Below are 54,930 nucleotides of genomic sequence, written 5' to 3'. Positions count from 1 at the left end.
GACCGGACGATCCTGCCCGTCTCCCTGAATATCCACCACGCCGTGGCGGACGGATTCCATCTGTCCCGGTTTTTTCTGGAGCTACAGGAGCTGCTGGACGCACCGGCGGAGCATTCATAAATTATAAAAAGAAGCGGGAGGCATCCAGCCTCCCGCTTCTCTTCGCTCAATGATCGAACTTGTCGATTTGGACGCTGTCGCAGTACTGGGCTTTCAGCTCCTGAAGACGGCCGAAGATCTCCGTCTGGCAGTGGGCCTGCTGGAGCTCCGGCGTGGTCCAGCTCTCCACCAGCAGCAGGTCGTCCGGTGCCTCCGCCGCCAGGAAGTAGTCGTACTTCAGGTTCCCCTCCTCTTTCAGGGAGTTGGCCCGGATGCCCAAATCACAGAGGGCCTGATAAAAGGCCTCCCGTTGGCCGGACTTGCAGTGATAGGTGACGTTCCAAGTTAACATAAGATATCCCCTTCCATTTTATGGTCAAATTTCTTCACTTGCGCACTCTGTTTCCGTCAAAAGCTCCGGCGCCAGCCGGGCCATGTCCGCCGGGATGGGCGCCGTCAGGGACAGATGCTCTCCCGTCACCGGATGGTCCAGATCCAGAGCGTAGGCGTGGAGGGCCGGCCGGGGGATCAGGTCCGGGTCCTCTTCCCCGTACAGCCAGTCCCCTGCCAGGGGGCAGCCGATGGAGGCCATGTGCACCCGGAGCTGATGGGTCCGCCCTGTCTCCGGCCGCAGCCGCAGGAGGGACAGGCCGTTCGACCTCCCCAGCACCTCATAATGGGTGACGGCCCGGGCACCGTCAGGCCGGACGCACCGGCCCACCACAGAATTCGGGTCCCGGCCGATGGGGGCGTCGATAGTGCCGGATTTCGGATCCGGACAGCCGATGCACACCGCCCGGTACTCCCGGCAAAACCTCTCCGTGTGGAGCGCGTACCGGAGCCGGTCGTGGATGTAGCCGCTCTTGGCTACCACCATCAGTCCGGTGGTGCCCTTGTCCAGCCGGTTCACCGGGTGGAACACGAAGTCCGCGCCCCGCTGCCAGGCCAGGGCTCCGGCCACGGTGGGCGTGTCCGGCAGGAAATTGGAGGCGTGGGCCGTCATACCGGCAGGCTTGTTCACCACCAGCAGATGGCCATCCTCCCAGACGATGGGCAGGGGCCAGGGCCCCGGCGTGGGGCGCACCCGGGGCGGACGGTGGTCGCTGGTCTCCACCTCCAGCACGTCGCCGGTGTGAAGGATATCCACTGTACGGGCATGGATGCCGTTGACCCGGATGCCGTTCTCCGTCCGGGTCAGCCGGGATATGGCGTGGGAGGAGACATGGAGCGCAGCCTTCAGGATATGCCGGACCGTGGCGCCGTCCTGTTCCGGCGGCAGGGTATATGAAATCGTCTCCATCAGACACCTCTCCTTCGGCGCAGCAGAAAAATCCCAAGTGGCAGACAGGCGGCGTCCAAGGCGGCGAACACACCCCACAGACCGCTCCAGTACCAGGCCGCCGTGTTGAACATGGCCACCAGCTGCCGATACCAGAAAAGCAGCTCCGCCGCGATGGCGAGGAGGTCGAACAGCACATATCCACCGCCCAGCAGGTAGGCCCCCCGCCCCCGGTGCAGGCAGAACAGAAGGAACGACAGGGCTCAAAAGGCCGGAACTTCTGCATGGCAAAACCTCATTTCTCTGTTATTGTACTCTGACGCCACTCTGTTTGCAAGGGTTTTGGCTCTGGTAAAACGCCATCCTTCATGGTACAATAGGAGCAGTTTTTTTCAGGAGGAACTCCCATGCTCTTATCCGCAGAACATCTCTCCATCAACTTCGGCAGCCGCCAGCTGCTGGATGATGTGAATTTCTATCTCAACGAGGGGGACAAGGTGGGCGTTATCGGCATCAACGGCACCGGCAAGTCCACCTTTTTGAAGGTTCTCTCCGGCGTCACGGAGCCGGACGGCGGCACCATCTCCCGGAACCCCAACGTCCAGGTCAGTCTGCTGCCTCAGAACCCGGCAATGGAGGAATCCGCCACGGTGCTGGAGCAGGTCTTCCTCCACTTCCCCGCCGAGTTCCGGGAGCTGAATGAGTATGAGGCCAAGGCCATGCTGAACCGGCTGGGGATCACAGACTTTGCCCAGAAGGTGGGGACGCTCTCCGGCGGCCAGCGGAAGCGGGTGGCCCTGGCGGCGGCCCTGATCCACCCGGCGGACGTGCTGATTCTGGACGAGCCCACCAACCACCTGGACAGCGAGATGGTAGCCTGGCTGGAGGACTGGCTCCGCCGGTTCAAGGGCGGCCTGGTCATGGTGACCCATGACCGGTACTTCCTGGAGCGGGTGGTGAACCACATCACGGAGCTCTCCCGGGGGAAGCTGTACCACTATGAGGCCAACTACTCCAAGTACCTGGAGCTGCGGGAGCAGCGGGCAGAGATGGCGGAGGCCAGTGAGCGCAAGCGCCAGTCCATCCTCCGGGTGGAGCGGGAGTGGATCATGCGGGGCTGCAAGGCCCGGACCACCAAGTCCAAGGAGCGGATCCAGCGGTACGAGGCCCTGCTGAACCAGGAGGCACCGGAAACGGACGAGGCCGTGCAGATGGCGGCGGCCTCCAGCCGCCTGGGGAAGAAGATCATCGAGCTGCGGGATGTGTCCAAGGCCTTTGACGGCCGTCCCATCGTCAGCCGCTTCTCCTACAACCTGCTGCGCGGTGACCGCATCGGCATCGTGGGCCGCAACGGCGCCGGGAAGTCCACCCTGCTCCACCTGATGGCAGGCGAACTGGCACCGGACAGCGGCACGGTGGAGGTGGGCGCCACCGTGAAGATCGGCCACTTCTCCCAGGAGGGGCGGGAGCTGGACCTGAACCAGCGGGTCTACGACTTTATCCACGACATCGCCGATGAGGTCAGGACCGATGAGGGCACCTTCTCCGCCAACCAGATGATGGAGCGGTTCCTCTTCCCCGGTGATCTTCAGTCTGTGCCCATCGGGCGGCTCTCCGGCGGGGAGCGGCGGCGGCTGTATCTGCTGTCCGTGCTGATGGAAGCCCCCAACGTGCTGCTGTTGGACGAGCCCACCAACGACCTGGACGTGACCACCCTCTCCATTTTGGAGGACTATCTCCTGGGCTTCCCCGGCCCCATTCTGGCGGTATCCCATGACCGGTTCTTCCTGGACAAGCTGGCGGAGTCCATTTTCGAGGTCCGGGGAGACGGGGAGATCCACCGGTTCACCGGCAACTGGACGGACTGGCAGGCCAAGCGCCGGGCGGAAGAGGCCCCCTCTCCCAAGGCGGAAAAGCCCAAGCCCGCGGCAGAGCGTCCCCGGGAACGGAAACTGAAATTCACCTTCAAGGAGCAGCGGGAATTTGAGACCATCGACACGGACCTGGCGGAGCTGGAGGCTCAGATCACCGCCTGCCAGACGGAGCAGGAGAGCTGCGGCAGCGACTATGTGAAGCTCCAGGAGCTCCAGGCCCGTCAGGCGGAGCTGGAGGCCGCTCTGGAAGAAAAGACGGAGCGGTGGGTATATCTGAATGAGCTGAAAGAACAGATCGACGCGCAGAATGGGTGAGGGGCCTTTCATCAGGAATCGGCGTTCTGCACCGTACGTACAAGTATTCTGTCAAGGGGCGGTATCTCGGCGGAATAGCACTTTACGCCTTGTGTTATGAATATCAAAATCGCGGAGGCCCTTCCAGGTGTTGGACCCGGAAAAAGAGGGGCATTGCCTGTGGGCAAGATGATGTCCATACTCTCTGCGAAGCATTGGAGATACCACGCGGCACACTCTGCAATCACATTCTTCGCAACAAACGAGCGAATGCCCAGTTTGAGAAACGCAGGGAGGAATACCACCTTCTGATCTGTGAGGTCTTTGCTGAATATCGGCAGGTACTTGGCGCTGAAAAGATTTGGATGATTCTCGCACAGCGCGGGCATCAGGTCGGCGCCAAATTGGGCGCTGACCTGATGCGGGAGATGGGGTTATCCAGAGTTTGAAACTGCGAGAACCGGAGAAGAAGAAAATACCCTCCGTCAGCAATTTTCAGCAGACAAGCCAATCAAATCCGGGCCAGTGATGTGGCCTGTTTTAAGTATAGAGAATCGATATCTTTATATCTGCGTGATCTTGGAGCTATTTTCCCGTAAAGTGATCGCCCACAAAGTTTCCCGAAAAACAGCACGCAGCTCATTACGGCTACATTACAAAATGGCGTATGAGTTGCGTAAGCCAGAGACAGGATTCATTTTTCACAGTGACCGCGGATTTTGTTTGACTTTGCAAAAGGCCGATGGATTTCCGTAAGGAGCTGATGGCCGTGAGACACAGAGGTTCAGACTTAGAAAATCAGACTGCTTGCAGCCAGAATTTGAACTGTTCCCATTTTTATGTCACATTTTACTTTCGAATACCTTTCCTCAAAAAAGCTTGTGCTGCAAGGATTTCGCACATAAAACAGCCCTACCTAATCTGATAAGTCCTACAAACTTGTTCAGATTGGGTAGGGTCGTTTCTCTTATTCTATCAATCGAACTTAGGTGCGGAGACCTCGTTTCCAGCAAAGGTATTGGGGCCGGGATTGGAGAGGGAGAAATACATTTTCGCCGCCTTGGTCGTACCAAAATCCCGGTTGGAGCCACTGTCCTGCACCTCGTTGAAGGCATCCCGGAACATCTGGTTGTGAGCCTCCTCCCGGTTGAGCAGGAAGTCGATGGTTTCACGGACCTTCTTGTCGTCGATCTGGCGGTACAGGTATTCATAGACCACCTTGGCCCGCTGTTCAGAAGCGATGTTGCTGAGCAGGTCCGCACACAGATCGCCGGTCACGGTCACATAATCGCCGGTCCAGGAATAGCCGGAGGCATTGATTAAGCCGGGGTTCAGGCCCAAGATCACATGGCTCTGGATCTCGCCCGCCTTGACCTGATCTGCATCTACATCGTGGCCGTTGAGCAGATTAATGGTCTGGGCCACCATTTCCATGTGTCCCAGTTCCTCTGCTGCGATATCCAGAAACAGGTCCTTGATCTTCTGGTCCTTGATGCGGAAGCTCTGGGACAGATACTGCATAGCCGCTTTCAGCTCACCGTTGCCGCCTCCCAGCTGCTCCTGCAGCAATGCTGCATACTGGGGATTCGGCCGCTCCACGGCCACCGGATGGAATAACTGCTTTTCATGCTTAAACATATCTACCGCTCCTTTTTCGTGGTAATTCTTAGTTTGCTTGATATGCTCCGAAATATACCGGCAGAAAGCGGCTCAGGAGATGCTAGGCCGAATCAAGGAATAGGGCCATCAGTCGCGGAACTGCAGCTAGAGCAAACAATTTTACCGCGTACATTTACAAAGCAATCGATAAAACCGAGCGGTGAATCATTTTATCGCTGTTCAAAATGGGAAGCAATGATTAATAATCGGCAGCAGAAATCGGTGATAAACACAAAGATGAAAAAATGGGAATCTCTACCTCAGTGACCATGCTAAAACCGGAGCTTCCGCCATTGTTGAGATATCGGTCAAAAACCTTTCCTGAGCGACGGAAAAGGTAAGATCTGTCGGATCATTCGCTGTGCCTATGCTTGTCCACAGTTCAGCAAACTGCTTCAGGAATACGAAGCAGGCGGCAAAGATGCTGTGGATGATAAAATCATCCACACGCTTCGCAAAAGATTCCCCACAGCTAAAATCATGCCCGACCTCCTTGTAGAAGCCCAACACAGTACGGTCCGGATCTTTGAAGTTATGAAGGCAATCACGGAAAAGAAGGATAAGCCGTGAATGCAATCGCAGAATTTCTAAGAGAGGAAAGAGTAACCTTTTCCGCAATACCACAGCCAGATGCCTTTGCGTGAAGGTGCCGTTGAAAAGGATTTTCTGAGGCCGCGGGACATGGACTATGTGTTTCGTAGCAGTCCTTGGGCCAAGCAACCGGCCCCTTCAAGGGGGGCACGAGCCGGTCCAAGTACTTTGACCTTATCCACTGCTTTTCCAAAGATATTGGCTTGGTCTTGGACTAGAGGCTTTTAGAGTCAGCCAAGGATAACCCTTTGGGCGGGTTTGCCCAAAAAACGGCCGGACAAGCTCAATAAGGCGTTGAGCGCTGAAACAGAGACATTCCTGCGGAATCAGTTGTTCTGAGGAGACGGAAGTCCTTGTGCGGTGTTTGATGGAGGATTTTCCCTCTGTGTTGATGAAGACGATCTGCAAGCTGTAAATGTTACATGCCCGAGACTCTTTAGCGAAACCTCTATTCTGCTTATGGTGCGTCTGGAGATCAGTATGCTGACACGGAAGATTCCCGCCCGGATATTCTCGTCACTATTTGGCCTGTATTATATAGATAGGTCCCCAATCAAAGCGGCAGCTATGCAGATCTTGGAGTCGCTGGCGTGTGTGGTGTATTTAAGGATGGTTGTATCCTACAGAAAAGGCCCACTATGATTTGGCAAAGCCCGGAACTAGGCGTCTTCTTCCACCGGAGGAGTGCACGAATGTTCTGCAGGCGGACTATGCCCACATGCAAGGTATGCTGCTTGACACAGTCCCGCCCTCTAAAGGTATTATGCAGTGCATTCAGAAGATGGAAGCTGAGATCAATTCTTTGAGACAGGCATACGTGGGTCGATCTCAATGCCTGTATTGACAAGCAATCATTAAAATTCACATGCAAATTTGTAAAACTTGTGTGCAAAGAGGAGCCAGCTGCTAAAATCGATGTCTTCCAACCATTTGGTAGACGTTCCTCTCAAGGAATGCCGTACAAACCAGCTCTTGTCTTCTCTCACTTCCACCCCGTTTTTTCCTGTTATGGGGCGAGATGCCGGTCAGCCTCCCCCTTGCACAAAGTACGTCTTTTAAACGCCTAAAAGCATAAGAAACTATATAACACTTAGAGTCCAGCCTTTGAAGGTGTTGACATGGGCAAACGGGAATGTGAAATGCTGCGCAGTGCGCTGGCCTCTACCCGTATGGAGAGCTTTCATTACTGAGCAGACGGAAAATGACGGCATCCATATCATACGCAGCGAAGTTTCGGTGGCTGATCGGTAAAGCAGTTCCTTGCCCGCCCTGCAAAGGCGGTGTGATATAGAGGCAGACCTGCTGCATCCAACTGCTCAGTGCGCAACCGAGCCTCTCGAACAAATTTTTACTGAAAGCGTCCCGCTGTAAAAATCACAACTCTATATTGAAACCACCGGTCATTCACATAAGAAAATGACCGGTGGTTTTTCGTGGAAAATGCTTCCTGTCCATTTTCCATATTAGAAAGTCTGCATCTTCCAGCTCATGCTTGTTGATTGTGAGCTCCAACACTTGTCACAGTTTACCTTTCGTCTCTTGCCACATATACGCCTACCTATTTATTAGTTTTCTTGCTTGAAGGGTCAGATTCTCACCAATTTATACGCTCGGCGGCCGAGGCCCAGCTTTTCTGCGTGCTCCAGGCAGACGTTCCAATCGGAGTTTGGATGGGAGCGTTTGAAATGATCCCCTTTATTACAGGCGCAGGCTTCATCGAACAGCATAGACCCAGGCAGGGCAGGCTGCGCCACAACCGCATCGGCGCAGGCCTGGTCCAGAGCTACAGGATCAAAGGATGCAAACATGCCCACATTTGGCACCAGGGGCACATCGTTCTCGCTGTGGCAGTCACAGTGAGGAGACACATCGATGACCAAAGAGATGTGGAAACAGGGACGGCCATTTACAACTGCCTTGCTATACTCAGCCATCTTTTTGTTGAGGATAGCGGGAGCCGCATCGTTCCTAGCGGCAATAGCGTCTTTAGGGCAGATGGTCAAGCACCGGCCACATCCCGCGCATTGGTTGATATCAATATCCGCCTTGCCCTCCTCGTCAAACTGGGGTGCGCCGTGGGCGCAGATTATAGCGCAGGCGCGACAGCCCACACACTTCTCCCGCTTCACAACAGGCTTGCCGGAGCTATGCATCTCCATTTTCCCAGCCCGAGAGCCGCAACCCATGCCAATATTTTTCAGCGTGCCGCCCATGCCCGCCTGTTCATGACCCTTAAAGTGGGTAAGGGAAACAAATACATCGGCGTCCATCACAGCCCGGCCAATTTTTGCGGTCTTCACATACTCACCGCCACTCACCGGAACCTCTACATCGTCGCTGCCCTTCAGCCCGTCGGCAATAAGGATGTGGCAGCCGGTGTTGTATGGATTGAAACCATTCTGGTATGCGGACTCGATATGGTCCAAAGCGTTCTTTCGCCCGCCCACATACAGCGTATTGCAGTCCGTCAAAAAAGGCTTCCCGCCCTGATCCTTCACCAGATCTGCCACCACTCTGGCCCAGTTGGGCCGCAGATATGCCTGATTCCCCGGTTCGCCAAAGTGCATCTTGATTGCGACATATTTGTTATCCATATCTATGGAACCGAAACCGGCTGTCATGATGAGGCGCGCCAGCCTCTGAGGAAGATTCTCCCGCATGGGAAAGCATCGGAAATCTGCAAAATAAACCTTGGATTTTTCACTCATATGATCGCCCCCGAATGTATATAGTCTATTCCGGCATCTCTTCATGGACCATTTCCACAGATAGACGGACAGGGAATCTCCCGGTGCTGTTTGCTTCTCAAAACCTCACACGATGCCAAATTTAAATACACTGGTATGCTCCCAGACTTCTCCAGCCCTCAATACGCAGGACGGGAATTCCGGGCGGTTGGGCGTATCTGGGAACATCTGTGTTTCCAAGCAACCCCCCCATCGTCTGGCATACGGCGCGCCTTCTTTTCCAACAGGGCATCCATCCAGATAGTTTCCTGAATAGAATTGAATCCCCGGCAGAGTCGAAAACACTTCCATTGAGATTCCAGTTGCCGGAGAGAATGCCTGTGCAGCAGGATGGAGGCTCCCTTCTTGATCCGCTGTGATCCAGTTGTGGTCATAGCCGCCCGCAAACACCAGCTGCGAAAACGCCCCGTCAATTTGCGCACCGATCCTTGTAGGTTGGCGCAGATCCATAGGCGTCCCCTCCACAGGCTCAATTACGCCCATCGGAATCGACTCCTCATCCGTGGGGATATAGCAATCCGCGAAAAGCTGTATGACCTGTGACGTTACTGGTCCGGAGTGATGTCCCCCTAAATTAAAATATGTATGATTTGTCAAATTACATGGAGTGTCGAGGTCGCACACGGCCCGATAGCGGATCGTCAAGCTGTGCGCTTCCAGCCGATATGTGACTTGCACATCCAGATTTCCCGGATATCCTTCCTGACCATCAGGACTGTTCAGAGTCAGCACCAGGGTATCCTCAGAAGCACCTGCCGCATTCCACACCTGTTTGTCAAAGCCGCGCAGCCCGCCGTGGAGATGATTTGCACCATCATTTGCCGCCAGGAAATACCTAGTCCCATTTAAGCTGAATGTACTGCTGCCGATTCGATTGGCATAACGGCCAATCAGCGCGCCGATGTATTTATCTTGAACCAGATAGTCCCTCAGATAATCAAATCCAAGTACCACATCTACGAGCGTCCCGTTTCGGTCCGGAACACGTAAAGACCGCAGTGCACCGCCATAAGTAATGATCTCACACGACATCTCCCCGCAAGTCAGCGTATATTGGTCCACAGCCGTGCCGTCCGGCATAATTCCAAACAGTTTTTTTGCCATCCCCAGCCTCAGTTCTGTCCATAGTAAGCCCCAGGACCGTGTTTTCGAAAGTAGTGTTTGTCAAGAAGTTCCTGCTGCATCGCAGGCAGACCGGGTGCGAGCATCATGGCATGAAAATCCATAAACGCCACCTCCTCCAGCACAACCGCATTATGGACCGCATCCATGGGGTCCGTTCCCCACGCAAACGGGCCGTGACTGTGAACAAGTACAGCGGGCACTTGGGCCGGATCAATTCCACGCTCTCTGAACGTTTCAATAATCACATTTCCAGTTTCCAGTTCATACCTGGTTTCGATTTCTTGAGACGTCATTTTCCGGGTGCAGGGTATTTCACCATAGAAATAGTCTCCCTGTGTGGTGCCCTGAGCGGGAATTCCGAGTCCGGCTTGGGCAAAGGATGTTGCCCATTGGCTGTGGGTATGGACAATGCCGCCCAGAACGGGAAACTCACGATAAAGCGCCAGGTGTGTGTCTGTATCGCTGGACTGCATGCGGCAACCCTCCACACGGTTTCCATCCAGATCCACCACAACCATGTCTTCAACCAGCATGTTTTCGTATGCCACCCCGGAGGGCTTGATGACCACCAATCCTCTCTCTCGGTCAATGCCGGAAACATTTCCCCATGTAAAAGTGATCAGACCGTATCGGGGCAGCATCTGATTTGCCGCCCAAACACGTTGCTTTAATTCTTCCAGCATAGGAAATACCCCTTACTTCAGTTTCCAGGCCAGATCCGCCAGGAAAAGGTCTTGCTCCAGCTTTTCAACGGTGGTCTCGTTTGTGATGTGAACAAACTCAATGTCCATCATAGCGGCCCAGTCTCTCATCTGTTCTGCGGTCACATCATAGCTAAGCACCGTGTGGTGGGCGCCGCCGGCTGTAATCCAGCACTCCACGCCGGTGGTAAGCGATGGCTCCGCCTGCCACATGACCCTGGCAACCGGGAGATTTGGCATCGGCATAATGGGTTCGACACAATGAATATCCTGGCAGATCAGACGCAGGCGGCCACCCATATCGATCAAGCTGACGACAATCGCATCTCCCGCCTTCCCCTCGAAGACCAAGCGGGCGGGATCCTTTTCATTCATGCCGATGCTAAGGGGGTGTGTTTCAATACAGGGCTTGCCGGCGGCAACGCTCGGACAGACTTCGAGCATGTGGGCGCCAAGACTGTATTCCTGCCCCTTGACCAGATGGTAGGTGTAGTCCTCCATAAATGTCGAAGCGCCGTTCTCGTTTTCTCCCATCGCTTTCATAACAGCGGTCAGGGCCGCCACTTTCCAGTCCCCTTCGCCGCCGTATCCATAGCCCTTGGACATAAGATCTTGACTGGCCAATCCGGGCAGCTGCTCCATGCCATACAGATCCTGGAAGGTATTGGTGAACGCCTTGCACCTTTCCCGGTCCAGCAGCCTTTGAATGGCGATCTCTTCGCGAGCCTGATAGCGAACATGGTCAATCTTCTCCGTTTTCATAACATAGCGGGACTCATATTCCGACATCATCGTGTCGATCTCTTCTTCAGAGACGCCGTGCATTTCCTTAACTAGGTCGCCCACAGCCCAGGTGTTCACCTGCCATCCAAGCTTTGCCTGGACCGCCACCTTATCTCCCTCTGTAACAGCCACTTCCCGCATATTGTCGCCGAAGCGCATGACCTTCATTTCCTTAGAAACCGCCGCTCCAACCGCCGCCTTCATCCAGCTGCTGATGCGTTTCTGCACGTCCTCGTCCTGCCAATAGCCGGCAATGACTTTTCTGGGCATCCGCAGGCGAGCCGCGATAAAGCCGTGTTCCCGATCGCCATGAGCAGCCTGGTTCAGATTCATAAAATCCATGTCGATCTCTTTATTGGGGATCTCCCGGTTATACTGGGTAGCCAAATGACAATACGGCTTTTGCAGTGCGCTCAGGCCGTTGATCCACATCTTACTGGGCGAAAACGTGTGGCACCAGGTAATAACGCCCGCACAGCTCTCATCATAGTTCGCTTTTTTTATTGTCTCGCTGATCTCCTGGCTGCTTTTTGCCGTAACCGTGTAGACCAGCGGATACGGCAATACCGCGGACAGCTTCTCCGCCATTTCAGCCGCCCGTTTGGCGACAGTGTCCAGCACTTCCGTTCCATATAGAAACTGGCTGCCGACGATAAACCAGAATTGATATTGTTTCATAACAGATCCTCCTTAAGTTTTTCCACCGCGATGCGTTCCACTTCTATCAGGGCTTCATATCGCCTGATATAGCGGTCAAACTCTGCCGCGTCTTCGGCATCAGGCTCCAGCGTAGTACGTGACACACTTGAAAAAACACGGGTACTCAAAAATTCTTCCAGCGTTTCCTCTCCATGTTTACTGCTCATATATGCGGCCAGCAACGACATTCCGTACGCCCCTCCTTCACCGGCGGTCTCCATACAGGTCACAGGCGCATTACAGGCCGCAGCCATATACCGTTGCCCGACTCCCGGAGTTTTGAACAAGCCGCCGTGACCCATGAGAGAGTCAATTCCGACATTCTCTCTTGCCAGAATATCCATGCCGATTTTGAGCGTAGACATCGTCGCATAAAGCTGGGCGCGGAAGAAATTTGCCAGCGTGAATCTGCTGCTGGGATACCGAAGCACCAGAGGTCTTCCCGCATCCATATGAGTCACGCCTTCCCCCGCCAAGTAATTGCACACCAGCATTCCGCCGCAATCCGCATCGCCTTCGAGGCTCTTCTTATAGAGCTTTGTATATAGTTCATCCGTAGACGGAGCCACCCCAAACAACCGCGCTGTTTCGTTTAGAATCCCTACCCACGCCGTGGTGTCATTGGTGCAGTTATTGCAGTGGACCATTGCCGCTGGCTTCCCGGTAGGTGTAGCCACCAAATCGATCTCTTGATGTACCGCACGCAGAGGCCGCTCCAATACAACCATAGAGAAGATAGATGTTCCAGCGGAAACATTCCCCGTTCGCGGGGCTACCGCATTGGTCGCGACCATACCAGTCCCTGCATCTCCCTCCGCGGGCGCAAACGGGATGCCTGGAGGCAGCAGGCCATCCAGCAGTGCCGCGCCGCTCTCTGTTAGACAGCCGGCGTTCTGTCCTGCGGTCAGCACCCGCGGAAAGAGATCAGACAGTTTCCAAGGCAGCTCCCGTTCCGCAATAAGAGCGTTCAACTTTTTCAGCATTGTTGTATCATAATCAAGGCGAGAGCTATCAATCGGAAACATGCCAGAAGCCTCGCCAATGCCGACGGCATTGACACCTGTAAGCATATGGTGAACATAGCCTGCCAGGGTAGTAATATGGGCGATCTGTGAAACATGTTCCTCGCCATTGAGAATTGCCTGATACAGATGTGCGACACTCCATCGCTGAGGGATGTTGAAGCCGAACAGCTCTGTCAGTTCTGTGGCCGCTGGTCCGGTACTGGTGTTCTGCCAGGTGCGGAAAGGCACCAGCAGATTCCAGTCCCGATCGAAAGCCAAATATCCATGCATCATGGCGGAAATTCCCATGGCCGCAATGTTCTCTCGGCGATTCAAGTTAGACAACGCCGTTTTTAAGCCTGTCCACACCTCCTCCAGTGGATAGGTCCAAACCCCATTTTCGTATGAGGCCGCCCAAGTATAGCTCCCCGCAGAAACTGTTTGAAAGGCTTCATCAATGGTCATTGCCTTGATACGGGTGGATCCCAACTCAATACCCAAAAACGTATTCATCAGATTTCCTCTATTTTCAAATGTCAGAAGCCGCAAAAATCAATGCCGATGCCAATTATGGGCTTTGAAAACCTCAAAGCCCATAATTGGTATATCACACGGCAGCTATCGCATGATAAGCAATATTCGAATAAAACGATCAGGTATCCAGCACCGTCCCGTCCTCGTCGAAGTCACAGATGTACTGTGTATCCTGGAATGGATACTGTGCCAACAATTCCTCATGGATTTCAATTCCAAGGCCCGGCTTTGTGGGCACCTTGAAGCAGCCATCCGTGATTTCCAGGTCCAAATCGAAGATATCCGTTCGATTCAGGACGCCGGACCAAAACTCCAGCAGAGCGAAGTTATGAGCAGCAGCGGAAACCTGCATGCTGGCCGCGGTGGCGATCGGACCGTTCGGGTTATGGGGAGCAAACATGATGTGGTAGGTTTCGGCGTGAGACGCAATACGCATAATCTCGGAGATACCGCCGCAGTGGCAGACGTCGGGCTGAATATAATCCACCAGCTGATTCTCAATAAGCGGTCGCATATCAAACCGGCTATACATTCTCTCGCCAGCCGCAATCCGCAACCCGGAGCTGTTCTGCCGGATCAGTCTATACTCCTCGAAGTTTTCCGGGCCGACAGGCTCTTCAAAGAAGGCGACGCCATATTTGGCCGCAGCCTTCATCTGATCCGCACTTTTCGCCGCGGGAAGCTGCCCATGCTGATCAACATAGAGCTCCTTATCGAAGCCAATGGCCTCCCGGATCTCCTTCAGAGCCGCTTCCAGCCTGCCATAACGATAGCAGCATTTTACACCAGAAAAACCAAGCTCATGGCACAGATGATATGCCTCCTTGCCAGTCTGTGCATGCGTGTAGCATTTGAGCTTATCGCGCACATTCCCTCCCAGCAGCATATAAACAGGGACATTGTAATGCTTTCCGGCAATATCCCACAATGCCTGATCAATACCGGAAATCGCAGACATATGGATGAATCCACCCCGCCAGAATCCCTGATGGTACATCTGGCGCCATATTTTTGAGATATTCAATGGGTCTTGGCCGATCACACTGCGCTTGGCCAATGTATCAATGCAGGCGGCCACCGCATTTTCCTGCGCTTCCACAGATGCTTCGCCCCAGCCGGTTAAACCGGTATCCGTTGTGACCTTTACGAACAGCCAGTTCTGGCGCACAGCATGTACTAAAAATGTTTTAACTTCCGTAACTTTCATAAGTCTTAGCTCCTAAACACATCATCAATTATGCCATTAGACTTGGCAGGAAGGTGGAGAACCAGGGTACATAAGCAAACACCAACGCACAGGCGTATTCAACCAGGACAAAAGGCAGCAGGCGTCGGATCACTGCGGCGACCCGCTCTCCGCTGATGCCGCAGGCGATGAACATAGTGGACCCGAAGGGGGGAGTCGCCTGTCCAAGCGCCAGTAGGAACACAAAGACCATACCGAAGTGGATCGGGTCGATTCCAAATGCTGCGGCAACCGGAGCCAACAGGGGGGACAGAATCACATTGGTGGCGCCGACCTCCATAAACATACCGGTAATTGTCAGCAGAATGAATACGAGTCCCATAAAAATGATCCAATTGGGAGAAACCGCCACAAAAAAGTTGGCAATTGTGGTCGTGATATCATAGTAGGCAATCAGAAATCCAAACACCTGCGCAGCCAGGAACATGACTGTGACATTGGCGGTGGATGCCGCCGTCTTGGACACGACATCAAAAAAGTTCTTAACCGTTAGTTCCTTTGTCACAAAAAACGATACCACCAGGCCATAAGCGCAGGCGATCATAGCAGATTCCGTCGGGGTGAAAATTCCGCCATAAATTCCGCCTAGAATGATGAGCGGCATCATCAGGGCCCAGACCGCGCCCTTCAGGCTTTTGAGCACCCGCTTCAAGGAGAACTGGTCAAAGGATTTTGGGAAATTCTCCTTTTTCGCCACCACATAACCATATAGGCACAAAACGACGGCCGTTAAGATGCCCGGGAGCATTCCGGACATCAGCAGTTTGCTGATGGACACGCCGTTGGTGCTACCATAAATCACAAACACAATGCTGGGCGGAATAATAATACCCAACGTGCCGCCCACCGCCTGCACGGCAGTGGAATAATCGGATGGATAGCCACGCTTAACCATTTCCGGATACATGATGCCGCCGATGGCCGCTGTGGTTGCGGCAGAGGAACCGGAAATGGCGGCAAAAAAAGCGCAAGAGACGATCGCGACAAGAGAGATGCCTCCCGTCACCCATCCAACCAGAGAATCCGCAAATTCCACCAGTTTTTTGGACAGTCCGCCCGCCGTCATAATGTCGCCGGCCAGGAAGAAGCCGGGGACCGCTAACATTGCAAAATTATCCGCGCTGCTGAACAGCTTTTGCCCAACGACTGCAAATGTAATACCCGGATCAATTGCCACGGTCACAACCGTGGTAATTCCAAGCGCCCAGGTAATAGGCAAGCCGATTACCATTCCTAGTAAAAATACAACTATCAGGATTACCGGAGCAAACTGCGCCAACATTTCCAGAATCATTTGGCGGCCTCCTTTTCTGCGGCCTGTTTCATAACCGCGTCTTTCCCACGGCGCAGATACACAAATTCCGCAAGGACTGCCATAATGGAGAAGAAGAATCCAATGGCAATGATAAGATACATGTACTGCATAGGCAGCTTCAGTGCTGCGCTTTTTTGGAACGCGCCCACTGGAATCATCAAACATGCAGAATAGCAGTAGACTACCTGCATAATAAGCCCCAGCAGCAAACGAAAGTGCTCCAGCTTCCAGACCGTAATCTCTTTGAGCTTCTGGTCGATGACGTCGATTTTGACCAAAAGCTTCTGCGAAATCGCCAGAGAAGAGCCCAACACAGTAATCCAGACAAAAAAGTATCTGGATAGCTCTTCCGACCACGGGATGCTTCGGAATATGACAGTCCGGCAGAATGTCTGCATACAAATTACCACGACCATACCGATCAGCATGAGGCTGATAATGATCCCGAGGATTTTTTGGGAAAACTTAAAAACAGAAATCGCTCTGTTCATATCTTTCCACTCCTCAAACGAAATTCTATTGGGAGAAGCCTCCCCAATCCACAGCTGATGATCCTCCCGTCACTTTGCGGCTTCGATCCGGGCAAGCGCATCGGCAAACTGAGCGCCATACTCATCCCGGACAGGCTGAGTCGCATCAATCCACTCCTGCTTATCGTCCACATCCAGAATGGTCATTCCCATCTCTTCCTGCTCCCACTTGACAACACGGTCATATTCTGCGCGGCAGATCTCCCGCTGCTTTACGGCGGACTCCGCGGCAACTTCCTGAATCAGGTTGCGGTCCTCTTCGCTCATCTCATTCCACAGCTTCTGGGACATCAACGTGATCGTGCAGTTATAAATGTGTTCGGTCTTTGTCGCGTGTTTATTGATTTCAGGAACGCCGTTAGTCTCCAGCAGGACGAGCGGATTCTCCTGGCCATCCAACGCGCCCTGCTGCATGGCGGTAAACGCATCGCCCCAGGCCATGGGAGCTGCATCTGCGCCGAGAGCCTGCCACAGCGCAACGTGAATGTCGTTCTCCATCACCCGGATCTTCAGGCCCTTCACGTCCTCCACGGAGCGGACGTCACGCTTGCTGTTAGTCAGGCACCGGAACCCCGACTCATACGTGCACAGCCCCTTCAGGTTTACGGATTCACACATATCCAGGTATTCTTGTCCGATCTCGCCCAGGAAAACATTGTCGGCGTGCTCCTGGCTCTCGAAAATATAGGGCAGATCGAATACGCCAAACTCCGGGATGAAGTTGCTCATGACGCTCATATTCACAATCGCAAAATCAAAATTTCCGGTCTGGACGCCCTCAGCGCATTCGCGCTCGGTACCCAGTGTGTTGTTGTCGTACAGCGTAATTTTAATGCGGCCGTTACTGCGTTCATAAATTTCATCAATCATCCACTGAGCGGCCAGACCATGCGGCTGATCTTTCGTGATGCCCGCAGTCATTTTTAGGTCATAAGTCGGAAGCCCGTCCTCAGAAGACGCGGAAGACGAAGGAGCCCCTCCGCAGCCGGACAGTATCCCACAAATAACAGAAACCGTAAGCAATAGTGCCATCATTTTTTTCTTCATGATAAATCTCCTTTCGTTCCAAACACCCATCCATAAATATCTATCGTATGCCTTTGCTGAATTCTGCTATCTATTCAATCCCCCCTTCTTAATTGTATTATGAATTCTACGTTTTTTCAGGAATTATTGTCTAATTCCTGCTTTTATATTAATATATAGCATTATTTATCATACAAGTAAATTGTCAAATCTCTATAATTTGTATGATTAATTTTGGTACTTTAGCTACGTCACATCTTTTTGACAAGGAAAAAAACGCTTGCTATAATACAAGTGTCTATTTTTCCGCATTGTACTTTTATGGTTTCTGAGGTGGTCACTATATGATGGAATATGATGGAGTCCAAAGCAAAAAAGCACCCTCCCCGCCTTCTGCGATGAAAAAAGTCGTAGATTATATCGCTGGAGAAATTTATGGCGGAAGGCTGAAAGCTGGTGATCGCCTTCCAACCGAAGCCGAGCTATGCGCCATGCTCCAAATCAGCCGCACGCCTGTTCGTGAAGCGCTCAAATTTCTGGAATCCCAAACTGTCCTGCGAACGAAGCAGGGGAGCGGGACATTTGTGGCAGATCCGGGAGAGATTTCTATATCCATGCCTCTTAATTTTAAAATCAAACTGGAGGGCATCTCATGGGGAGAGATCGTTGATTTCCGAAACCAAATGGAATTTCTTGTATTAAGAGACGCCATTCAAAATGCCACGGATGAAGATATTCAGCATTTAGAGGAAATTAACAGCCATCTTCTTGTCGTTCGAAAAATGAAGCCTGTTCCCGTTTCAGAAGCTCAAAATCTCGAATTGCTATTCCATGATGAACTTTTAAAGTTGACAAATAATCGTCTTCTGCAAGAGATGTACCGGATATCTTCGGAGATATTCAATCCCGTTATTGCAAAGCTCTACAATTACACAGCAGAGGGGATCGACGATACGGAATGGCCTCTCTCGCATACATATTTTTTGGAGGCGTTGCGGAAACGAGACATCTTCCTTGCCTATCAGGTATCGTTAAACCTGATCCCCGTCAAAAAATTCGAATCGTTTTTGGGCCATACTCAATACACTCCCGATGCTATCAAAACAAACTCTGGTTTCGAGAATTAATGGAAGTTACAGCATGGAACAAAATCAATACCTGTTTTTTACAGCTTGGGAGCATTGCGGGATTATATGTTTGCAATGAGAGAGCAGGTACAAAATGAAAAAACCGCCAATAGGCGGTCATTTTAGGAGGAAGAGAAATGAAAAACAAGAAGAGTTTTATTGCCGGAATGGTCACTATGTTGTTGCTCGTTTCTTTGGTCGGAACTGCTTATGCAACTGTTGGAACAGTGACAAGAGAGTTGGAGTACAAAAATATCAGCGTAACTCTGGACGGGAAGAAACTGGATTTGAAAGATGCGCAGGGGAATTCTGTGGAGCCATTCATGTTTGGCGGAACCAACTATCTCCCGGTTCGCGCTCTTGCAGAGGCACTTGGCCTTTCCGTTTCCTGGGACGGAAAGACAAATACAGTTGTGCTGAGCAGCAATGATACTTCGGGACAGACCTCTGGAGCATCTTCTTCTAATGAAAACATTATTTCTCATGTTGATATTTCAGAAGGAAAAACACCGGAGCAGGAATACGTTGATGGCGTAAATGCCAATACAGAAGTTGAAGCGGTTGAAAAATGGGTTGAAATCAGCGCCTTAAATAAGGTTGCATCCAAAATTGGAATTGAAAAAATCATGTCGGGTCAATCTGCATCTGCGCAAGTTTCCGATATTGAAATTCTCCAGTATTGCATGCCTTCCATCCCCAACAATTTCATGAGCAATCCCAAATCTGGAACCTATGACGGAATTCAAGTAAAAGTTGAAAACGGGAAAATTCTGTTAAACGAGTCTGATTTGCAAGAAAAAGGATTTATCTAAAACAGACAACGCACAAAGTGGGAGGCCGTTATGTATTGCCCAAACTGTGGGAAAGAGATTGGAAATTCAAACTCGTGTCCAAAATGCGGATGGAAGGACAGAACCCCAGCAAAACCAAAAAAGAAGCCTGGATGTTTGATTGGTTTATTGGTATTCTTTGGAATTGCATTTTTTGTCTTCGTGTCTTCTATGTCCTATGAAAATCCTTCTACCTTGGAAGATGCATATTTGAGAATCGATCAGGAGCAGGCAAAAACCGAGCTATGCGAAGATGTTGCTTCCTATATGGACGATTATCTGGAAGCTGCTGGGTACTTCCCCCTTGGGTATTCCGTCGAGTGGATCGGATATTGTAAGTATGCCGAAGATTATGAGTTTGAAGATTGGCAGTCCTGGGGTCTTGGCGGTTACTATTCTTACTCGGCGAATCTCTCCACTGGTGAAATGGCGAACGGGCGTGTGCAATGTTACTGGGGGGACGGAGAAACTCCCACAATTGTCAATCTAAACATCGAGACAGCCACTACCGAAAATCCGATTGTCGAGTACAGCGATGAAGCCGTTTCTGCCTGCTTCGGCGTTTATACGCAAAAAGCAGAAGCCCTTCTCGCCCAATAAAAAACCGCCGTCAGGTCTCTCCTTACAGCGTACTCTTAGGAGGTGTATTTATGAGACTGCCGGAGCCGAAGAAGCTCCCGTCCGGAAACTGGCGCATTCAGGTGCTGGTAGACGGGAAACGAGTAGGGCGCACCTTCCCCACAAAGGAGGAGGCAGAATACTGGGCCGCTGGTCTGAAAACAAAGATCATGGAGGAAAACAGATCCCCATGGAAAATGACCGTTGGCGCCGCTGTAGACCGTTACATCGAAAGCAAATCCTCTATCCTGTCCCCGTCCACCGTCCTGGGTTACAAGCGCACGAAAAAGCGCATGGAGGACATCATCGGTGTCCAATTGAACGATCTCACGCAGGAAAAGATTCAGCGGTGGGTGAATCAGCTGGCGAAAGACCACTCCCCAAAGACGGTGGCGAACGCCCACGGCCTGTTGAGCGCCGTCCTGAAAGAGTACAGGCCCTCCGTGACGCTGCGGACCACGCTGCCAAGTAAAGTCAAAGCGGAAATACAAATCCCATCAGAGATACGGGCCATACTGAAGGGATGCAGGGGCACAAAGTACGAGCTGCCGATCATGCTGGCGGTCTGATTGGGCCTCCGGCAGTCTGAGATACTAGGTCTGGAATGGCGGGACATTGATGGCGACACTCTGAAAATCCGTCGGGCAATCGTTTTGGGAGAGGATGGCCCCACCCAAAAAGGCACAAAAACATACAGCGGGACGAGACCGCTCCATATCCCGGCCTACATCCGGGAACTGCTGGACCGGCAGCCCCGCAGCGGAGACCGCATTGTCAACATGACCGGGAAATCTATCTACTCCGGGTTCTCCCGCATCTGCGAGAAAAGCGGTGTCCCACACTTCCGTTTCCACGACCTCCGCCACGTCAATGCCTCCGCTATGCTGGCCGTTGGTGTTCCGGACAAATACTCCATGAAGCGCATGGGACACGCCACAAACAATATGCTGAAAACGACGTATCAACACACCATCAAAGAGAAAGAAGCGGAGTACGACCAGAAAACAGAGAACTATATTGAAAGCCTCATGCCGGACGATTGAGCCGGTTTTTCGTGTGCACTTCCGTGTGCAATTTACGTGTAAAATCATTGCACACAGCGGTAAAGGAAACGTTAGTAAAGACTTCAACATCACCTATGATGCCCGGAGCAAATCGTTGAGAGAGTAAAAAAATCCCACATCCCTTGAAAAACAAAGGACGTGGGACTGCAGAGGACGGTTAAAACCGATATTTATTGTTGATATTTTTTCGGAGACGGAAATTCCAAATTTAAAAAGGGGGTTCCAGGGTGTCGAGATTATATTGAGGGTTAGGACCTTGAAACTCTACCAATTCCGGAAAATATGTATCGCAGATTTCTTGACTGATAATAGCCTGCCCTCCAAAAATGCGAAAGACCGCTGCATCGTATTCACTGGATATAATCATTGGTTTGGAATAAAGCTGACAGCACCATTTATATGCAATCTCGGGAATAACTGGCCTCAGCTTTCGAATCTCAACTGTTTTAGTTTCGTCTGTCCAGCCACACCACTCGGTCTGTCCGCCATATATAATCTCCCCATCCTGCCGTGTTGAAAAGATCCAAAAGTATGTCTCATTGTTATTAAAATCATGTAACTCTCTGCTCTGAAGGTAGTGCTTATATATTTCGTTATACTTTCCAGATTGACGAATCTTTCCGTATTCTTCTTTGCTCTGATTTTTTAAACCGGATAATCCAAGCAAATAGTCTGTCGAAACATCAAAATAAGTTGCTAATTTCACCAGGGTAGTCGTATCGGGCAAGGATTTTCCTGTTTCGTAACGATAAATTGACTTATGCGCAACATCAATAGTCTCACTCAGCTGTTCTTGACTTAACCCCAGAGCAATACGAAGGGACTTGATTTTTTCTCCAGTAGTTTTCACATAGAGCGCCTCCTTTTTCTCTCTGATGTTAAGATACATGGATAAAAACGAAAAGTAAATGGACAATTCTGTCCATAGGCTGTACAAACAGAAAATTGTATTTAAATGAAATCAAAAACGGGTTTACTGTTCCTCATGGCTGATGTTGACCCAGCAATAAGCGGCTACTTTAAGCTGATGAATCCAAATAGGTACGAGATTTTTACTTCGCGGTATCTCAATGACATTTCCAGACATCACAAAATCTCTATGTTTTCTACTCGTGTGCTCATGAGCAGTATAACATGGAGGTTTTTATTAATAAATCTGTATGAAAGAAAAGCTACGTCTCAGCCTTTTTCCATAGACTAAAATGTAGCTTTCAACTTGGTGAAGGTAGCGGAAATCTACCCGCGGACTAAAAAACATTCCCCCCGAATGTTTTTTGCGCACTGCGGTGCGCTGTCCTGTTGATCCCGCCCCGTCTTTGCTCCCAAACTAAAGCTGCACCAGCCAGAGGCTGGTGCAGCTTTAGTTTGGTCCGAGTGTAATTATAGGACTTGGAAAAATCCAGTAATACCAATGGTTTGTAAGCAGTCGGCAAAAGGCTTCATCTTAAATTGTACGCTCCCACACTTTCACTTGCGTGATTACATCACGCAGACGATCACCACCAACCATATACTCCAGAATTTCGTCGGCAGTATCACACCATTTCTCAGTACGAGTGTTTACTTCCACAGAGCCAGCCTGACAAATCACCATTTTAGGCGCTGCATCTGCCGCAGGAGAAATACAGCCAAAGCAGCAGTACAGCATGCCATTCCACTCGAACTGGACTTCGCCACCGCGCCGCATACACTGCTTGAAATCACTGATTGTTTTAAACCTATTATCTTCAAGGCTGTTTGTGCCGACCCATGTTGCCATGTTGGTGTCCCTCCCGTATAAAAAGCACTTGGTAGTCTGTTCTTTGCCGAAGTGAAAGCCTGACTGATCCCATATGATGCTATGTTGGTGTGGAACTTCATGATACTTGGGGAAACCATGGTTTGTATGGTGAATTTCCAAATATGCTTTTCCGTCAGGACCAATCAGCGTTTCAATAAGCTCACCTTTTGCTGTATAGGTATATTTTGTTTCGCCCGGCTCACCCCAGAATCGCTCATCCTCTGGTTTTGACGGTTTGATTTCTCCGCCGTAGACGCTTCCTCCACCTTTTCCAATTAGGTACGGCTCTATTGTATCACGATTATTACTGGATGTGCCGCCAATTTTAAAGGCATCCAAATCTTCACGATGGAAACTTCGTTCATAGTTCATATACCGCCAAGAACTGCGTTCGTAATCCACATGGATAATGTTGCCCTGCATTTCGGGAAACGGTGTATTATAACAGATAATTTTTTCCGGCTCAATGCGCCGCAGCATCTCGTTGTATCCTGCCATGAACCATTCTTTCTGGTCGCAGCGGTTGTCATGCTCTGAGGCCATATAAGTGGAGACAGCAACAACGCTTCCTTTTTCAATCCCTTCAAAGCAGAAATCAAACGTGGATTCATCTCCCCAGTTGACAGTCGGAATGACCCGGAGCCCTTTGGATGCCCAGTAAGCGCCGCACCAGCGATTACGAAATACATTGTAAAGTTGCATAACAGGCGCCATCTCCAGGTACATACTGAAATCCGGCGACAGCACCGCGCGGTAGCGGGAGAGTTTTTCAATGTCATTGTCCGGGTTCTTCCAGACCCTCTCAAAGCGATAGTCATATAGGAAGAAGTGTACCATGCGGTCTAGGTGATTCTGGTCCTCCAAATGGGTTTTGTCAAAACCGATCAACAAAAGATCATCGAAGTCTCCGGGACTTTCTTGGAACTTAGGAATGATGGGGATTTTTAACTTTCCTTTGCCGGGAAACTGGTTGCGAAGCAGTTTCTGACTGGTTCGGTAGTTGTAATTTTCTTCGGTCATAGATAGCCCTCCTGTATGTAGTAAGGAACAAGTCCTTCTGCATACAGGTTCCCAAACAACAAAAGTTGCACATTCCTGTGCAACAACATGAGAAAATTTACAAATTGGCAATAAAAAATCGGAGTACCCCAAAGGATACTCCGATGGTGGAGGTGAGGGGAGTTGAACCCCTGTCCGAAAGCACTTTAACGGGACTTTCTCCGGGCGCAGACGGTTATTGCGGGAGTCTTTCTCCCTGTTCCCCTTCCGGACGGCAAGCCGTCACGCCGTCCGGTCAGGTGAGAGTCATCATGCGTGGGCGGGGCAACTCTTCCCCGCCGCACGGACGCCACATCAACGACGCCTTCCCCGGCCTGTGGCCACTCCGGTTCAGACGGCCGCCTTTAATTAGGCAGCAATAGCAACTTGTCTGTTGTTATTTGATTTATAAATTGCCCGTTTTATGGCGGTCAGGCGCCGCCGCCCGCTGGTCCCGCCTCCATACCCCCGTCGAAACCGGTACACCCCCCTGTCGTCGGGACAGACTGTGCTCTACCCGCTCCCGGCTGCACCGAGAGCTCGCAATGCTCCGTTGTCCCTCCACTTCCCATCACAAACGCTTCGCTGGTTTGTGATGGGAGCCTGCGATTCGCATCTCCATGCCGGGGGCCTTTCTGGGATATCTGGCAGGATACCAATGGAGATTGTAACACATCCCGCTGTCGGAATGTGTTACAATTCCATGACATTTCACGTTTTGGTAAATTTTACCATCATCTTCACTGGCGTGACCTTGGCCAGCAGCCGGTAGAATTTGTAGAACAGCCGCGGCGTGTACATAGTCCTGCCCGCCTTGGCGGCCCGCAGCGCGCCCGCCGCTACCCGCACCTGGTCGCAGTAAGGCAGGTACTCAAAGGCCGGGGAACGGCCAGTGATGCTGCCCACGTCCAGGAACTCCGTTTTCATGGGGCCGGGGCACACCGCCGTAACGGTAATGTCCCTTCGCTTCAGCTCTTCACTGAGGCCCACAGTGAAGGAGGACACATACGCCTTGCTAGCGCCGTACACCGTCATCCGGGGCGTGGGGCAGAAGGATGCGATGGAAGACGTGTTGAGGATGCGTCCCCCCGCCGGCATATAGGGAATGACCAGGTTCGTCATCGCCGTCATGGCCCTGACGTTCAGATCTACCATCCGGGTCTGGACAGCGGTCTCCGTCTCCCCCATCCGGCCCAGGTAACCGCAGCCGGCGTTGTTGATGAGGATCGCCACCTCCGGTTTCTCCGCCGCCAGTTTTTCCTGCAGGGTGGTAAAGGACATGGAATCGCACAGGTCCAAGGGAAGGCAGACCGTCTCCACCCCCACCATCTCCCGGGCGATCTCCTCCAGCCGGTCCTCCCGGCGGGCAATGAGCCAGCAGCACTCAATCTCCGGGAATATGTCCGTCAGCTGGCGGGCAAACTCCCGTCCCAGACCGGAGGACGCGCCGGTGATGATGGCCGTCTTCATTGGGCTCTCCCCCTCTCAGCGCTTTTCAGGCTCCGGATAGTCCACGCCCTGGGTGTCCACCCGAATGCTCTGAATGACCACCGGTGTCTTGGGCTTGTCGTTCCAGTCGGTGGGGACCTCCGAGATGCGGATGGCCTCCTCCACGTTTCCGGTCACCTGGCCGAAGGCGGCGTACTGCCCGTCCAGATGGGGCGCCGGGGCCACCATGATGAAGAACTGGCTGCCGGCGGAGTCCGGATGCATGGCCCGGGCCATGGACAGCACGCCGGTGGTGTGCTTCAGGTCGTTCTGGGCAAAGCCGTTGCCGGAGAACTCGCCCCGGATGTCATAGCCGGGGCCGCCCATGCCGTTGCCGTCGGGGCAGCCGCCCTGGATCATGAAGCCGGGGATGACCCGGTGGAAGACCAGGCCGTCATAAAAGCCCTTGTTTGCCAGGGAGATGAAGTTGGCCACCGTGTTGGGAGCCTTGGCGGGGTATAGCTCGCCGGTCATCACAGCGCCGTTTTCCATGGTGATGGTGACAATAGGGTTCGTCATGTCAGACATATCATCGATTCCTTTCTTTTAGGGTGCGGTCAATCTCCCGCTTGGCGTCCCGCTGGGAGGCAGCCGCCCGCTTGTCATAGTTCTTCTTGCCCCGGCACAGGCCGATCTCCAGCTTCACCCGGGAATCCTTAAAATAGACGGACAGGGGCACCAGGGCATAGCCGTCCTGCTTCACCAGGGCATGGAGCTTGCGGATCTCTCGTTTGTGCATCAGCAACCGCCGGGAGCGCACCGGGTCCCGGTTGAAGATGTTGCCCTTCTCATAGGGGGAGATGTGCATCCCATGGACGAACAGCTCCCCATCCTTTACCGTACAGTAGGCGTCCTTCAAATTCAGCGTTCCGGCCCGGATGGACTTGACCTCCGTGCCCGCAAGCTCGATGCCCGCCTCGTACCGGTCCTCCACGAAGTAGTCGTGGAAGGCCTTGCGGTTCTGGGCCGCGATCTTGATTCCCTTCTTCTCCGTGGGGCTCACCTCTTTCCTGGAAGGTTTTATTATAATACCATATTTTCCCCGCATCTTCAAGAGAAAGTCACAGTTGGCTTTTTCTGGAGGATATGCTATAATAAAGTGATTGAGTATGTCCTGAATATACAAAAAATAGACACAAGGTGGAATGCTATATGAATCAGACTGCGGATCTGACGGAGAAGACCCTCAGCCGGGAGGAAAAGTACCAGGGAAGCTTCCTGAGCCTGCACGTGGACCAGGTGCAGCTGCCGAACGGCAGGACCTCTTTCCGCGAGGTAGTAGAGCATGTGGACGGCGTGGCCATTCTGGCCCTGGACGACCGGAACAATGTGCTCACCGTCACCCAGTACCGCTATGTGATCGGAAAGACGCTGCTGGAGATCCCCGCCGGAAAGCTGGAGCCGGGCGAGGACCCGGTGGCCGGTGCCCTGCGGGAGCTGAAGGAGGAGACCGGTGCCGTGCCGGACACCTTCCTGCCCATGGGCGTGACCCTGCCCTCCCCCGGCTGTCTCAGTGAGCGGCTGTACCTCTTCCTGGCAAAGGGCCTGCACATGGAGTCCCAGCAGTTGGACGAGGATGAATTCTTGAATGTGGAGCGCATTCCCTTCAATGAGATGGTCCACCGCGTCATGGACGGGGAGATCGAGGACAGCAAGACCATCGCCGCCGTGCTGAAGGCAAAAGTGCTTCTGAATCTTTGAGAGGAGACTCTGCCATGAGCGATCCGAAAACCGTCCTGATCGTGGAGGACGAGAAGAATATCGTGGACATCCTGCGGTTCAATCTCCAGCGGGCGGGCTATCAGACGCTGGAGGCCTATGACGGAGAGGACGGCCTGGCTCAGGCGGTATCCGCCAATCCGGACCTGATCCTGCTGGATGTAATGCTGCCCAAGAAAAACGGCTTTGACGTGTGCCGCGCCCTGCGGGACCAGGGCAGCAGCGTTCCCGTCATCATCCTCACCGCCCGGGAGGAGGAGGCGGACAAGGTCCTGGGGTTGGAGATCGGTGCCGACGACTATATCACCAAGCCCTTCTCTATGCGGGAGCTGGTGGCCCGGGTGGGAGCCAACATCCGGCGGACCACCATGACGCCGCCGGCTGCCGCCTCTGCCGCGGCCTCCGCCATGCCCGTGTCCGGGGATTTGTCTATCAATACCGACAGCCACCAGGTCTTCCGGGCCGGTAAGGCCATCGACCTGACCCAGCGGGAGTATGAGCTGCTGACCTTTCTGGCCAGCCATCCCAACAAGGTCTACTCCCGCATCGACCTGATGGAGCAGGTGTGGAACTACGGCTATGTGGGCGACGACGTGCGGACCGTGGACGTGACGGTCCGGCGCCTGCGGGAGAAGATCGAGGCCGACCCCGCCAATCCTGTCTTCATCCTCACCCGCCGGGGCGCCGGCTACTACTTCTCCGTGAAATGACTCCGCCCCCCATTCTCTAAGGAAAGAAGGTGTTCGCCGTGTTCCGCAGCCTGCACATGAAGCTGATGCTGATTCTGCTGCTGCTCATCACCTCGCTGATGGCGGTGGTAGGTGCGTTCCTGACCACCAGCGTCTCCAGCTTCTATATCGACACCTTTTACGAGCAGATCAGCGCCGTGTTCAGCGACGACAGCGACGGCTATGTCTCCACCCTCCGGGCCCGGGCGGCCGAACCGGACGGCGCCGCCGGCATCAAGGAGATGCTGGAGGGCCGGGCCGGCTCCCTGGGCATCGACTACCGCACCCGGAACTACTTCATCCTGGATGGGCAGAGCGGCACCTACCTGGACGGGTCTGCAGAGGCGTCAGAGCTCCCCCGGGAGCAGACCGCCAACCTGCTGACCGCCCGGAATGCCGTGGCTCAGGGCGACAGCACCCTGGTGGGAGACCGCAGCGACATCACCGCCGACTATATGGACGCAGCCATCCCCATCATGGGGGGCGGAAACGCCTACATCATTTACATCCTGGACAACAAGGACACAGTGACGGACCTGAACTCCCAGCTCTTCCTCATCATCATGCAGGCGCTGGTGATCGGCCTGCTGATCTCTGTCCTGTTGAGCTTCCTGCTGTCCAAGACCATGGTGGGCCCCATCGAAAAGCTCACCGCCGGGGCAGAGCGGGTGGCCGCGGGAGACTTTGACAGCCAGCTCCCCGTGGAGTCCACTGACGAGATCGGCATCCTCACGGGCACCTTCAACGAGATGGCTGATGTCCTTCAAGCCACGCTGGCCGCCGTGGAGAACGAGCGGAACAAGCTGGACACCCTGTTCCTCCACATGACCGACGGCGTGGTGGCCTTTGACCACGACAGCCTCCTTATCCACTGCAATCCCGCCGCCACCAATATGCTCCATCGCAGTGTGCCGGAGGGCACTACCTACGATACCCTCTTCGGTCAGGTCTATCCCTTCCAGGAGACCCTGGCCCTCCAAAGACCCAACTACGCCGAGGCGGAGATGGAGGTGGGGGACCGGACGCTGGAGCTGTTTTTGGCGCCGTTTTCCGACCAGGCCAGCGGCGGCGTGCTGGTGGTGCTTCATGACGTGACGGAGCAGCACCGCAACGAGGAGCGGCGCAAGGAGTTCGTGGCCAATGTCTCCCACGAGCTGCGCACCCCCCTCACCAACGTCCGCAGCTATGCCGAGACCCTGCGGGACGCGGAGGGGGACATCCCTGTGGAGACCTCCAACAGCTTTCTGGACATCATCATCACGGAGACGGACCGCATGACCCACATTGTTCAGGATCTGCTGACCCTCAGCCGCCTGGATGCGGGCAATGCGGAGCTGGTGCTCTCCCGCTTTCCTTTCGGGGACGCCATTGAGAGCGTCACCCGTGCCAATGCCCTGGCCGCCAAGCAGCACGGGCACACGCTGACCTATACTCCGCCGGAGAGCCTGCCCTTGATCGTGGGGGACCGGAGCCGGCTGGAGCAGGTGATGATGAACGTCATCGGCAATGCCGTCAAATATACGCCCGACGGCGGGCACATCGCCATCACCGCCGGCTCCACAGAGGCGGAGGTCTGGATGGAGGTCTGCGATGACGGCATCGGCATCCCAGAGAAGGATCGGGACCGGATCTTCGACCGCTTTTATCGGGTGGACAAGGCCCGTTCCCGGGAGTCCGGCGGCACGGGCCTGGGTCTCTCCATCGCCAGGGAGATCGTCCAGCGCCACCACGGCACCATCGCCCTGGCGCCCCACGAGGGCCCCGGCACCACCATCCGGCTGACGCTGCCCATCGGCGGGCCCTCCAACCCCATCTGAGAAAGTCACATCCGCAAAACCGCTGAAAGGAGGCTGCCCATGGATCAAACGGCCCGGCGCAGGCGCCGCAACCTCATCCAGAACATCGCCATCGCGCTTCTGTCCGTCTCGGCGGTGCTCCTGTTCGCCCAGCTGCAGCTGTACAATCTGGGCACGTCGGAGGACCCGCTCTATCTGGAGCGGCTGACCGGCGAGGGCTCACCCTCCCGGCTGCGGGAGTTTCCCGCTCCGGTACGGGTGGTCCTCACGGACTCCTACGGCCGGTATGGCAGCCTGGGCTTCACTACCAACAGTGACGGCTTCTCCGCCCTGGGCCTGCGGGAGGCTCTGGGCTCCGTCCAGCACCTTGCTCCTTCTACAACGGATGCCTTTCGGGGTGCCCTCTCGGGCCCTTCCATCTATTTTGATTTTTTGAATCCCCTGCCCCTCCAGGTGCTTGCCGAGCTCACCGGTGCAGAGGGCACCGCGTTGGAGGGAAATGCCCGCTGTCTGCTGCTGGCCGCAGGGGCGGACGGCTCCGTCCATCTCTATGTATGGGACGGTGCTGATACCGTCCTCACCGGCACCGTCGCCTCCACCGCCCTCTCCATAGATTCTCTTACAGAGGCAGTGAGCCAGTCCGGCATGGGAAGCGTCTCCTTCGCCTTTGAGGTTGTGGAGATGGAGCCGCTATACGGCAAGCTGTTTCCCCTCTCCATCCTGCCGACGGAGTTACCGCAGCTGCCGGTCCTCTCTGCCGCTTCATCCATCTCCGGCACGGACTGGCTGCTGGCGGCTTTCGGCTTCAACATCAACACGCGGGAGCGCTATGCGGAGGCCGACGGCACGGAGGTCATCACCGAGGTCGAAGCCGATCGCTCCCTTCACATCCGTCCCTCCGGGGAGATCACCTACCGCAGCGGAACAGATGCTACGCTGGAGATCTCCGCACAGGAGGAGGTCCCCACTGCGGCGGAAGCCGTGCTGGGTGCCAGTATCCTGCTGGAACAGCTGACAGAGGACCGCTCCGGCGAGGCAAGGCTGTATCTGGAGTCCGTCAGTCAGGGCGGGGACACCACCCAGCTTCTGTTCGGATATCAGATCGATGGTGTCCCCATTCGCTTCTCTGACGGCGGACACGCCGCCGAGATCACGCTCTCCGGCACCAGCGTCACCCGCCTCACCCTGCGGTTCCGGCAGTACAGCACCGCCGGGGAGACGTCGCTCCTGCTGCCGCTGCGGCAGACGCTGGCCATTGCAGCGGAGCATCCCGGCACAGAGCTGTCTGTGGGCTATGCCGACGGCGGCGGAGACTCGGTATCCGCCAGCTGGCTGGCGGACTGAGTGCAGCGGATACAAGCCGCTCCGGCGGTGGAAAGGAGGTCCGACGGATGGAGAGCTTCCGTCTGAAAAACATCATCATTCTGATCCTGGCTCTGATGAATCTCTGCCTCCTGGGCCTGCTGGGAGTACGGCTGACCACCGGCTATTCCGCCCAGGCAGAGGCCCGTCAGCAGATGGTGCAGCTGTTCGCGGCGGAGGGTGTCTCTCTGGATGACGGCATTATCCCCGGCGCCACACCGCCCGCCGGCCTGACCTTGTCCAGGGACCCGGACGAGGATGAGAAGCTGGCCGGCTTTCTCCTGGGAGATGAGCTGGTCATGTCTGATGGTGGCGGCGGCGTCACCACCTATCAAAGCGAAAACGGCAGCGCTGTCTTCCGGTCCGACGGCACCTTTGACGTGGTGATCGAACAGAGCGGCGAGACAGCGGACGCCCTGTGCCGGGCCTTCTGCCGTGCGTTCCACTACGAAGCCCTCGCCTTCTCCCTGGATGGGGAGGACGGCAGCGCCTCCGCGGTCCAGACCTACGACGGGGCCCCGGTGGTCAACTGCACCGTCTCCTTCTCCATCTCCGGCGGGCGGGTGGCCTCCGTCAGCGGTACCCACCTGCCCCAGGCGGGACAGACCGCCAATGGGAACGGTGCCCTGTCCGCTCTGGATGCCCTCAATGCCTTCCTCGGCACCGTTCAGAGCGGCGCGGTGGTCACTGCCGTGACGGACCTGTACCTCTGTTATGAGCTGCAGAGCACCACAGCCACTCCTATGGCCCTGGTGCCCGCCTGGTGCGTTTCTACGGATACGGCTGATTATTATGTCAACTGCTACACCGGCGCGGTCTCCTCCGGCTGAGTAACTGGAGCCCTGCCGGGCAGATAATTTGTTTCCAAATTTCTCCGCCTGTGCGCCGCGATTCGGCCTGAAGCGGCTGTTTTCAGCCGTCGGCGGCTTTGGAATTTTGACGAATTTTGACGCGGAACCCGTCCGGCTCGCAGGAAGGGTTTGCATTTTGCGCGGGGATATGGTATAGTTTGGGTGTGTGAGCTTCCCCATCCGGAAAATTTCTCCGGTTTCGCAGGTCTTTAGCGGGTATGAAGCGGCACGGGCCGGGCACACTGTTTCATAGAAATTACAGGTGCCGCCACAAAAGAAAGCGCCTTTTGAAGAGAGGGTATCGACTTTGACAAAGTATATTGTACAGGGTGGTCATCCCCTGTTTGGTGAAGTAGAGATCAGCGGCGCCAAAAACGCCGCCGTTGCCATCATTCCCGCCGCTCTGCTGGTGGACGGGGTCTGCCGGATCGAAAATATCCCCCAGATCTCCGATGTGACGCTGTCCCTGAAGATTCTGGAGCATTTGGGTGCCGGCATCCGCGTCATCAACCGCCATACAGTGGAGATCGACGCCAGCCGCATCCGCTCCACCCGAACCTCCTATGAGTTGGCCCGGAAGATGCGGGCCTCCTATTATCTGATTGGTTCTCTCCTGGGCCGCTTCGGCCAGGCGGAGGTTGCCATGCCCGGCGGCTGCAACTTCGGGGTGCGCCCCATCGACCAACACGTGAAGGGCTTTACCGCGCTTGGCGCCAAGGTCATGGTGGAGGGCGGCTTCATCAACGCTTCCACGGAGACCGGCCGCCTCAAGGGCGCCAACATCTATTTGGATGTGGTCTCCGTGGGCGCTACCATGAATATCATGATGGCCGCCGTCCGGGCGGAAGGCAACACCGTCATCGAGAACGCTGCCAAGGAGCCCCATATCGTGGACCTGGCCAACTTCCTCAACTCGATGGGCGCCAACATCCGGGGTGCCGGCACGGACACCATTAAAATTCAGGGCGTGGACCGCCTGCGGGGCGGCAGCTACGCCATCATTCCCGACCAGATTGAGGCAGGCACCTATATGGCCGCCGTGGCTGCCACCGGCGGCCAGATCCTGGTGAAGAATATCATCCCCAAGCACATGGATTGCATCACCGCCAAGCTGGTGGAGATGGGCGTGGAGGTAGAGGAGCGGGAGGACACCCTTCTGGTCCGCCGCAGCGGCCCCTTGCAGAAGGCCAATGTGAAAACCATGCCCTATCCGGGCTTCCCCACAGATATGCAGCCCCAGATCACCACCGTCCTCTGCCTGGCGGAGGGCACTTCCCTGGTGACGGAGAGCGTCTGGAACAACCGCTACCGCTATGTGGATGAGCTCAAGCGCATGGGCGCCAGCATCCAGGTAGACGACAAGACCGCTGTGGTGGAGGGCGTGGACCATCTCACCGGTGCGCCCATCCAGGCCTGCGATCTGCGGGCCGGCGCGGCATTGGTGATCGCTGCCCTGGCTGCCAAGGGCGAGAGCGAGATCAGCTGCGTACAGTATATCGAGCGGGGCTATGAGGATATCGTCACCAAGCTCCAGGGCCTTGGCGCTTCCATCCGTACCGTGGAGGTCCCCGGTGAGTCCGAGGAGCTGGAGGCCCACATTGGCTGAAACGGGGTACAGGCTTCTCTAGGTTTCCCCCGCTGCCGCGGGGTTATACAATCAAGACATTTCCATAGATCGAGCGATTTTACGTCCGCGATGGAGGATGGCGACTTTCGTCGACGGCCTCCCTTGTGGACGTCTTACTTTTCACCGGAAGAGGTATGTTTTTTGACCACCGTACATACGCTGGCAAGCGGTTCCTCCGGGAACGCGCTGCTGCTCTCCTGCGGGGAGAGCTATATTCTGCTGGATGCGGGCATTTCCTGCCGCCGCATCACTGCCGCTTTGCGGGAGCTGGGCCTGGAGCTCGGAAGCCTCACGGCCATTCTCATCACGCACACCCACGCGGACCACATCTCCGGCCTGCAGACGCTGCTCAAGCGCTGCGCCGCCCCGGTTTTTACCACCGAGCGGGCCGCCCGGGAGCTGTCCTGGCGGCTGCCCGGCGCAGAGACACGGCTGGACGCGCTGGACTTCGGCATCCCCCAGTCTATCGGAGAGTTTGCCGTGACGGCATTTCCCACATCCCATGACGCTCCCGGTTCCTGTGGTTTCCGGCTGGACGCCGCCGGCGGCGCCGTCGGTGTCCTGACGGATACCGGCTACGTCACCGACGATGCTGCCGACATTCTGGAGGGCGTGGATCTGGCGGTGCTGGAGGCCAACCACGACATCGAGACCCTCCGCAGCGGGCCCTACCCCTACTATTTGAAACAGCGGATTCTGGGCGCACAAGGCCATCTCAGCAATGAGGATGCCGCCCGTTTTGCCGCCGTTCTGGCGCAGAGCGGCACATCAGAGATCATCCTGGCCCATCTGAGCCGGGAGAATAATACGCCCGCCATGGCGCAAACTGCCGTAGAACGGGCTCTCTCCGCCGCAGGTGTCTCGCCTCTGCTGTCTGTGGCTCCCAGGGACTGCCTGGGCCCAGCTCACACCGTGAGCAGGAGGTCCGTATGCAGAAGGTGACGATCCTGTGTGTCGGGAAGCTGAAGGAGAAATTTTATATAGACGCCGCGGCGGAGTACGTCAAGCGGCTGTCCCGCTTCTGTAAGCTGGAGCTGGTGGAACTGCCGGAGGAGCGGCTGCCGGAGGACCCCTCCCCCGCCCAGATCGAGGCGGCCCTTTTGAAGGAGGCTGCTGCCATCCGGGCCAAGCTCCCATCCGGCGCCGCCCTGATCGCTCTGTGCGTGGAGGGAGAGCCGCGGTCCAGCGAGGCGCTGGCCCGGCAGATGGCTGCCTGGGCCAGCCAGGGCGTGGGACATCTGGTGTTTCTCATCGGCGGGTCCTTTGGCCTGCACCCCTCCATCAAAGCAGAGGCCAGGCTGCGGCTCTCCATGTCTCCCATGACCTTCCCCCACCATCTGGCCCGGGTGATGGTGCTGGAACAGATCTACCGGGCGTATCAGATCAACGCAGGCACCAAATATCACAAGTAAAGGACGTGGAACTATGACAGAACCAGCAAAGGACTTCTGGGCCCGGGCGGACCGGGACCTGCTGGACCGCTGGCCGAAAGACGAGGCAGGCGCACCGGAACCCGCCGCCAAGCTGGACATCCAGTGGGAGCTAGACAGCCAGGCGGACATCACTGTGTCGTTTTTGGAAAGCTGCGGCATCCCCGCCTTCCAGAACGGGTCCCTGGGCAAGGTGCTGGGAGGCTTCGCCTCCCAGGGAGTAGAGATTTGGGTCCCCGCCTCCCAGCTGGAGGAGGCCCAGGCGCTGCTGGACACCCCCGCGGAAATCCCGGAGCAGGACTGATGTCCCGCCTCCGTTCTCAATTTACACAACAGGAGGTATCTCTCGCATGGATTTTATGAAGGAATATGAAAAGTGGCTGGCGAGTCCTGCCCTGTCCGACGCGGAGCGTGCGGAGCTGGAGAGCATCCGAAATGACCCCAAGGAGATTGAGAGCCGGTTCTACGGCCCGCTGGAGTTCGGCACCGCCGGCCTGCGGGGCATCATGGCCGTGGGCCTGCACAACATGAACATCCATGTGATCCGCTGGGCCACCCAGGGCTTTGCCCAGGTCATCTGCGCCGAGGGCGAGGAGGGCAAGCGCCGGGGCGTGGCCATCTGTATGGACTGCCGGAACCACTCCATGGAGTTCGCCCGGGCGGCGGCGGAGGTCTGCGCCGCCAACGGTATCCATGTCCGGATCTTTGAATCCCTCCGCCCCACGCCGGAGCTGAGCTTCGCCGTGCGGGAGTACCGCTGCCAGGCGGGCATCAACGTCACCGCCAGCCACAATCCGAAGGAGTACAATGGCTACAAGGTCTACTGGGAGGACGGCGCCCAGCTGCCCCCTCACCACGCCGACGCCATCGCCGCTGCTCTGGAACAGATCGACGTCTTCAATGGCATCCGGCGCATGGACTTCGACGAGGCGGTGAAGGCCGGCCTCATTGAGACCATGGGGGAGGAGACGGACCGAAAGTTTATGGCCAACGTCACTGCCATGATTAACGACAAGGAAACCGTGGCCAAGGTGGCGGACACCTTCAAGCTGGTGTACACTCCCTTCCACGGCTGCGGCTACAAGCTGGTGCCGGAGGCATTGCGGACCCTGGGCATCAAGCACCTGATCTGTGAGCCCAAGCAGATGGTGATCGACGGCGACTTCCCCACCGTGGTCTCCCCCAACCCGGAGAACCCGGAGGGCTTCTATCTGGCCATCGACCTGGCCCGGGAGAATGACGTGGACTTCATCCTGGGCACTGACCCGGACAGCGACCGGGTGGGCATCATGATCCGGGACCACAGCGGCGAGTACCGCCCCGTCACCGGAAATCAGACCGGCGTGTTGCTGCTGGACTACCTCATCGGCGCCATGCGCCGCTCCGGCAAAATGCCGGAGAAGCCCGTGGCCCTCAAGACCATCGTCACCACGGAGATGGCCCGGAAGGTGGCTGAGTCCAACGGCGTCACCTGCTACGACACCTTCACCGGCTTCAAGTTCATGGCGGAGAAGAAGAACGCCCTGGAGGCCGCCGGCGAAGGAAAGGTCATCTTCTCCTATGAGGAGAGCTACGGCTACATGCTGGGCGACTACGTCCGGGACAAGGACGCCGTCACCGCCTCCATGCTGCTGACGGAGATGGCCGCCTGGTACGCCGCCCAGGGCATGACGCTGTTCGACGCCCTGGAGAGGCTATACGAGAAGTACGGCCACTACGCCGAAAAGACCTACAACCTGGTGATGCCCGGCCTGGACGGTCTGAAGGATATGGCGCAGCTGATGAAGAATCTCCGGGAGAATCCCCCGGCGGAGATCTCCGGCGTGAAAGTCGTCACCCGGAAGGACTACACCGACGGGTCCGTGGTGGACTGCGCCACCGGCGCGAAGAGCGCCATGGAGCTCTCCGGCTCCAACGTGCTGCGGTTCGAGCTGGCGGACGGCACCACCATTCTGGTGCGGCCCTCCGGTACGGAGCCCAAGATCAAGGTGTATATTCTGACCCAGGGCGCGGATTCTGCCGCCTGTGACGCCAATCTGGAGAAGTACGGCCAGTGGGTCAAGACGCTGCAAAAATAAGACGTCCCTTCTTGGTATCCAAACAACGGCGCCCGTTCCTTTCGGAACGGGCGCCGCTTTTTGGGCTTTCAGAACCAGGCCGCCTGCTGGTCCCGGAACCGGGGCTCCGGGCCGTGGGCGTAGGGGTCGTAACGGCCCAGGTTGCAGCCGAACTCCTGGAGACGGGCGATCTGCCCCGTTGCCGTCCAGCGGACCAGGGTCATACCCTCGAACACCTCCCGGCGGCCGTCGTCCATCCGGTTGGCAAAGGTCCACTCCACCACCGTCTGGTCCCCCTTGTGGAAGAACTGGCGGATATCCCACCGCTCCACCGTGCCCCGGCGATTCCACTCGGTGAACCACCAGGCGATCTTGTCCGCGCCGTGGTACTCCGGGCCCCAGCTCTCGATGTACACCGCGTCCGGGGCGAAAAGGTCCCGGATGCCGGTGTCCCGCTTGGTAAGCCACATGTCGAACCATTGGCAGATGGCCGCTTCCCGCTGTTCCATCTGATTGCTCCTTTCCGCTGTATCTGCTCTTATCTATAAGCAAAATGAATTAGGATGCGAGGATGTTCTGAACCTCCGCCAGCAGAGCTTCCCCGTCGTGAATCGGATAGTCGTCCGCCGCGAATCGCCCCTGGCTGCCCACCAGGATGACGGATTCCCCATTGGCACCCAGGAGCGTGACAGTATCCGCTTCCAGAGGATATACCCCAATGGGATTCTTCCAGCGGAACCTGGAGGCCCCCCGCATTGTAGCCTCCAGGTCCGCCAGCTGCTCCGGCCGGAGCGACGCCGTCAAATCCCGTCCGTCCTGCCGGACCTCCAGCAGCTGGAAGCCCTCTCCCACTGCCGGGGCGGGTAGCAGGAAGAAATAGCCAGTCAGGGCTGCCACGGCGGCAACGCACAACAGCAGGAATCTCCACTTTCTTTTCACAGGCGCATCCCTCCCCTGTCACTGCTCCGGCAGCAGGGCCCAAAGCTGTTCCAGGAGTTCTTCGCCATTGATGAGGGGATACTGTCTGTCACCATCATAAATTACGGCGGTGTCCTCGTCCAGATAGATATGCCATAGCCCCTCACTGTCTCTCCCGTTGATCTCCACACTGCTCTCCGCGAGCCATGGAGAGCAGCCAACACGGTACCCCCCTCTTTCCGCGCCCAGCACCAGTCCCTTGATGGCGTCTAAAGTATCCTGATCGATCTGTTCCGTGATGTCCTCCAGTGTCTCCCCTGCTCTGATGAAGCTGATTTCAAAGTCCCCTCCCACCGCAGGGTAGTGCAGGACATACCGTGCGCAGATTCCCACAGTCATGGCCGCCACCGCTGCCACTACCACAACGCACGCCAGCAAAATTTTCCATTTTCTTTTCACAGGCGCATCCCTCCCCTGTCACGGCTCCGGCAGCAGGGCCCAGGCCTGTTTCAGCAGCCCTTCGCCGTCAATAATGGGGTAGCCGCCCCTTTGTCCGTCGCAGAGTACGCAAGCTTCGCCGTCCAGCTCAAAGAACCAGGGTCCATTGCTGTCGACGCCTATGATCTGCACCGTGTCCTCCCGCAGCTGCCTTGGAAAGACATTTCTGCGGTACCCCCTTCTCTCTGCTTGCCGAAGCAGGTCATTGAGGGCGTTACAGGTATTCTGGTCTATCTGACCGGTAATATTCTCCAGCGTCTCTCCCACATTGATATACTGGACTTCGTAGTCCTCCCCTACCGCGGGGCGGGGAAGGAGATACCACGCCGCAGCACATGCTACTGCCACTATCACAACACACGCCAACAAAATTTTCCATTTTCTTGTCACAGGCATATCCCTCCCCTGTCACGGTTCCGGCAGCAGAGTCCAAACCTGTTCCAGTAACTCTTCGCCGTTCAACAGTGGGTGCATTCCCAGGAAGTCTCCATAATCCACCAAATAGGTTTCTTCATCCAGATAGATATTGACCGGCCTTTCCCGCTCTATACCCAGAATCGTGACATGCCGCATCCCACTCCAGCCGTCATATCCCACGTGGTATCCCATGCGCTTTGCGTCCCGCAGCAGGTCACTGAGGGCCTCCAGGCCCACCTGGTCCGTGACATCGGCCACGTAATACTCCGATTCATAATACGCTTCCACATAGTGGATTTTGAAGTCCTCTCCCACCGCGGAACGGGGGACGAGGCACCAGGCGGCGATTCCAGCCAAAACCACCACGCACACCAGCAGGATCTTCCACTTCTTTTTCAAGAGAACCGCCCCTTCTCCGGCTCCATCATAAGGGGACCGCCCTAGACCTGTCAAGGCGGAACGCAGATTTTCCCAAGGTTATTCTTGACATATGTTCAAAACCGTATATAATGGACATATGTTCAAAACAAGGGAGGGACATCCATGCCGCGCAGTGCCAAATGCCGCCGGGTCTGCCAGATGCCGACCCACTGCCGCTTTTCCCCGGAACGGCCTGCCCACAGAGAGGCCGTGGAGCTGACGGTGGAGGAGTATGAGGCGCTGCGGCTGATGGACTACCTGGGCCTGAACCAGGAGGAGGCCGCCGCCCAGATGGGGGTGGCCCGGACCACAGTCCAGCGGATCTACGCCCAGGCCCGGCGGAAGCTGGCGGTCTTTCTGGTGGAGGGCCGTCCACTGCAGATCGGCGGCGGCAGCTACGCCCTCTGTCCCCAGGAAAGTTGCCGGGGCTGCGGCAGGCCCTGCGGCCGGTGTGCCTCCCAAGACGGAAAGGAAGCGTCCTCATGAAAATCGCAGTCACCTATGAAAACGGCCAGGTGTTCCAGCACTTTGGCCACACGGCACAGTTCAAGCTCTATGATGTGGAGAACGGCACCGTAGCCTCCTCCCAGGTGGTGGATACCAATGGCAGCGGACACGGGGCCCTGGCTGGCTTTTTGAAGGACCGTCAGGTGGATGCCCTGATCTGCGGCGGCATCGGCGGTGGGGCCCAGATGGCGTTGGCGGAGGCAGGTATCCGGCTGTACGCCGGCTGCCAGGGCGACGCGGACACCCGGGTGGCAGAACTGCTGGCAGGCACGCTGGTCAGCGCCGATGCAGCCACCTGCGACCATCACCACGGTGAGGAGCACACCTGCGGCGACCACGGCTGCGGCCACCACGAGAGCGGCCATACCTGCGGCCACTGCTGAGACCGGACCGGGAGGGCGAAACGCCCTCCCGGTTTTTGTGCAGCACCTTTTGGAAATATGGGATTCCCTTTCTGCATAGGATGGGAACAGCGGACTTTGACACTTCGCCGGAAAGGATGATCCCCTTGGAGCAATACATGGAACAGCATTATCCCTTCACCCTGCCGCCCCTGCCCTACGGCTATGACGCGCTGGCGCCGGAGCTGATCGAAAAAGTGCTGTATTTCCATCACGACAAGCACTTCGCCGCCTATGTGGACGCTCTGAACCAGCTGCTGGAGCGGACGCCCGCCTATCAGTCCTGGCCGCTTTGGAAGCTGTGCCTAAACTGGGAGGAACTGCCGGATGGCCTGCGACAGGGCGTTCGGAACAACGCCGGAGGCGTCTTTAATCATGACCTGTATTTCCGCACCCTCCACCCCCTGCCGGTCTCCGCCCCGGACACGGCGCTGGAGGGCGCTGTGGTACGGGACTTCGGCGGCATGGCAGGTTTGAAGGAGGCCATGCGCAAGGCGGCCCTGGGGCAATTCGGCTCCGGCTGGGCCTGGCTATCCGCAGACGGCGAGGGGCACCTGGCTGTCCAAAAGACCGCAAACCAGGACACACCGCTGCCCCTGATCCCCTTGCTGTGTTGCGACGTATGGGAGCACGCCTACTATCTCCAATACCAGAATCGCCGGGCGGACTACTTCGAAGCCTGGTGGCGACTGGTGGACTGGCCTGAGGTCTCCCGGCTCTATACCGGCTGCCTGGCCTGCCGTCCGCCCCGGCCCTGATGGAAGATTCCAGAGGCGGCGGCAATCGCCGCCGCTTTTGGAAAACTCCAGAAAATAGGCGTTGACAACTGCTTCCTTTTCCGTTATGATAATATGTCGAATGAAGACGCAGAGGAAGGAGCGTACCCATGAATTTCTTGCTGACCGGCGGGGCTGTTTTCCGGGATGGAACTTTCCAGAATGTGGATGTTGCCATTTCCAAAGGCCGTATTGTTTCCGTTTCTCCCTCCCTTTCCCAGGAAGGTTTTTCCGTAATTGAATGTCAGGATCAAGTCATTGTTCCAGGTTTCGTTGATGTACATGTTCATCTTCGGGAGCCTGGATTTTCTTATAAGGAAACCATCGCCTCCGGCACGGCGGCGGCCGCCGCAGGAGGCTACACGGCGGTGTGCGCCATGCCCAACCTGAATCCGGTGCCGGACTCCCTGGAGCACCTGTGGCCGGAGCTGGACGCCATCGCCCGGGACGGCCGGGTGCGGGTGTATCCCTATGGGGCCATCACCCGGGGCGAAAAAGGCGCGGAGCTGGCGGACATGCCGGCTATGGAGCCCTTTGTCTGCGGCTTCTCCGACGACGGGAAAGGCGTCCAGTCCGCCGACCAGATGCGCGATGCCATGGAACTCGCAAAACAGCTGGACAAGCCCATCACTGCCCACTGTGAGGACGAGTCCCTGCTGACTCCCGGCTGGTGCATCCACGACGGGGAGTGGGCGAAGCGGAACGGCTTCCCCGGCAACGCCCCTGAGAGCGAGTGGAAACAGGTGGAGCGGGATCTGGAGCTGGTGCGGGAGACCGGCTGCCGGTACCACGTGTGCCATGTCTCCACCAAGGAGAGCGTGGCCCTCATCCGCAAGGCCAAGGCGGAGGGGCTGCCGGTATCCTGCGAGACCGGGCCCCACTACCTGATCCTCTGCGACGAGGATCTGATGGATGACGGCCGGTTCAAGATGAATCCCCCCATCCGCTCCGCCGCGGACCGGGATGCTTTGATCGAAGGGCTGCTGGACGGCACCATCGACTGCATCGCCACGGACCACGCCCCCCACAGCGCGGAGGAGAAGTCTAGGGGACTCCGCAGCCTCAACGGCATCGTGGGGTTGGAGTGTGCCTTCCCGGTGCTGTATACGGAGCTGGTGGAGCCGGGCATCGTCCCCTTCGCCACGCTGCTGAACGCCCTGTGCGTCAATCCCCGGCGGCTGTTCCGCCTGCCCGGCGGAAAGATCGAGGCGGGAGAGATCGCGGATCTGACCGTGCTGGATCTGAACCGGCCCCATGCCATCAACAGCGGTGCCTTCTTCTCCCGGGGCCGCTCCACGCCCTTTGACGGCTGGACCGTCACCGCCGGAGTGGACAAGACCATCTGCAACGGGAATCTGGTGTACACCGCCAGCTCCCGCAACATCAATAAGACCCCCATTCCCTCCTGTCAGGAGGACTACCTATGAAACAATCCCTCTTTACCATGGAACACGCCCGGCAGCTGACCGCCGACACCTATGAGCTGGTGCTGTCCGGCGACACCTCCGCCATCACGGCGCCGGGGCAGTTCGTGAACATCCAGCTGCCCGGCAAATTCCTCCGGCGGCCTATCTCCATCTGCAACTGGACGAAGGACGCCCTGCTGCTCCTGGTCCGGGTGGTGGGCGAAGGCACCCATGACTTAGTGCGGTGCGTCCCCGGCACAGAGCTGGATGTGCTGTCGGGTCTCGGCAACGGCTTTGATCTGGCAAAGGGCGGGGCCCACCCCATCCTGCTGGGCGGCGGCATCGGCATCGCGCCCCTGTACGGCCTGGCCCAGCGGATGCTGGAGGCGGGCATCGCCCCCACAGTGGGACTGGGATTCCGCTCCGGCGGAGACGCCTTTTACCTGGAGGAATTCGGCAAGCTGGGCTGCCGCCTGATGGTGGCCACGGAGGACGGCAGCTTGGGCACAAAGGGATTTGTTACGGATCTGGCCCGTCACGTGCCGGAGTGCGGCTACGCCTTCGTCTGCGGCCCCACCCCCATGCTGAAGGCCGTCCACGGCCTGCCCCAGCTCACCGGCGGGCAGTTCAGCTTCGAGGCCCGGATGGGCTGCGGCTTCGGCGCCTGCATGGGCTGCTCCGTGCCCACGGGAAACGGCTACAAGCGGGTGTGCAAGGACGGTCCCATTCTGTACAAGGAGGAAATCGTATGGTAAGCCTGTCTGTCCGCCTTGCAGGGGTGGAGCTGAAAAATCCCGTAATCCCCGCCTCCGGCACCTTCGGCTATGGCCGGGAGTACGCAGAGCTGTATGACCTGGACCTCCTGGGCAGCTTCTCCTGGAAGGGCACTACCGCACAGAGCCGTCCGGGCAACCCTCAGCCCCGGATCGCGGAGACCGCCTCCGGGATGCTGAACGCCGTGGGCCTCCAGAACCCCGGCATCGACGCGGTGATCGCGGAGGAGGTGCCCAACATTGCAAAGATCTTTCATGGGCCGGTGATCGCCAACGTGGGGGGCTTCTCTCTTCAGGAGTACGCTGAGAACTGCGCCAAGCTCAACGACGTGGAGCAGGTGTCCATTCTGGAAGTGAACATCTCCTGTCCCAACGTCCACGCCGGCGGCAGGAACTTTGGCTCCGATCCAAAAGCTGCGGCGGAGGTGACTAGGGCCGTGAAGGCTGTCACCCGGAAGCCGGTCTTCATGAAGCTCTCCCCCAACGTCACGGACATCGCGGAGATCGCAAGGGCCTGCGCTGACGCGGGAGCCGACGGCATCTGCCTCATCAACACCCTGTTGGGGATGCGGATCGACCTGAAAGCGAAAAAGCCCCTCATCGCCAACCGCACCGGCGGACTGTCCGGCCCCGCGGTGTTCCCGGTGGCGGTGCGGATGGTGTGGGACGTGTACGAGGCGGTGCAGCTGCCCATCATCGGCTGCGGCGGCGTCTCCTCTGCGGAGGACGTGTGTGAGATGATGCTGGCGGGGGCCAGCGCCGTGGAGATCGGCGCCGCCAACCTGCGGGATCCCTATGCCTGCAAGAAGATCATCGAAGCCCTGCCGGGCGTGTGCGAAAGGCTGGGCGTGGAGCGTATCGCGGACCTGACCGGCGCGGCGCACGGCTGAACGCTGTCACCGAGAAATTTACAGAAAGGACTGTTTGAATATGAGCGCAAAAGACGTCATCATCGCCCTGGACTTCCCCACCCGTGAGGAGACCCTCTCCTTCCTGGACCAGTTCCCCGCCGGGGAGAAGCCCTTTGTGAAGATCGGCATGGAGCTGTTCTATGCCGAGGGCCCCCAGGTGGTCCGGGACATCAAGGCCCGGGGCCACAAGATCTTCCTGGACCTGAAGCTCCACGACATCCCCAACACCGTGAAGCGGGCCATGGCGGTCCTCTCCCGACTGGATGTGGATATGGTGAACCTCCACGCCGCCGGGACCTCTGAGATGATGCGGGCCGCCCTGGAGGGCCTGACTCGTCCCGACGGCACCCGCCCCCTGCTGATTGCCGTCACCCAGCTGACCTCCACCGACGCCGCCGCCCTGAAAAACGAGCTGCTGATCGACACCCCCATGGCAGAGACGGTGCTCTCCTACGCCAAGAACGCCGCCGCCAGCGGCCTGGACGGCGTGGTCTGCTCTCCTTTGGAGGCGGCTCTGGTGAAGGAGCGGTGCGGCGCGGACTTCCTGACCGTCACCCCCGGCATCCGGTTCGCGGACAGTGCCGCCGGCGACCAGAAGCGGATCATGACTCCGGAGAAGGCGGGCAAGTCTGGCTGCGACTACATCGTGGTGGGCCGTCCCATCACCCAGGCGGAGGACCCGGTGTCCGCTTATCGGAGAGCGGTCAAGGACTTTTGGGGCTGAGCAGAACGGGGGCACGTCTGCATGAAATTTGATTTGATGGAACTTGCCCTTGTCATTGCTGTCTTTTTCATGGTACTGGCATTCGGAGTAATCTGGATCAAAGCCCTGCCATTCGGTTATACCGAGTCGGCGCTATTGTACCTTGCAGCCATTGTGGCCGCAAGTGCTTTCTGGGTCGGCCGAAAGCACTGACCATCTTCGCACATTTGGATAAGGAGGATTTTTCCATGAACTTCGAACGTGAAATCGCCCACGATCTGCTGAGCATCGGCGCGGTGTTCCTGCGGCCGGACGAGCCCTTCACCTGGGCCAGCGGCATCAAGAGCCCCATCTACTGCGACAACCGCCTGACCCTCACCGCTCCCGCCGTCCGCACGGCCGTGGAGAAGGGCTTGGTGGAGCTGATCCGCACCCATTATCCGGATGTGGAGGTGCTGATGGGCACGTCCACCGCCGGCATCGCTCACGCGGCCATCGTGGGCCACCTGATGGACCTGCCCATGGGCTACGTCCGCTCTGGCAACAAGGACCACGGCCGCCAGAACCGCATCGAGGGCAGGCTGGAGAAGGGCCAGAAGGTCGTTGTGGTGGAGGACCTGATCTCCACCGCCGGCAGCTGCATTGAAGTTGTGGAGGCGCTGCGGGAGGCGGGTGCCGAGGTTCTCGGCGTCGCATCCATCTTCACTTACGGGCTCCAAAAGGGCCTGGACCGGCTGGCCGCCGCGAATGTCGTCAACCACTCCCTCTCCAACTTCGATGCCGTCTGCGAGGCGGCCGCTGAGGAGGGGAAGATCAAGCCGGAGGACATTGAGCGGCTGAAGAGGTTCCGGGCCAACCCATCCGACGAATCCTGGATCACGTCGAAATAAATTCCGCTTATTCCGCTTCCGGCGGATGCGAAAGCTCCATCCGCTCCATTCATTTCTCTTTTTCCCACCGAACCCGCTCCGCTGGGCTTCGGCGGGGGCCCGGTTGACCAATTCCGCTCCGCTTCCGGCTTTGCCGGGAGCTATTCCCTGCCGCCCGAGGAGCGGCTCCCTCCCACCACACCCCTGAAAGGAGTTCATCATGCCCAGAAATCTTATCGACATCACCGACCTCTCCGTGGAGGAGATCAATCAGCTGATCGCCACCGCGGAGGACATTATCGCCAACCCGGTTAAGTACCAGGACGCCTGTGCCCACAAGCAGCTGGCAACGCTCTTCTTCGAGCCCTCCACCCGGACCCGGCTCTCCTTTGAGTCCGCCATGCTGGCCCTGGGCGGCAGCACCCTGGGCTTTTCTGAGGCCAGCTCCAGCTCCACCGCCAAGGGCGAGACCGTGGGTGACACCATCCACACCGTCAGCTGCTACGCCGACATCATCGCCATGCGCCATCCCAAGGAGGGTGCTCCCTACGCCGCCTCCCAGTTCAGTGAGGTACCTATCATCAATGCCGGCGACGGCGGCCACAACCATCCCACCCAGACGCTCACCGACCTGCTGACCATCCACCGGGAGAAGGGGCGGCTGAACAACTTCACCATCGGCTTCTGCGGCGACCTGAAATTCGGCCGCACCGTCCACTCCCTGGTGAACGCCCTGAGCCGGTACGATCACATCAACTTCGTGCTGATCTCCCCCACCGAGCTGAAGCTGCCCCGGTATATGAAGGAGGAGGCTCTGAAGAAGAAGGGCATCCCCTACACCCAGACCACGGATCTGGAGTCCGTCATCCCCCAGCTGGACATTCTCTACATGACCCGTGTCCAGAAGGAGCGGTTCTTCAATGAGGAGGACTACCTGCGCTTGAAGGACAGCTACATCCTGACACCGGAGAAGCTGGAGAACGCCAAGGCGGACCTGTCCATCCTCCACCCCCTGCCCCGTGTCAACGAGATCACTGTGGCGGTGGACAAGGATCCCCGGGCCGCCTACTGGAGACAGGTGAAGAACGGCAAGTACATCCGCATGGCACTGATCCTGAAGCTGCTGGGCATTCAGGTGTGAGAAGGAGGCATTGACGCTATGAACATCGACAGCATCCAAAACGGCGTGGTCCTGGACCACATCCAGGCTGGCAAGAGCATGGACATCTACCGCTACCTCCATCTGGACCAGCTGGACTGCTCCGTGGCCATCATCAAGAATGTCCGCAGCGGCCGGATGGGCAAGAAGGACATCATCAAGATCGACTCCCCCATGGAGGTAGATCTGGATGTGCTGGGCTATATCGACCCCAACATCACCGTCAACATCATCCGCAACGGCGTGCGGGTGGAAAAGAAGCATCTGGAGCTTCCGAAAAAGCTGGTGAATGTCATCCACTGCAAAAACCCCCGCTGCATCACCGTAGCAGAGCCCCAGCTGGACGCCATATTCCTGCTGAGCGATCCCGCCACTCACACCTATCGCTGCGCCTACTGTGAGACCGCGAAGGACAGGAAGTTCTGATCTTTTCCATGACGGCGCGCGGTCTCCAGGCTGCGCCGGAGGCCGGCGTCCCCCGCTCCCGAGGAGCCTGATTCCGCAATTCTGCATTGCAGGAAAGTTTTCCTGCAATGCAGAACTTTTTTTGCATTTTTCCTTGCCTTTTACAGAAAGAACCCTTATACTGCCTTCCGGACAACAAGCAACTGGAGGTACCTGATATGAAGCGTTTTCTCGGAAGCACTTGCGGCAGCTATCTTGCGGTGTCGGGTCTGGCCTGTCTGATGGGCGTCAGCTATGAGCTGTTTGTCTTTCCCAACGCCTTCGCCCCGGCGGGCATCAACGGCCTGGCCACCATGCTGCAATACCTGCTGCACGTCAATATCGGCTACCTCTCCCTGCTCATCAACCTGCCGCTGGTCCTGCTGGCCTGGAAAAAAGTCGACCGGGACTTCGCCCGCAAAACACTGGTGTTCGTGCTGGTGTTCTCCGCCGTCACGCTGGTGCTGGGCCAGATGGACCTAAGCGCCATCGCCTATGACTCCGGCTCCTCCGCCATCCTGGGGCCTGTGGCGGCCGGTGTGGTCAGCGGCGCTGTGTACGGCTGGGTGATCCGGCAGAACGGCTCCACCGGCGGAACGGACATCGTAGCCGCCTGGGTGCGGAAAAAGCACCCGGAGGCCAGCCTGGTCTGGCTGATCTTCAGCCTCAATGCCGCGGTGGCGGTGTTGTCCTTCTTCGTCTACGGCTGCCAGTTCGAGCCGGTGATCCTGTGCCTGATCTACTGCTATCTCAGCTCCAGCATCAGCGACACCATTTTGAAGGGCGGCAAATCCGCCATGAAATTCGAGGTGGTCACCCGGCAGCCGGAGGAACTCTCCCGGCAGCTCATGCAGCAGTTGCGCCACGGTGTCACTGTGCTCCAGGCGGAGGGAATGTACTCGGAGACTCCCCGTTCCCTGCTGATCTGCGTGGTGAACCGCCATCAGGTGGTTCGGTTCCAGGAGATTCTGGCCCGCTTCCCGGATACCTTCGCCTGCGTCTCCAGTGTCAATGAGACCTGGGGGAATTTCAAACACGTGGCATAGAAAAACCGGCGGAGGCCGTACAGCCTCCGCCGATTTTTCAGGTTTTTACTCCGCCGCCCGCTCCAGCCGGTCCAAGGGGAACGGCGGTGCGGCCAGAGGCTTCACCGCCAAGCTCATCAGCAGCATGGGGTTGTCATCCGCCGCCACCCGGTTGGAATGGAGCACGCCGCAGATCTTGCAGCGGTGGATGATGGCCCACTCGCCGCCCTTGCGGACCCAGACGGCCACCGGCTCCATGGTGCCGCCGCAGTTGGCGGCCCGGTCCCCCGGCTCGTCATCCAGATGGACGCTGGCAAGGCAGTTGGGGCAGTGGTTGCGGTGCTGGGTTCCGGCAGCCTGAGGCCCTACCGGCCAGCCGCAGACCCGGCAGGTGAATACATCCCGGCAGGGATCCTGCCGGTAGTCCAGGCGGCGCCGTTTCGGTTTTTGCAGGATTCGCTGGGACATTGGAAATTCCTCCTTGGTGTTGTCTTACTGCCCTCAGCATACCCTGCCGCAGGCCGGTCCCGCAACCGTCAACTCGGTTCAGAAATAAGAAAGCGCCATGCGGGAGTCCGCATGGCGCTTGTGTTCTTATTCATTTCTCAGGCGGGCGATGATCTTCCAAATGCTCTTCGGCGCCAGAAAGTAGGCTTCCGCCAGCTGGTCCACAGAGGTCCCCTCCCGATAGCGCCGATAGATCTCCTGATTTCGGGCCAGGGTCTCCGCCTTGCGGCCATTGGCCGCGCCCCAGGGTTTGCGGCTGGTCTCCCGCCGGGGGATGTACAGATACTCCCCGTCGATATACGCCTGGACCTGGGCCAGCAGGTCCGGCGGCAGCACGTCGGCTGCTTTCATATAGCGCATGATGCTCCTCCAAAGCTCTTGTGATTTGGAATGAGCAGAGGCTATATGCCAAATCTCTTTGTTTGACGCGATAGCCTCTGCTATGCGTCAAACGCCGAAACACAATGATTCAATTGCAACTGGATTCCCTCATTTCCCTGACCGCTGCAGCCGGTTTTTTCAGTGGCAGGAATTTTTTTCTGCCGCTGTCACTATACCATAGTTCTCCGGGGCAGTCAACATAAAGACGTTATATAGCAAAAGAGAAAGGGGCCATATGGCCCCTTTCTCTTTTGCCATTCTTATGAATTCAATTTTTTGATACTTCTATTGATAACTATGACTCCAACAAGCAATACTAACGAGTATACCTCTGTCCCTAAAAAATCAATCGTAGCACTTGTGTATGCGGCTCTAGTAGCTCCTTTTATAAAGAGCCTCGCAAAAAATACGCCAAGCATTATTCCACCGAAATGGAATTTAGCAGAAACTTCCTGGTACCTCTTGCTATACACAATATAAATTGTTTCAACATAGCATCCTATTGTCAAAGATAGAGACGAAAAAGAATAAATTTTTAAAAATAGAATATCATTTTGAGTCTTTACAGGTATATCAAACATCTCCTGTAAGAAACTGTCTGGAAAAATAGAAATATAAGCTCTTTCAAAAAATAGAGTAGCTATAAATAAAATCTGGCATAAAACTGGTAACAATATCTCAATTGTTAAATACCATCTGCTCGCAGAACTGGCCGTTTTTCTGAGCATCCTCATCACATATCATAGTGCTCAAACACATCACTCAGATCCGAAGTGAATGTATAGTCTCCTTCCCCAGTCATAGTGATATAAGGATAATCTTCCCATGCCAAGTAAACACTTGAAGGCAAATCATATTCTGTATCGAGCGTATTAACTATTAAAACATTCCAGCCGCTAGCTTCAATTTCATCAATTAAATTCTTCGAAATGTGACCTGAAATATCAATCAAATCAGCCAAGAAGCCAAAATCTCCCATGGCACTACCAATCACATCTCCAAGAAGATCCCCAATGTTTATGTAATCACCAGAGTGGCGAATAAGCCATTCTTTTGCAGCATCACCTGTCAAACCAATTTTAGCAACTGCTAAGTCAGAATAGCCTTCAACACCAATCGGTTGCGTTCCGTAGACAAGGCCGCCATTGGGGGCATAATATCTTCTGGTACTTGAATTGTTCGCAGGCATGGGAATGCCATATTTCATCATAATCGATTGAGCCACATCAGGATAAATAATCCTCTCATATACGGGTAGCAGGCTTTCTGCCCCTTGCATTTTTAGCTGATCATAAATGTTTTCACGCACCGTGTCCATTCTTTGCTCAATTTCTCTCTGAAGATCATCTTCTGAAAGCGTGACTTTTGATGCGGCCATTGTAGGAATCGACATACAAAGCATCAAAATCATAGATAGAACTACACAGCAAGTCTTTTTCATGTCATTATTCCTCCCCTTTTTTGTCCAGCCAAATTGACATTTTATTAATATGTTGTATCTTTTATCAGTACGTCACATACCCAGAAACACTAATGCTATAAGAAGAATTATTCCTGATCACAAGCGTATAGTTCCCTTTTTCGTTTACCCTTATCGTTTCATCGAAACTACCGTCCGTCGTATTGACCGGATGGAACAGGCCATCCGGAGCCAGCAGGCCAAAATCAACACTTGCAGACTGGGGCGTGTATACTGCATTGATTGCCACGGTCTCTCCAGCCACCAGCGGAAAACTGGTTGCTGCTTTTACAGTGGTTTCTCCTGGGATTTCCATACTAAACTGCCCAGTCGCTCTTGTGACAGAAAACGTTTTGTGAGAATTTACCTCAGCCGCACATACAGAGGCCGGTAAACAGCTGACCATTACCGCAAGTGTCAGTAGGGCACACATGATCCTTTTGATTTTCAATCTCTCACCTCCTCTCCCCCTGATCTCACAAGCTAAAATTAAAATCACTTCCAGTCGCAGGCATCACCTCACCAGGTATCTCTTCTAAGTCAAGAGTCTTTTGGTTCCCTTCAAACAAAGCAGCTATAAGAGCTATGCAACACGCCAGCACCAGGGCCCCTATAATAATCAACACAAGTACTTTTTTTCGTTTCTCTTTTATATTACTCTTGGATTCTTCTACTACTTCTGCTGAAGTCATTCCACTAAAAGAAAGGTCTTTGCTGTCATCCAGCAAATACTCCAGCGGGACGTTATAGAGCCTGCTCAGAGATTGCAGATTTTCTATTGATGGCCTGGACGTCCCTGTTTCCCATTTTGTTACGGCCTGCCGGGACACATCCAGCTTTTCCGATACCTCCGCCTGGGACAGCCCTTCTCTTTTTCGCAAACAGGCCAATTTTTTCTCTAGGGTCATTGTTTACATCTCCAAATCTATCCCAGCAAGAAATGAAAGTAAACCGCCCGCGGCTTACTTTCCGGCAACCAACGGTTGCCAACTGGGTTTTTATCCTTTTTTTGAGGTTTCCATGCCCCGGAATGTCCGCTCACGCTGCGCCGCTGCACATATCACGTTGGACTTTCAAGGGGGGCCGGGCAACACCAAACAGGGGGATGCCGCCTCCTTTTCAGCCCAGTAGTTGGTCTTGCGCACAGAACCGACATCCCACCCCGCTTGGAAATCGGCCCTATGGTATCATCTCCGGCAGGGGCTGTCAAGCCTGCGGTCCCGGGCAAAAAAGCAGCCGCAGAGCGTTGCTCTGCGGCTGTTTCATTTGGTTTTACAGGCCCCGCCACTCCTCCGGCCGGAGGCGGCTCAGGTCGTGCTCCGCCGCATCGATGGTGCGGAGCATGGCCTCCTTGTCCTGGTTCAGCGTGCCCTTCAGCACCAGGTAGTTGCTGGCGTGATTCATCCGGAACACGCTGCCGGGGCTGTCCAGATGCTCCATCAGCAGCCGGGTTTCCTCCAGCACCTGGGGCTGGGTCAGCAGTTGGAAGCTGCCGTCCCGCACCCAGTCGTAAAGGGGCGTCTCCGGCTCCACCATCAGCGTCAGCATCCCGATATACTCCGGGTTCATGGCGTTGAAGGCCTCTGCCGTCTCGATGGCGTGGCGCTCCAGCAGCTCCGGGCCGCCCAGGCCCGTGATGGCGGTGACGGACAGCGCCATGCCGCACCGGCGGACCTTCCGGCCCATCTCCACGATCTCGGCGGACATGTGGCCCTTGCGCATCCGCTTCAAAACGTCGTCGCACCCGGACTCCAGTCCCATGTAGACCATGGTCAGGCCCTTGTCCCGCAGCGTCCGCAGCTCCTCCTCCGTCCGGATACGGATGGAGGCAGGGGACGCGTAGCTGGTGACCCGCTCACACTCTGGGAACAGCTCCCGAATGGTGTCCAGGACGGTGTAAAGCTCATTCGCTTTCCGGACTAATGCGTCGCCATCTGCCAGAAACACCCGGTCCACCCGGCGGTACACGCCCCGGGCGATGCGGAAGTCCTCCAGCACCTCCTCCAGGGGACGAATGGCGAAGTGCTTCTCCTTATACATGCTGCAGAAGGCGCAGGTGTTGTGGCTGCACCCGTAGGTCACCTGGACGATGAGGCTGTACGCCTCAGAGGGCGGACGGTAAACGCTTCCCTTGTATCTCATACGCCCAGCTTCTCCAGGGCCGCCATCTTCAGGCAGACGCACAGCACGGCGATGGCCTGCTCCAGCTCCTCAACAGGGGGCAGGGAAGGCGCGATGCGGATATTGCTGTCCTGGGGATCCTTGCCATAGGGGAAGGTGGCGCCTGCGCCGGTCATGGTGACGCCCGCCTCCTTGCACAGGGCCAGCGTCCGCTTGGCGGTGCCGGGCATGGCGTTCAGAGAGACGAAGTAGCCGCCCTTGGGCCGCCGCCAGGAGGCGATCTCCAGCGGCGCGATCTCCCGGTCCAGCGCGTCCACCACACAGCGGAACTTGGGGCCCATGATGGCGGCGTGCTTCTTCATCAGCTCCAGGGTGTGGGCCTTGTCCTTGAGATAGAGCACATGGCGCTGCTGGTTCACCTTGTCGAAGCTGATGACCTGAACGGTGAGGAGCTTTTCCATGTAAGCCATGTTGGCCTCGGAGCAGGCAAAGCAGGAGATGCCGGCGCCGGGCAGGGTCACCTTGGAGGTGGAGGCGAACTCGAACACCATGTCGGCGTTGCCGTATTTTTCACACTCCGCCAGGATGTCCGGGAACTCCACATAGTCCCCCTCGAACTCATGGATACAGTAGGCATTGTCCCACATCAGCAGGAAGTCCGGGGCGGCGGGCTTCATAGAGGCGATGCGCCGGATGGTCTCGGCGGAGTAGATGATGCCGTCGGGGTTGGAGTACTTGGGCACGTTCCACATGCCCTTGACCGCCGGGTCCTGGATGGCCTTCTCCACCGCGTCCATGTCCGGTCCCTCGTCCGTCATGGGGATGGTGACGAGCTCAAAGCCAAAGGACTCCGTCACCTTGAAATGCCGGTCATAGCCGGGGGCGGGGCACAGGAACTTCACCACGGGCTCCCTGCACCAGGGGCGCTCGCTGTGGAGCAGGCCATGGGTATAGGCCTTGGAGATGGTATCGTACATCAGCTGCAGGCTGGCGTTGCCGCCCACGAACACCTGCTCCGGCCGGCAGCCCAGGATCTCCGCGAACAGCCGCTTGGCGGCGGGCAGCCCACTGAGTTCGCCGTAGTTACGCACGTCGACGCCGTCGGACACGTAGTCTTCCGGCTTCTGCATCAGGCTGAAAATATCGCTGACCAGATCCAGCTGCGCCTTACCGGGCTTGCCCCGGGCCATGTTCAGATTCAGTCCCCGGGCCTTCAGCTCCTCGTACTCCCGGGTCACCTCGGCGTATTCCGCCTTCCGCTCCTCGGCGGTCATCTTGGGATAAGCAGTCATTACAGCGCTTCCTTTCTGTTGAAAAATCTTTACAAATCCAATTCAGTATATCGTTTTTTCAACAAACTTGCAACCCCATTTCTCCTGGGCGCAAACACGAAAAGGGCCCCGCCGAAATGGGCGGGGACCCTGTTCCGCTTTCCTCAGCAGCCGCCGCAGCCGATGCAGCTCTCTGCGCAGGTGATGGTGGGGTCGCAGGTAGAAATGGTCGTGCCGTAGCGGACCGGGATGGAGACACAGACCTTCTGGGTCATAGTCACGGTGCACATGGTTCCGTCTGCATTGGTGGCGCAGGTGATGGTGGGATTGCCCTGACAGGTGACGGTGGGGCTGCCCATGACTGCGGTGGGGGACAGGATCACGGAGGCAGTCACATCCACACACTGGGTACTGACCTTGTTGCAGCCGTTCAGGGGGCAGGATTCTTCGGACTGATATGGTAAAATGGGCTCATGCTCATAGGCTTCATTGATACGCAAAGGAATTCCCTCGTTTCATGGAAATTATATCCGGCGTTTCCGCCCTGGATACAACCCATCTTATGCGCGGCAACGCCTGACTGCGCCTGTCAGCTCTGCTGAAATTCCGCAAGGGTCCGCCGCAGGAAGTTCTTGGTCTCCGGTCCGCAGAAGGCGGCGTCCACCGCCGCCTCCTGGCAGGCCAGCAGTTCCTCACGGCTCATATAGGCGAATTCTGCGGCCCGGCGCAGCTCCTCCGTCAGGGTCAGCCCGCCCAGGAAGGTAGGATCGTCCCGGCTCAGGGTCACCACCGCCCCTGCATCCAGCAGACGCCGCAGGGGATGATCCTCCCGCCGCCGGTACAGCAGTGTCAGGTTGGAGGTCAGGCAGATGTTCAGCGGCACCCGCTCCCGCACCAGCCGGGCCGTCAAATCCGCGTCCTCTGCCGCCCGGACGCCGTGGTC

63 protein-coding genes, 1 other RNA gene and 1 pseudogene (1 of these 65 only partly in view) are annotated in these 54,930 nt (G+C 56.5%); 31 read left to right on the top strand and 34 right to left on the bottom strand.

From position 1 onward, the window contains the following. Window positions 1-120, top strand: partial view of a CatA-like O-acetyltransferase gene (locus tag HMPREF1546_RS10105; RefSeq protein ID WP_021748443.1) — the final stretch only. Its footprint begins 546 nt before the window's first position; the window shows 120 of its 666 coding nt (coding positions 547-666); the start codon falls outside the window, past its left edge; its stop codon occupies window positions 118-120. A gap of 46 nt (window positions 121-166) precedes the next feature. Here HMPREF1546_RS10105 and HMPREF1546_RS10100 read toward each other — a convergent pair whose 3' ends face one another. The 3 genes from HMPREF1546_RS10100 to HMPREF1546_RS18870 are packed head-to-tail and all read right to left on the bottom strand — an operon-like array spanning window position 167 to window position 1,575. Further along, window positions 167-451: a putative quinol monooxygenase gene (locus tag HMPREF1546_RS10100; protein ID WP_021748442.1), complete on the bottom strand. Its 285-nt coding sequence runs from the start codon at window positions 449-451 to the stop codon at window positions 167-169. Between the two features lie 24 nt (window positions 452-475). Next, on the bottom strand, window positions 476-1,399 hold the full coding sequence (locus HMPREF1546_RS10095; RefSeq protein ID WP_021748441.1) for an RluA family pseudouridine synthase: 924 nt from the start codon (window positions 1,397-1,399) through the stop codon (window positions 476-478). Further along, window positions 1,399-1,575 carry a hypothetical protein gene (locus HMPREF1546_RS18870; RefSeq protein ID WP_021748440.1) on the bottom strand — a complete coding sequence of 59 codons (177 nt, stop codon included), beginning with the start codon at window positions 1,573-1,575 and terminating at the stop codon, window positions 1,399-1,401. The genes HMPREF1546_RS10095 and HMPREF1546_RS18870 overlap by 1 nt, the downstream gene beginning before the upstream one ends. A gap of 210 nt (window positions 1,576-1,785) precedes the next feature. Between HMPREF1546_RS18870 and HMPREF1546_RS10090 the strand changes: the two genes are divergently transcribed. The 3 genes from HMPREF1546_RS10090 (at window position 1,786) to HMPREF1546_RS19910 (ending at window position 4,302) form a co-directional block, all read left to right on the top strand. Continuing rightward, entirely contained in the window at window positions 1,786-3,567 is a 1,782-nt protein-coding gene (locus HMPREF1546_RS10090; protein ID WP_021748439.1) for an ABC-F family ATP-binding cassette domain-containing protein, read from the top strand. Continuing rightward, entirely contained in the window at window positions 3,564-3,995 is a 432-nt protein-coding gene (locus tag HMPREF1546_RS19915) for an IS3 family transposase (protein WP_147629923.1), read from the top strand. Before HMPREF1546_RS10090 ends, HMPREF1546_RS19915 begins: the two co-directional genes overlap by 4 nt. A 79-nt stretch (window positions 3,996-4,074) precedes the next feature. After that, window positions 4,075-4,302 (top strand): DDE-type integrase/transposase/recombinase, encoded by a 228-nt coding sequence (locus HMPREF1546_RS19910; RefSeq protein ID WP_084192830.1) that lies wholly within the window; start codon window positions 4,075-4,077, stop codon window positions 4,300-4,302. Between the two features lie 219 nt (window positions 4,303-4,521). Here HMPREF1546_RS19910 and HMPREF1546_RS10080 read toward each other — a convergent pair whose 3' ends face one another. From HMPREF1546_RS10080 to HMPREF1546_RS10030, 10 genes are all read right to left on the bottom strand, one after another. Next, the gene (locus HMPREF1546_RS10080) at window positions 4,522-5,184 is read right to left on the bottom strand and encodes a manganese catalase family protein (RefSeq protein WP_021748435.1); all 663 of its coding nucleotides are present in this window, start codon (window positions 5,182-5,184) and stop codon (window positions 4,522-4,524) included. A gap of 2,198 nt (window positions 5,185-7,382) precedes the next feature. After that, entirely contained in the window at window positions 7,383-8,504 is a 1,122-nt protein-coding gene (locus HMPREF1546_RS10070; protein WP_021748431.1) for a DUF362 domain-containing protein, read from the bottom strand. A 105-nt stretch (window positions 8,505-8,609) separates the two neighbouring features. After that, on the bottom strand, window positions 8,610-9,647 hold the full coding sequence (locus HMPREF1546_RS10065) for an aldose epimerase family protein (RefSeq protein ID WP_021748430.1): 1,038 nt from the start codon (window positions 9,645-9,647) through the stop codon (window positions 8,610-8,612). A gap of 8 nt (window positions 9,648-9,655) precedes the next feature. Next, the gene (locus HMPREF1546_RS10060; RefSeq protein WP_021748429.1) at window positions 9,656-10,351 is read right to left on the bottom strand and encodes an L-ribulose-5-phosphate 4-epimerase; all 696 of its coding nucleotides are present in this window, start codon (window positions 10,349-10,351) and stop codon (window positions 9,656-9,658) included. A gap of 12 nt (window positions 10,352-10,363) precedes the next feature. Further along, entirely contained in the window at window positions 10,364-11,830 is a 1,467-nt protein-coding gene (gene araA / locus HMPREF1546_RS10055) for an L-arabinose isomerase (RefSeq protein WP_021748428.1), read from the bottom strand. Continuing rightward, on the bottom strand, window positions 11,827-13,368 hold the full coding sequence (locus HMPREF1546_RS10050; protein ID WP_021748427.1) for a xylulokinase: 1,542 nt from the start codon (window positions 13,366-13,368) through the stop codon (window positions 11,827-11,829). Before HMPREF1546_RS10050 ends, araA begins: the two co-directional genes overlap by 4 nt. Before the next feature lie 139 nt (window positions 13,369-13,507). Next, window positions 13,508-14,596, bottom strand: coding sequence for a galactonate dehydratase (gene dgoD / locus HMPREF1546_RS10045; protein ID WP_021748426.1), 1,089 nt, complete (start codon window positions 14,594-14,596; stop codon window positions 13,508-13,510). A gap of 28 nt (window positions 14,597-14,624) precedes the next feature. Next, window positions 14,625-15,929, bottom strand: coding sequence for a TRAP transporter large permease (locus tag HMPREF1546_RS10040; protein WP_021748425.1), 1,305 nt, complete (start codon window positions 15,927-15,929; stop codon window positions 14,625-14,627). Beyond that, window positions 15,926-16,441, bottom strand: a complete 516-nt coding sequence (locus HMPREF1546_RS10035) for a TRAP transporter small permease (RefSeq protein ID WP_021748424.1) — start codon at window positions 16,439-16,441, stop codon at window positions 15,926-15,928. The genes HMPREF1546_RS10040 and HMPREF1546_RS10035 overlap by 4 nt, the downstream gene beginning before the upstream one ends. 69 nt (window positions 16,442-16,510) lie before the next feature. Beyond that, the gene (locus HMPREF1546_RS10030) at window positions 16,511-17,527 is read right to left on the bottom strand and encodes a DctP family TRAP transporter solute-binding subunit (protein WP_198016054.1); all 1,017 of its coding nucleotides are present in this window, start codon (window positions 17,525-17,527) and stop codon (window positions 16,511-16,513) included. Between the two features lie 323 nt (window positions 17,528-17,850). Here HMPREF1546_RS10030 and HMPREF1546_RS10025 point away from each other — a divergent pair, with 323 nt between their 5' ends. From HMPREF1546_RS10025 to HMPREF1546_RS10005, 5 genes are all read left to right on the top strand, one after another. Further along, window positions 17,851-18,633 (top strand): FadR/GntR family transcriptional regulator, encoded by a 783-nt coding sequence (locus HMPREF1546_RS10025; RefSeq protein WP_021748422.1) that lies wholly within the window; start codon window positions 17,851-17,853, stop codon window positions 18,631-18,633. Window positions 18,634-18,770: 137 nt separating this feature from the next. Further along, the gene (locus HMPREF1546_RS10020) at window positions 18,771-19,445 is read left to right on the top strand and encodes a stalk domain-containing protein (protein ID WP_021748420.1); all 675 of its coding nucleotides are present in this window, start codon (window positions 18,771-18,773) and stop codon (window positions 19,443-19,445) included. Between the two features lie 135 nt (window positions 19,446-19,580). Further along, window positions 19,581-20,063 carry a hypothetical protein gene (locus HMPREF1546_RS10015; RefSeq protein WP_147629922.1) on the top strand — a complete coding sequence of 161 codons (483 nt, stop codon included), beginning with the start codon at window positions 19,581-19,583 and terminating at the stop codon, window positions 20,061-20,063. Between the two features lie 50 nt (window positions 20,064-20,113). Continuing rightward, on the top strand, window positions 20,114-20,650 hold the full coding sequence (locus HMPREF1546_RS10010) for a hypothetical protein (protein WP_021748417.1): 537 nt from the start codon (window positions 20,114-20,116) through the stop codon (window positions 20,648-20,650). Next, entirely contained in the window at window positions 20,651-21,124 is a 474-nt protein-coding gene (locus HMPREF1546_RS10005) for a site-specific integrase (protein WP_021748416.1), read from the top strand. A 229-nt stretch (window positions 21,125-21,353) separates the two neighbouring features. Here the strand turns inward: HMPREF1546_RS10005 and HMPREF1546_RS10000 are convergent, their stop codons facing one another. From HMPREF1546_RS10000 to smpB, 6 genes are all read right to left on the bottom strand, one after another. Further along, on the bottom strand, window positions 21,354-21,995 hold the full coding sequence (locus tag HMPREF1546_RS10000) for a helix-turn-helix domain-containing protein (protein WP_051320007.1): 642 nt from the start codon (window positions 21,993-21,995) through the stop codon (window positions 21,354-21,356). 594 nt (window positions 21,996-22,589) lie between these two features. Next, a complete protein-coding gene (locus HMPREF1546_RS09995) occupies window positions 22,590-23,945 on the bottom strand; it encodes a DUF4417 domain-containing protein (protein WP_021748414.1) in 1,356 nt (451 codons plus the stop codon). A gap of 144 nt (window positions 23,946-24,089) precedes the next feature. Further along, window positions 24,090-24,453: a transfer-messenger RNA gene (gene ssrA, locus HMPREF1546_RS18370) on the bottom strand. Between the two features lie 221 nt (window positions 24,454-24,674). Further along, window positions 24,675-25,433, bottom strand: a complete 759-nt coding sequence (locus HMPREF1546_RS09990; protein WP_021748413.1) for an SDR family oxidoreductase — start codon at window positions 25,431-25,433, stop codon at window positions 24,675-24,677. A 15-nt stretch (window positions 25,434-25,448) separates the two neighbouring features. Continuing rightward, entirely contained in the window at window positions 25,449-25,970 is a 522-nt protein-coding gene (locus HMPREF1546_RS09985; RefSeq protein ID WP_025544046.1) for a peptidylprolyl isomerase, read from the bottom strand. 10 nt (window positions 25,971-25,980) lie between these two features. Beyond that, a complete protein-coding gene (gene smpB / locus HMPREF1546_RS09980) occupies window positions 25,981-26,454 on the bottom strand; it encodes an SsrA-binding protein SmpB (RefSeq protein WP_025544045.1) in 474 nt (157 codons plus the stop codon). 149 nt (window positions 26,455-26,603) lie between these two features. Here smpB and HMPREF1546_RS09975 point away from each other — a divergent pair, with 149 nt between their 5' ends. The 10 genes from HMPREF1546_RS09975 (at window position 26,604) to HMPREF1546_RS09930 (ending at window position 37,042) form a co-directional block, all read left to right on the top strand. Next, window positions 26,604-27,152, top strand: coding sequence for an NUDIX domain-containing protein (locus HMPREF1546_RS09975; RefSeq protein WP_021748410.1), 549 nt, complete (start codon window positions 26,604-26,606; stop codon window positions 27,150-27,152). A 14-nt stretch (window positions 27,153-27,166) separates the two neighbouring features. Next, the gene (locus HMPREF1546_RS09970) at window positions 27,167-27,880 is read left to right on the top strand and encodes a response regulator (protein WP_021748409.1); all 714 of its coding nucleotides are present in this window, start codon (window positions 27,167-27,169) and stop codon (window positions 27,878-27,880) included. A 38-nt stretch (window positions 27,881-27,918) separates the two neighbouring features. Next, window positions 27,919-29,715, top strand: a complete 1,797-nt coding sequence (locus tag HMPREF1546_RS09965; protein WP_036629809.1) for an ATP-binding protein — start codon at window positions 27,919-27,921, stop codon at window positions 29,713-29,715. A 39-nt stretch (window positions 29,716-29,754) separates the two neighbouring features. Further along, window positions 29,755-31,038: a hypothetical protein gene (locus HMPREF1546_RS09960; RefSeq protein WP_021748407.1), complete on the top strand. Its 1,284-nt coding sequence runs from the start codon at window positions 29,755-29,757 to the stop codon at window positions 31,036-31,038. A gap of 47 nt (window positions 31,039-31,085) precedes the next feature. After that, window positions 31,086-31,886 (top strand): hypothetical protein, encoded by an 801-nt coding sequence (locus HMPREF1546_RS09955; RefSeq protein ID WP_021748406.1) that lies wholly within the window; start codon window positions 31,086-31,088, stop codon window positions 31,884-31,886. Window positions 31,887-32,214: 328 nt separating this feature from the next. Then, window positions 32,215-33,513 carry a UDP-N-acetylglucosamine 1-carboxyvinyltransferase gene (locus HMPREF1546_RS09950; RefSeq protein WP_036629797.1) on the top strand — a complete coding sequence of 433 codons (1,299 nt, stop codon included), beginning with the start codon at window positions 32,215-32,217 and terminating at the stop codon, window positions 33,511-33,513. Between the two features lie 162 nt (window positions 33,514-33,675). Beyond that, window positions 33,676-34,476, top strand: coding sequence for an MBL fold metallo-hydrolase (locus tag HMPREF1546_RS09945; protein WP_036629796.1), 801 nt, complete (start codon window positions 33,676-33,678; stop codon window positions 34,474-34,476). Then, the gene (gene rlmH, locus HMPREF1546_RS09940; RefSeq protein ID WP_021748402.1) at window positions 34,464-34,946 is read left to right on the top strand and encodes a 23S rRNA (pseudouridine(1915)-N(3))-methyltransferase RlmH; all 483 of its coding nucleotides are present in this window, start codon (window positions 34,464-34,466) and stop codon (window positions 34,944-34,946) included. The genes HMPREF1546_RS09945 and rlmH overlap by 13 nt, the downstream gene beginning before the upstream one ends. Before the next feature lie 13 nt (window positions 34,947-34,959). Beyond that, window positions 34,960-35,268 carry a DUF2007 domain-containing protein gene (locus HMPREF1546_RS09935; RefSeq protein WP_021748401.1) on the top strand — a complete coding sequence of 103 codons (309 nt, stop codon included), beginning with the start codon at window positions 34,960-34,962 and terminating at the stop codon, window positions 35,266-35,268. 46 nt (window positions 35,269-35,314) lie between these two features. Further along, window positions 35,315-37,042: a phospho-sugar mutase gene (locus HMPREF1546_RS09930; protein WP_021748400.1), complete on the top strand. Its 1,728-nt coding sequence runs from the start codon at window positions 35,315-35,317 to the stop codon at window positions 37,040-37,042. A 68-nt stretch (window positions 37,043-37,110) separates the two neighbouring features. On the opposite strand, the gene HMPREF1546_RS09925 is transcribed toward HMPREF1546_RS09930, so the two are convergent. The 5 genes from HMPREF1546_RS09925 to HMPREF1546_RS09905 are packed head-to-tail and all read right to left on the bottom strand — an operon-like array spanning window position 37,111 to window position 39,253. Beyond that, on the bottom strand, window positions 37,111-37,530 hold the full coding sequence (locus tag HMPREF1546_RS09925; RefSeq protein WP_021748399.1) for a nuclear transport factor 2 family protein: 420 nt from the start codon (window positions 37,528-37,530) through the stop codon (window positions 37,111-37,113). Between the two features lie 49 nt (window positions 37,531-37,579). Continuing rightward, window positions 37,580-37,960 carry a hypothetical protein gene (locus tag HMPREF1546_RS09920; RefSeq protein ID WP_021748398.1) on the bottom strand — a complete coding sequence of 127 codons (381 nt, stop codon included), beginning with the start codon at window positions 37,958-37,960 and terminating at the stop codon, window positions 37,580-37,582. 18 nt (window positions 37,961-37,978) lie between these two features. After that, window positions 37,979-38,398 (bottom strand): hypothetical protein, encoded by a 420-nt coding sequence (locus HMPREF1546_RS09915; RefSeq protein WP_021748397.1) that lies wholly within the window; start codon window positions 38,396-38,398, stop codon window positions 37,979-37,981. A gap of 18 nt (window positions 38,399-38,416) precedes the next feature. Continuing rightward, window positions 38,417-38,827 (bottom strand): hypothetical protein, encoded by a 411-nt coding sequence (locus HMPREF1546_RS09910; RefSeq protein ID WP_147629921.1) that lies wholly within the window; start codon window positions 38,825-38,827, stop codon window positions 38,417-38,419. Window positions 38,828-38,845: 18 nt separating this feature from the next. Continuing rightward, window positions 38,846-39,253: a hypothetical protein gene (locus HMPREF1546_RS09905; RefSeq protein ID WP_021748395.1), complete on the bottom strand. Its 408-nt coding sequence runs from the start codon at window positions 39,251-39,253 to the stop codon at window positions 38,846-38,848. Between the two features lie 144 nt (window positions 39,254-39,397). On the opposite strand from HMPREF1546_RS09905, the gene HMPREF1546_RS19635 reads away from it, so the two are divergent. From HMPREF1546_RS19635 to HMPREF1546_RS09850, 12 genes are all read left to right on the top strand, one after another. Beyond that, a complete protein-coding gene (locus HMPREF1546_RS19635; protein ID WP_036629794.1) occupies window positions 39,398-39,760 on the top strand; it encodes a DUF134 domain-containing protein in 363 nt (120 codons plus the stop codon). After that, window positions 39,757-40,164, top strand: coding sequence for a NifB/NifX family molybdenum-iron cluster-binding protein (locus tag HMPREF1546_RS19630; protein WP_021748393.1), 408 nt, complete (start codon window positions 39,757-39,759; stop codon window positions 40,162-40,164). Before HMPREF1546_RS19635 ends, HMPREF1546_RS19630 begins: the two co-directional genes overlap by 4 nt. Before the next feature lie 137 nt (window positions 40,165-40,301). Then, window positions 40,302-40,940 carry a superoxide dismutase gene (locus HMPREF1546_RS09890; protein ID WP_025544036.1) on the top strand — a complete coding sequence of 213 codons (639 nt, stop codon included), beginning with the start codon at window positions 40,302-40,304 and terminating at the stop codon, window positions 40,938-40,940. Between the two features lie 128 nt (window positions 40,941-41,068). Continuing rightward, the gene (locus tag HMPREF1546_RS09885) at window positions 41,069-42,385 is read left to right on the top strand and encodes a dihydroorotase (protein WP_021748391.1); all 1,317 of its coding nucleotides are present in this window, start codon (window positions 41,069-41,071) and stop codon (window positions 42,383-42,385) included. Next, a complete protein-coding gene (locus HMPREF1546_RS09880; RefSeq protein ID WP_021748390.1) occupies window positions 42,382-43,119 on the top strand; it encodes a dihydroorotate dehydrogenase electron transfer subunit in 738 nt (245 codons plus the stop codon). The genes HMPREF1546_RS09885 and HMPREF1546_RS09880 overlap by 4 nt, the downstream gene beginning before the upstream one ends. After that, window positions 43,113-44,027 carry a dihydroorotate dehydrogenase gene (locus HMPREF1546_RS09875; protein ID WP_021748389.1) on the top strand — a complete coding sequence of 305 codons (915 nt, stop codon included), beginning with the start codon at window positions 43,113-43,115 and terminating at the stop codon, window positions 44,025-44,027. The genes HMPREF1546_RS09880 and HMPREF1546_RS09875 overlap by 7 nt, the downstream gene beginning before the upstream one ends. 40 nt (window positions 44,028-44,067) lie before the next feature. Next, window positions 44,068-44,772 carry an orotidine-5'-phosphate decarboxylase gene (pyrF, locus tag HMPREF1546_RS09870; RefSeq protein WP_021748388.1) on the top strand — a complete coding sequence of 235 codons (705 nt, stop codon included), beginning with the start codon at window positions 44,068-44,070 and terminating at the stop codon, window positions 44,770-44,772. Window positions 44,773-44,793: 21 nt separating this feature from the next. Further along, window positions 44,794-44,964 (top strand): hypothetical protein, encoded by a 171-nt coding sequence (locus tag HMPREF1546_RS18855; protein WP_021748387.1) that lies wholly within the window; start codon window positions 44,794-44,796, stop codon window positions 44,962-44,964. A gap of 35 nt (window positions 44,965-44,999) precedes the next feature. Next, window positions 45,000-45,641 carry an orotate phosphoribosyltransferase gene (gene pyrE, locus HMPREF1546_RS09865; RefSeq protein ID WP_036629792.1) on the top strand — a complete coding sequence of 214 codons (642 nt, stop codon included), beginning with the start codon at window positions 45,000-45,002 and terminating at the stop codon, window positions 45,639-45,641. Window positions 45,642-45,840: 199 nt separating this feature from the next. Next, complete coding sequence (pyrB, locus tag HMPREF1546_RS09860; protein WP_021748384.1) at window positions 45,841-46,761, top strand: aspartate carbamoyltransferase; 921 nt, start codon at window positions 45,841-45,843, stop codon at window positions 46,759-46,761. A gap of 18 nt (window positions 46,762-46,779) precedes the next feature. Further along, window positions 46,780-47,205 carry an aspartate carbamoyltransferase regulatory subunit gene (locus HMPREF1546_RS09855; protein ID WP_021748383.1) on the top strand — a complete coding sequence of 142 codons (426 nt, stop codon included), beginning with the start codon at window positions 46,780-46,782 and terminating at the stop codon, window positions 47,203-47,205. A gap of 197 nt (window positions 47,206-47,402) precedes the next feature. After that, window positions 47,403-48,269: a YitT family protein gene (locus tag HMPREF1546_RS09850; protein WP_036629790.1), complete on the top strand. Its 867-nt coding sequence runs from the start codon at window positions 47,403-47,405 to the stop codon at window positions 48,267-48,269. A 45-nt stretch (window positions 48,270-48,314) separates the two neighbouring features. Here the strand turns inward: HMPREF1546_RS09850 and HMPREF1546_RS09845 are convergent, their stop codons facing one another. The 10 genes and pseudogenes from HMPREF1546_RS09845 to HMPREF1546_RS09805 all read right to left on the bottom strand — a co-directional run. Then, entirely contained in the window at window positions 48,315-48,716 is a 402-nt protein-coding gene (locus HMPREF1546_RS09845; protein ID WP_021748381.1) for an RNHCP domain-containing protein, read from the bottom strand. Between the two features lie 126 nt (window positions 48,717-48,842). Then, window positions 48,843-49,115 (bottom strand): CD3324 family protein, encoded by a 273-nt coding sequence (locus tag HMPREF1546_RS09840; RefSeq protein WP_021748380.1) that lies wholly within the window; start codon window positions 49,113-49,115, stop codon window positions 48,843-48,845. 281 nt (window positions 49,116-49,396) lie between these two features. Then, window positions 49,397-49,870, bottom strand: coding sequence for a hypothetical protein (locus HMPREF1546_RS18850; RefSeq protein ID WP_021751900.1), 474 nt, complete (start codon window positions 49,868-49,870; stop codon window positions 49,397-49,399). Then, a complete protein-coding gene (locus HMPREF1546_RS09835; RefSeq protein ID WP_036629787.1) occupies window positions 49,870-50,577 on the bottom strand; it encodes a hypothetical protein in 708 nt (235 codons plus the stop codon). The genes HMPREF1546_RS18850 and HMPREF1546_RS09835 overlap by 1 nt, the downstream gene beginning before the upstream one ends. A gap of 64 nt (window positions 50,578-50,641) precedes the next feature. Beyond that, window positions 50,642-51,046: a hypothetical protein gene (locus HMPREF1546_RS09830; RefSeq protein WP_051320006.1), complete on the bottom strand. Its 405-nt coding sequence runs from the start codon at window positions 51,044-51,046 to the stop codon at window positions 50,642-50,644. A gap of 25 nt (window positions 51,047-51,071) precedes the next feature. Beyond that, window positions 51,072-51,503: a helix-turn-helix transcriptional regulator gene (locus tag HMPREF1546_RS09825; protein ID WP_021748376.1), complete on the bottom strand. Its 432-nt coding sequence runs from the start codon at window positions 51,501-51,503 to the stop codon at window positions 51,072-51,074. 364 nt (window positions 51,504-51,867) lie between these two features. After that, a complete protein-coding gene (locus tag HMPREF1546_RS09820) occupies window positions 51,868-52,737 on the bottom strand; it encodes a radical SAM protein (protein ID WP_021748375.1) in 870 nt (289 codons plus the stop codon). Further along, a complete protein-coding gene (locus HMPREF1546_RS09815) occupies window positions 52,734-54,008 on the bottom strand; it encodes an aminotransferase class I/II-fold pyridoxal phosphate-dependent enzyme (RefSeq protein ID WP_021748374.1) in 1,275 nt (424 codons plus the stop codon). Before HMPREF1546_RS09815 ends, HMPREF1546_RS09820 begins: the two co-directional genes overlap by 4 nt. 143 nt (window positions 54,009-54,151) lie before the next feature. Further along, a complete protein-coding gene (locus tag HMPREF1546_RS09810) occupies window positions 54,152-54,487 on the bottom strand; it encodes a hypothetical protein (RefSeq protein WP_021751899.1) in 336 nt (111 codons plus the stop codon). An 89-nt stretch (window positions 54,488-54,576) separates the two neighbouring features. Beyond that, a pseudogene (locus HMPREF1546_RS09805) lies at window positions 54,577-54,930 on the bottom strand (adenosine deaminase); the annotation flags it as partial.

The sequence above is a fragment of the Oscillibacter sp. KLE 1745 genome (genome assembly GCF_000469445.2).
Lineage (GTDB): Bacteria > Bacillota > Clostridia > Oscillospirales > Oscillospiraceae > Oscillibacter > Oscillibacter welbionis.
This window is presented reverse-complemented; position numbering and strand designations above follow the sequence as displayed.

What these genes read in the sequence shown, in the direction of transcription:
- HMPREF1546_RS09825 (WP_021748376.1), bottom strand. Translation starts at nt 51,503, where the DNA reads ATGACCCTAGAGAAAAAATTGGCCTGTTTGCGAAAAAGAGAAGGGCTG.
- HMPREF1546_RS10065 (WP_021748430.1), bottom strand. Translation starts at nt 9,647, where the DNA reads ATGGCAAAAAAACTGTTTGGAATTATGCCGGACGGCACGGCTGTGGAC.
- dgoD (WP_021748426.1), bottom strand. Translation starts at nt 14,596, where the DNA reads ATGAAAGTTACGGAAGTTAAAACATTTTTAGTACATGCTGTGCGCCAG.
- HMPREF1546_RS10095 (WP_021748441.1), bottom strand. Translation starts at nt 1,399, where the DNA reads ATGGAGACGATTTCATATACCCTGCCGCCGGAACAGGACGGCGCCACG.
- HMPREF1546_RS10030 (WP_198016054.1), bottom strand. Translation starts at nt 17,527, where the DNA reads ATGAAGAAAAAAATGATGGCACTATTGCTTACGGTTTCTGTTATTTGT.
- HMPREF1546_RS10040 (WP_021748425.1), bottom strand. Translation starts at nt 15,929, where the DNA reads ATGATTCTGGAAATGTTGGCGCAGTTTGCTCCGGTAATCCTGATAGTT.
- HMPREF1546_RS18850 (WP_021751900.1), bottom strand. Translation starts at nt 49,870, where the DNA reads ATGAGGATGCTCAGAAAAACGGCCAGTTCTGCGAGCAGATGGTATTTA.
- HMPREF1546_RS09885 (WP_021748391.1), top strand. Translation starts at nt 41,069, where the DNA reads ATGAATTTCTTGCTGACCGGCGGGGCTGTTTTCCGGGATGGAACTTTC.
- HMPREF1546_RS10060 (WP_021748429.1), bottom strand. Translation starts at nt 10,351, where the DNA reads ATGCTGGAAGAATTAAAGCAACGTGTTTGGGCGGCAAATCAGATGCTG.
- HMPREF1546_RS09845 (WP_021748381.1), bottom strand. Translation starts at nt 48,716, where the DNA reads ATGTCCCAGCGAATCCTGCAAAAACCGAAACGGCGCCGCCTGGACTAC.
- HMPREF1546_RS09840 (WP_021748380.1), bottom strand. Translation starts at nt 49,115, where the DNA reads ATGCGCTATATGAAAGCAGCCGACGTGCTGCCGCCGGACCTGCTGGCC.
- HMPREF1546_RS10035 (WP_021748424.1), bottom strand. Translation starts at nt 16,441, where the DNA reads ATGAACAGAGCGATTTCTGTTTTTAAGTTTTCCCAAAAAATCCTCGGG.
- araA (WP_021748428.1), bottom strand. Translation starts at nt 11,830, where the DNA reads ATGAAACAATATCAATTCTGGTTTATCGTCGGCAGCCAGTTTCTATAT.
- HMPREF1546_RS18855 (WP_021748387.1), top strand. Translation starts at nt 44,794, where the DNA reads ATGAAATTTGATTTGATGGAACTTGCCCTTGTCATTGCTGTCTTTTTC.
- pyrF (WP_021748388.1), top strand. Translation starts at nt 44,068, where the DNA reads ATGAGCGCAAAAGACGTCATCATCGCCCTGGACTTCCCCACCCGTGAG.
- HMPREF1546_RS09880 (WP_021748390.1), top strand. Translation starts at nt 42,382, where the DNA reads ATGAAACAATCCCTCTTTACCATGGAACACGCCCGGCAGCTGACCGCC.
- HMPREF1546_RS09850 (WP_036629790.1), top strand. Translation starts at nt 47,403, where the DNA reads ATGAAGCGTTTTCTCGGAAGCACTTGCGGCAGCTATCTTGCGGTGTCG.
- HMPREF1546_RS09835 (WP_036629787.1), bottom strand. Translation starts at nt 50,577, where the DNA reads ATGAAAAAGACTTGCTGTGTAGTTCTATCTATGATTTTGATGCTTTGT.
- pyrB (WP_021748384.1), top strand. Translation starts at nt 45,841, where the DNA reads ATGCCCAGAAATCTTATCGACATCACCGACCTCTCCGTGGAGGAGATC.
- HMPREF1546_RS19910 (WP_084192830.1), top strand. Translation starts at nt 4,075, where the DNA reads ATGTGGCCTGTTTTAAGTATAGAGAATCGATATCTTTATATCTGCGTG.
- HMPREF1546_RS09875 (WP_021748389.1), top strand. Translation starts at nt 43,113, where the DNA reads ATGGTAAGCCTGTCTGTCCGCCTTGCAGGGGTGGAGCTGAAAAATCCC.
- HMPREF1546_RS09970 (WP_021748409.1), top strand. Translation starts at nt 27,167, where the DNA reads ATGAGCGATCCGAAAACCGTCCTGATCGTGGAGGACGAGAAGAATATC.
- HMPREF1546_RS10080 (WP_021748435.1), bottom strand. Translation starts at nt 5,184, where the DNA reads ATGTTTAAGCATGAAAAGCAGTTATTCCATCCGGTGGCCGTGGAGCGG.
- HMPREF1546_RS10020 (WP_021748420.1), top strand. Translation starts at nt 18,771, where the DNA reads ATGAAAAACAAGAAGAGTTTTATTGCCGGAATGGTCACTATGTTGTTG.
- HMPREF1546_RS09960 (WP_021748407.1), top strand. Translation starts at nt 29,755, where the DNA reads ATGGATCAAACGGCCCGGCGCAGGCGCCGCAACCTCATCCAGAACATC.
- HMPREF1546_RS19630 (WP_021748393.1), top strand. Translation starts at nt 39,757, where the DNA reads ATGAAAATCGCAGTCACCTATGAAAACGGCCAGGTGTTCCAGCACTTT.
- rlmH (WP_021748402.1), top strand. Translation starts at nt 34,464, where the DNA reads ATGCAGAAGGTGACGATCCTGTGTGTCGGGAAGCTGAAGGAGAAATTT.
- HMPREF1546_RS10070 (WP_021748431.1), bottom strand. Translation starts at nt 8,504, where the DNA reads ATGAGTGAAAAATCCAAGGTTTATTTTGCAGATTTCCGATGCTTTCCC.
- HMPREF1546_RS09815 (WP_021748374.1), bottom strand. Translation starts at nt 54,008, where the DNA reads ATGACTGCTTATCCCAAGATGACCGCCGAGGAGCGGAAGGCGGAATAC.
- HMPREF1546_RS10010 (WP_021748417.1), top strand. Translation starts at nt 20,114, where the DNA reads ATGAGACTGCCGGAGCCGAAGAAGCTCCCGTCCGGAAACTGGCGCATT.
- HMPREF1546_RS10090 (WP_021748439.1), top strand. Translation starts at nt 1,786, where the DNA reads ATGCTCTTATCCGCAGAACATCTCTCCATCAACTTCGGCAGCCGCCAG.
- pyrE (WP_036629792.1), top strand. Translation starts at nt 45,000, where the DNA reads ATGAACTTCGAACGTGAAATCGCCCACGATCTGCTGAGCATCGGCGCG.
- HMPREF1546_RS09995 (WP_021748414.1), bottom strand. Translation starts at nt 23,945, where the DNA reads ATGACCGAAGAAAATTACAACTACCGAACCAGTCAGAAACTGCTTCGC.
- HMPREF1546_RS09955 (WP_021748406.1), top strand. Translation starts at nt 31,086, where the DNA reads ATGGAGAGCTTCCGTCTGAAAAACATCATCATTCTGATCCTGGCTCTG.
- HMPREF1546_RS19635 (WP_036629794.1), top strand. Translation starts at nt 39,398, where the DNA reads ATGCCGCGCAGTGCCAAATGCCGCCGGGTCTGCCAGATGCCGACCCAC.
- HMPREF1546_RS09855 (WP_021748383.1), top strand. Translation starts at nt 46,780, where the DNA reads ATGAACATCGACAGCATCCAAAACGGCGTGGTCCTGGACCACATCCAG.
- HMPREF1546_RS10025 (WP_021748422.1), top strand. Translation starts at nt 17,851, where the DNA reads ATGATGGAATATGATGGAGTCCAAAGCAAAAAAGCACCCTCCCCGCCT.
- HMPREF1546_RS09930 (WP_021748400.1), top strand. Translation starts at nt 35,315, where the DNA reads ATGGATTTTATGAAGGAATATGAAAAGTGGCTGGCGAGTCCTGCCCTG.
- HMPREF1546_RS10100 (WP_021748442.1), bottom strand. Translation starts at nt 451, where the DNA reads ATGTTAACTTGGAACGTCACCTATCACTGCAAGTCCGGCCAACGGGAG.
- HMPREF1546_RS09935 (WP_021748401.1), top strand. Translation starts at nt 34,960, where the DNA reads ATGACAGAACCAGCAAAGGACTTCTGGGCCCGGGCGGACCGGGACCTG.
- HMPREF1546_RS09820 (WP_021748375.1), bottom strand. Translation starts at nt 52,737, where the DNA reads ATGAGATACAAGGGAAGCGTTTACCGTCCGCCCTCTGAGGCGTACAGC.
- HMPREF1546_RS10050 (WP_021748427.1), bottom strand. Translation starts at nt 13,368, where the DNA reads ATGAATACGTTTTTGGGTATTGAGTTGGGATCCACCCGTATCAAGGCA.
- HMPREF1546_RS09925 (WP_021748399.1), bottom strand. Translation starts at nt 37,530, where the DNA reads ATGGAACAGCGGGAAGCGGCCATCTGCCAATGGTTCGACATGTGGCTT.
- HMPREF1546_RS09975 (WP_021748410.1), top strand. Translation starts at nt 26,604, where the DNA reads ATGAATCAGACTGCGGATCTGACGGAGAAGACCCTCAGCCGGGAGGAA.
- HMPREF1546_RS09890 (WP_025544036.1), top strand. Translation starts at nt 40,302, where the DNA reads ATGGAACAGCATTATCCCTTCACCCTGCCGCCCCTGCCCTACGGCTAT.
- HMPREF1546_RS09990 (WP_021748413.1), bottom strand. Translation starts at nt 25,433, where the DNA reads ATGAAGACGGCCATCATCACCGGCGCGTCCTCCGGTCTGGGACGGGAG.
- HMPREF1546_RS09985 (WP_025544046.1), bottom strand. Translation starts at nt 25,970, where the DNA reads ATGACGAACCCTATTGTCACCATCACCATGGAAAACGGCGCTGTGATG.